The sequence below is a fragment of the Streptomyces sp. G45 genome, assembly GCF_049542095.1.
Lineage (GTDB): Bacteria > Actinomycetota > Actinomycetes > Streptomycetales > Streptomycetaceae > Streptomyces.
This window is the reverse complement of record NZ_JBMUZU010000001.1, coordinates 7,283,125-7,340,795: the sequence shown is the minus strand read 5'-3', so window position 1 is coordinate 7,340,795 and position 57,671 is coordinate 7,283,125. Positions and strand designations below refer to the sequence as shown.

Genomic DNA, 57,671 nt, shown 5'->3' with positions numbered 1-57,671 from the left:
GGTCCGGGTCCAGGTCGTTGACGGCGACGCGGGCCCCGGCCTCGGCGAAGCGGTGGGCCAGGGCGGCGCCGATGCCGCCGCCCGCGCCGGTGATGACGACGCGCTTGCCGTCCAGGTCCAGGTTTCCCGCCGGGTTGCCGTGAAGGCTGTCCACGGGCGCACTCCCTCGGTGTCGGTCACGCTCGGTCTCGATCACTCCCACCAGCAGACTAACCAGTCGGTATGTCACTGAGGAAGGGTTTCTTCCGCCGTCGTACGGGCGCCCGGAGCACGCAGGACGCCGGGGCCGAGCGCGCGCCGCGCGCCGCGTGGCCTACGACAAAACCGGTAGGCCCGGGGGCCAGCGCGCTCCACCCCCCGTCCGGGAGCCTGCCGGATGGTGGCGTCCGGGGGCCGCTCGGGATCGTGGTCGGCAGGCGCGCGGACCGGATCCGCGCGCGCCGCGACCACCTTCCCGAGGAGGACCACATGGCACGCACGGCATGGCGGCGGACGGCGCTGCTGCTCGTCACGGCGGCCGGGGCGGGGGCCCTCGTCGCCCCGCAGGCGGCCCAGGCCGCCCAGACCACGCAGTCCGCGCAGGCAGCCCAGGCGGCCCAGGCCGCGCCCCCGACGCGGGCGGCGCCGCGCGCGGGCGACCCGGTGCGGGCGATCGAGCGCTCGGCGCACCCGCTGCGCTCCACCGACCCGGGCGGCTCCACCGCCGATCTGCGGCCGCTCGGCCGCATGGTGGGCGGGGCCGAGGTGGTGGGCCTGGGCGAGGCCACCCACGGGTCGCACGAGTTCTTCACAATGAAGGACCGGGTATTCCGCTATCTCGTCGAGAAAAAGGGCTTCACCACCTTCGCGCAGGAAATCAGTTGGACCACCGGGCTTCGCTTCGACGCCTATGTGCGCGGCGGCAAGGGAGACGTACGGAAACTGGTCCACGACGAGCTGGCCGAGACGCCGTGGGACACCGACGAATACGTGCGGCTGCTCACCTGGATGCGGGCGTACAACCAGAAGCACCCGGACCGGCAGGTCCGGTTCATGGGCAATGACCTCAACTATCCGCACCAGGGAACCGAGGTGTTCGACGCGGTCCGCTCCTACGTCCGCGCGCACGAGCCGGACCTGGCCGAGCGCGTGGACGCGCTGTACGCGCCGCTGCGGCGCCTGACGGACAGCGACGTCTTCTGGAAGCTGCCGATGGCCGAGCGGAAGCGGCTGACCAAGCGGGCCGAGGAGGTCCACGGCCTGCTGGAGGGCCGCCGACCGGCGCACGGCGGGCGGGCGCACGCCTGGGCGCTGCGCAACGCCGAGTCGATCGCGGAGACCGCGCAGATCCTCACCTACGACGACACGGACCAGGGCGTCAAGGACGCCATGCTCCACCGCGACCGCCTGATGGCGCGCAACACCGCCTGGTGGCAGCGGTACACCGGCGGCAAGGTCCTGCTGTCGGCGCACAACGCCCACGTGGGGTACGAGAGCTACGACCAGCGCTATCCGAAGATGCAGGGCGCGTTCCTGCGGGACGCGCTCGGCAAGCGGTACCGGAGCATCGGGTTCACCTTCGACCGGGGCGCGTTCATGGCGCAGAGCGAGACCTCCACGGTGTGGCGGGAGCGCTCGGTGGGCGCGGCCACGCCCGGCATGAACGAGTACACGCTCGACAAGGTGCGCCATGACGACTACGTGGTCGACCTGCGGACCCTCCCGGCGACGGCGCGCACCTGGCTGGACAAGGCCCGCCCGACGCGGAGCATCGGCACGGCCTACCCGGACGGGCCGTGGCCGATCAGGCTCGGCGCGAGCCACGACATCCTGATCCACCTGCACCAGGTCACCGCGGCCCACCGCCAGTGACCCGCCCGCCGCCGGGCCGCCCGGGGCGTCAACGGCTGAGCCACCAGCGCTCGTTGTCCTTGGCGAGCGCGTCCCACAGCAGGTTCAGCGGGTGCTGGGCGTCGTACGAGGCCCGGTCGCCGCGCCGGGTGAAGACGCCGACCAGCACCTCGGTGCGCGGTCCGACGTCCCCCACGACGTCCAGCCTGCGCAGGCCCCCGGCCTCGGGCAGGCTGCCGGACTCGGCGGCCTCCGCGATGCCGCGCGTGACCAGCATCGCGCCGCTGACGACACCGGAGCGCAGCAGCTCGAAGCCGTAGTGGGCGGCCTCTATCTCGGCGGCGATGGTCAGCTCCTTGCGGAAGTCGGCGCCGTACCAGGCGGTGAGGAAGCGGGCGATGAGGCCGCCCGCGGAGACCACCAGGGGCAGGCCCGGCAGGTCGCTGGCGCGCACGCCGGGGCCGGGGAGCTTCCGCGGCGGCAGGTTCGTCAGGACGCAGACGCCACTGCGCCGCCACTCGATCATCTCGTACGGATCCAGCTCGTCCTCCTGGCCCTCGGTGACGACGACGCTGCCGCACACCAGGTCCAGCTCCTTGGACTGGAGGCGGGCGAACAGGTCGCCGGTGCGGACGTGGGTGACCTTCAGGTCGACGCCCCGGCGTTCGTAGGCGTCGCTGACGCGCTCCACGGCGTCGAGCAGGAAGCCGAGGGTGTAGCGCGTCGAGCCGACGGAGAGGGTGCGGCCGAGGCGGCGGCGGGCGTCGTGGATGCCGTCGGTCCACGCGCCCAGCGTGGTGCGGGCCAGCTCCACGAGCAGTTCGCCGGTGGCGGTGAACAGGACGTCCTTGCCGCGGCCCCGCTTGAGGACCAGGGCCTCGCCGCAGAGCGCGCCGAACGTGCGGTTCAACGTGTCCAGTTGCTTCTGCACGCTGGACTGCTCCCGGCCGAGGTGGCGTGCCGCCGCGAGCGCCGTGCCGTGTTCGTGCACGGCGAGCAGCGTCCGCAGTTGGTCCATGGTGGTGTCCAGGAGGGCGGCGGGGAACTGCGGGGGACCGTTTAAGGCCATTGCGGGCTTTCTCTCAGCTTCCTGCTCAGCTTCCTTCGCGATATGCCGCAATGCAGCATAGCCGCCGCGGAAACTGATCCCCGGATCACCTCAAATTATCTGGGGATTTCTTCCGGTAAAAGCTGGCTGGGTTCGCCGTACCCATGGAAAGGTCGAGGCAATCCCGATCGACCCGTCCACTCCGCGAGGAGAGTCGCACCCGTGAGTCACTACCAGGTCGCGCCCGCGCCACCCGGCCCCCGCCGCGCGGTCCGTGCCGCCCGCGCGCCCCGGCGCCCCGGCTCCCTCACCGCCCTGGTCTGGACCTCTGTCATCTCGGTGGTCTCCGCCGTGATCGGCGCGCTGTTCGTGTTCGTGGGCGGTGAGGACCTGGCCGACGACAACATCCGGGACGTCGTCGGCGACCATCCGGACGTCGTGGGCCTGCCGTCGCATACGTCGGCGGCCGACCTCAAGTCGCTGTCCGGGCCGCTCTGGGACGAACTCGTCAGCGACCGCGCAGGAACGCTCGCGGCCCGCGGCGGATTCGCGATTTTCACCGCGGTGGCGCTGCTTGCATTCACGCTCTGCGTGCACAGGAAAGCGGCGGTATGGGCACGCGTCTGCGTGACCATTTCGGGCTTCGTCGCCTTGTTCCCCCATATCCTTATCTTGGGTGACTACGAACCCGAGTCCGTCATGGCGCTCAGTCTGGTGGCGCTGCTCGGGGCGCTCGCGGCGATCGTGTGCTGCTGGCTGCCGGGCACCCGGCGCTACGCCCGCGACAGCCGGGCGAGCCGGGTGCCCGTGGCCGCGGCCCCGTCGCGGTACGCCCCGCCGACGGGGCCCTGTCCGCCGCTGTAGCCCGCGGCTCCACGACCGCGGTGGCCGGTGCGTCCGGGGACGGCACCGGCCACCGCTCCCGCGTTCACCGGTGCCGCGGGAACTCCACGACCTGCTGGTACGTGGGGCGGTTCTGCCACTGGACCGGGCCGTGCGTGATGCCGCCCAGCGGGCGGTGGACCACCGCGTCGGCGCACCACTGGTCGCCCGCCTCGCAGGTGCCGTCGCCGGGGTAGACCTCTGACGGCGCCTTGGCCACCGCCTGGCCGAGGGTGCGCAGCAGGGCGTCCCGGCAGGCGGCCGGGTCCCCGTCGCCGCAGTACGCCGAGCGGGCCCAGCCCTCGACCGGCCGCCCGAGCACGGTGCGCAGGTCCTTGTCGACGTACCCCCACCAGCCGTACTGGAAGGCCGATCCGGCGTGCGCCCCGGTCGGGCCGTGGCCCGCGGACGGCGCCTCGTCGACGCCCAGCTGTGCCGTCAGGGCGCCGTACAGGTCCGCGCCGAGGCCGGGCTTGAAGACGGCCTCGACGAGCAGCGGCCACCAGGCGTCCATGACGCGTACGGCGTCGGGGTGGGCGTAGGTGCGCGAGCCGGGCGCGGTCTGGTTGCGCTGGGCGCCCGCCTTGTGCCAGGCCTCCAGCTGCCGCGCGGCTTGGGCGAGCGCCGGGTCGTCGACGGGTTCGGCGCGCAGCACCGCGAGCAGTTCGGGCAGCACCTGTTCGCCGCGCAGGTCGGTGACGGCGGCCTCGGCCATGGCCCGGGTCAGCGCGGCGCGGGTGACGCCGCCCTTGGCGACGAGGGCCTTGACGCGGTCGTCGAGGAGGTCGCCGCGGTGCACGGCGCTCATGCCGAAGCCCGCCGCGCTGAAGTCCTCGGCCTGCTTGTTGTTCCAGGAGACGTAGTAGTCCTGGTTGACGGAGTGCGGGTGGGCGGCGGGCGGGGTGCGGGCCGATGTGTTGTCCTCCGGGTCGAAGTCCCGCCACTCGTACGCCGCTTCGGCGCGCACCGGGAAGGACGGGTCGACGTCCTTGGCCCGCTCGGGGTTGGCGCCGCTGTTGTAGTACGCGGTGTCGCGGGCGTCGGCGTAGAACCAGTTGAAGGCGTAGGAGATGTGCTCGGCCGCCCGCTGGAAGGAAGCGGCGTCCTTGACGTACGACGGGTCGTTCAGCATCTGGAAGCCGATGATGGAGTCGGCCTCGTGGCGGTAGGTGGAGCGCAGCGAGACGTAGGCGACGGGCGCGCCGTCGACGGTGGCGCGGTGCGTGACGATGCCGTAGTCGGTGCGGAACACCTGCATCCGGTAGGAGCCCGCGGCCGTGGAGTCGGCGAGGGTGGGCTTCCAGGCGTTCCTGCGCTCCAGCTTCTCCATGGGCACGCAGGCGCCGCGCCGGTCGCGGTAGTGCGTGGACCGCTTGGTGGGGGTGCCGCCGCCGGGTTCGCACAGGGCGACGGCGTAGGTGTCGGTGATGTCCTGGGACGCGGAGGTCGCCGACCAGGCGTAGTCCTGGCCGCGGCCGAGCTGGACGTACATGCCGACGCCCGCGAAGGACACGCCGCGGGCGCTGATGCCGGGGCCCTGGAGCTCCTGCTGCATGAGCAACTGGGGCGCGAAGTAGCCGGTCTGCGGGCCGAAGACGGCGACGGGGTGGCCGCTCGCGGTGTGCTTGCCGGAGACGAGCAGCGCGTTCGACATGCCCTTCCTGGGGTTCGCGAACAGGTCGGCGGGCAGCACGCCGTCGTCGTACATGCCCTGCAAGGGCTTCAGCTTCCCCGGCGCCTCCACCGGGTCCTTGGCCGCGGTCCTCGCCCCGCCCTCGCGGTCGTACACGAGCTGTTCGCGCTCCACCGAGCCGGGGTCGGGCAGGGCGGTGCCGCGCGGGTGGGCGGGCCTGCCCGCGTACGGGAAGCTCGTGCCGTCGTGGATGGTCTGGACGGTCTCCGGGTCGTTGCGGGCGCGGAAGGCCTCCCAGACCTCGGTGCCCTTCTCCACGCCGTACTTCTTCTGCGCGGCGAGCAGGGACAGGGCCGACTCGACCTCTCCCCGCCGCCGTTGCCGAACAGGCCGCCGACCACGGACGCCAGGGCGATCATGTCGGTGACCTTGAAGGGTTCGATCTCGCCGACGTTGGTGATCGCGTCGATCTTGCCGGTGAGGACGTACTCGCCGGGGAAGTAGCGGCCGTCCTTGGCCCGCTCGCGGTAGGCGTTGAGCCCGTCGACATAGGCCTGCGCGTCCGCCATGGCCCGCTCGCCGCGCTCGCCCTGGGTGGTCCTGATGTACGCGACCTGCCGCTCCAGGTCCGCTTCGGTGTACGGGGCCTGCGGCCAGAACTGCTGCTCCAGGCCCTGGTTGGCGGGGGCGCCGCCCGCGAACGGGGTGAGCTGGCCGCGGCCGATGTGCCGGAACAGGTCGATGAGCCACAGCCGGTCCTGCCCGGCCGCGTATCCGGCGCCGAACTCGGTGCCGTACCGGGTGGTGCCCTGGATGTGCGGGACGCCGTACTTCTTGTCGCGGGTGATCGTCACGTCGTCGCGGGGCCGGGTCACGGAGGCCACCTGGTCCGGGGCGACGCCGAAGGACGCGTCGTTGAAGAACGCGCCGAGCCTGTCGTCGGTGAGCGAGGAGTAGCCGGACGCCAGCGCGTCATAGCGGCCGAGCTGGTCGTCGGAGTGGGCGGGTTTGGTGCCGAACACGCGGTGGCCGAGGATCTCGGCGAGCGTGGCGTTGCCGTTGGTGCCGGGCGGCAGCACGTCCGCGCACATCGCACCGCAGTAGTCGGGGGCGGGCGCGGGCTCGGCCGCGGTGGCGGGCGGGCCGGGCGCGAGCAGCAGGGAGGCCCCGAGGGCCAGGGCCGCCGAGACGGTGAGCGTTCTGAGCCGGGCGCCGCGTGGTCGCGTGGATCGCGTGAGTCGCATGGGTGCTCCTCCGGGTGGCCGTCGCGCGGAGGTTACTGCCGGGTTGTCGAACCCGAAAGATGAACAACCGTCGCCTTTTCACAACCGCCACACACCACCCGCGCGCTGTGCTCGGGCCGCTGGCCGAAATCTCCCCCGCATCGACGTTGACCTGCGGGGAACGCGCTGGAGGAGAGCCGTCCGACATCGGATGGCACCAAATCGCGAGTCGATACGTCTACTCGATGTCCGCTGGGTCCACTGGCGACGTCCGAGAACGTGTGACGGAGGTGCAGGGCGATGGCCGGATTCCGGAGTCTCGCGAGACAGGTGCGCGACCCGCACAACGACTTGGCGCTGCGGCGGTACTCGCTGCGCAAGTGCCTGGAGAGATTCGCGCCGTACGGCCACCGGGCGACCTGGGACCACCTGTGCTCCCGGGCGGGCTTCGGCCCCGAGGACCGATCGCCCGACCCGGCGCGGCTGGTGGCCGCGCTCGACGAGTTGGAGGCGGCCCGCGACGTGTGGCTCGCCTACGAGGAGGGCTTCGCGCGCCGCCGCCGCAAGGAGAAGCACGACGGCCTGCGGCGGCCCGGCAGCGTCGACGACTGGCACCGCTGCACCTGGGGCGGGCACGGCATCGCCTGGTGCGACGACCCCGGACGGCATCCGTCCGCGCCGCTCGCCGAGGTGCTGCGCCGCCTCATCGCCGCCCTTGAGCGTGAACCGGGCGCCGCCTGCCCCGTGTGCGGCGACCCGGACCTGGAGTGGCGCTACGGCCTGGCGCACGAACCGTCGTCGGGCCCGGTCTGCACCAACTGCGGCATCGTGGTCCCCGCGCCCGTCCTCAGCCGCGAGGCGGTCCGGCGGGCGCGCGGCGCCCGGTCACGGTCCCTGGTGTCCGCCTGAGTCCCCTTCGGGCCTGATGACGTCCGTCTGGATGGCCAGCTTGAACTCGGCCAGCAGCAGCGGCGCGGCGAGCTTCGCGTCGCCCGGGCCGCGGGCGGATATCTTCAGGCCCACCGGCGTGCCGGGGTGCACGAACATCTGCCAGACGTAACTGCGGTACTGGCCGCCGCGGGTGGGTTCCGTGTCCGTGGTGGCCGTCGAGTCGTAGCCCGTCGACAGGCCCAGCGGGTCGCGCACGAAGCGGGCCCGGTACTCCGTCGGCCTGCCGTCGGGCTCCCAGAAGACCAGCGCGGACAGGGTGCCCCAGCCGTCGTGGCTGGGCCAGATCAGGCCCGACCTGGCGTCCGGGAACTTCGACGCCTTGGCACCGCCGTGCGCCGGGTCGTGCATCTTCCAGGGGTCGTACGCCTCCTCCTGCTCGGCGTAGGGGAAGCGCACCAGGTGGTAGCCGTCCCGGTCGTAGGCGATCCGCTGGGGTCCCGTCCGCGCGGACTCCCACTTCAGCGAACAGATGGCGACGCTCATCGGTGCTCCCCGTGTGTGTTGTCATGGGCTCATGCAGGTGTGTCTGAACGGTGCCCGCGGCGCGGGCGACGGCGCGGCCGTCCCTCTGTCACCGCGCGCGCTGGGCGAGTCGGCCGCGGAGGCGGTCGCCGCCGGAGCGCGTGACGTACATGTACACCCCAAATCCCCGTGCGGAAAGGACTCGTTGGCGCCGGGCGCGGTCGCGGCGACCCTTGCGGCGGTACGCTCCGCCGTCGCCGCCCTCTCCCTGCGGGAGGCCGTGCCGGTGGGGGTGACCACGGGTGCCTGGGCGGAGCCCGATCCGGCGGCGCGGGTCGCGCGGATCCGGGAGTGGACGGTGCTGCCCGACCACGCCTCGGTCAACTGGCACGAGCCGGGGGCCGAGGAGGTGGCGCGGGCACTGCTCGACCGCGGGGTCGGCGTGGAGGCGGGCATCTGGTCCGGCACGGACGGCGCCGCGCGGTTCGCGGCGTCGCCGCTGGGGCCGCGCGTGCTGCGGGTGCTCGCGGAGGTCACCGAGCACGACGCGGGCGCCGCGGAGGCGGCCGCCGTGGGGCTGCTCGCCGAGATCGGCGGTGCCTGGGGGCGGCCGGTGCTGCTCCACGGGGAGGAGGGGGGTGCCTGGCCGGTGCTCGCGCTGGCCGCGCGGCGGGGGCTGGCGTCTCGTGTGGGGCTCGAGGACACGTTGGTCCTGCCGGACGGGCGGCGGGCCCGGTCCAACGCCGAGTTGGTCTCGGCGGCCCTGGCCCTTCCGGCGGCGGGGCCCTGACCGCCGCGCGCCCTCAAACGCCGGGCGGGCTTGACCGGTGCGCTGCGGGCCCGTGGCCAGGTGCGGGGCGGGCTCGACCATCGCGCTGCCGCGCTCGCCCTCAAACGCCGGACGGGCTTGGCGGTTGCGCGGGCCTGGCCAGGGGGCTGGCGGGGGCGGAGTGGCTGAGGGGGACCCGCCCCGGTAGGGGCGGGTGGGTGGGGGCGTCCGGCGCGGTAGCGGCCGCGGCAGCCCGCTCGGCGCTTGAGGGCGAGGCGCGAAGCGCCGAGGAACCGCCACCCGTCCGGTCAGGACGAACCGCGGTGCTCCCCCATCAGCCGCGACCCCACGATCCGTTCCCCGAAGACGTCGTCGGGGTTGGACAGCACGCAGGTCTCCAGGGAGAGGCAGCCGCAGCCGATGCAGTCGGTGAGGTGGTCGCGGAGCCGTCCGAGCTGGGTGATCCGCTCGTCGAGTTCGGACCGCCAGGTCCGGGAGAGCCGCGCCCAGTCCTCCCGCGTGGGCGTCCGCCCCTCCGGCAGTTCCGCCAGCGCGTCGCGGATCGTGGCGAGCGGGATCCCCACGCGCTGGGCGGCGCGGATGAAGGCCACGCGCCGCAGCGTGTCGCGGTGGTAGCGACGCTGGTTGCCGGAGGTACGGCGGCTGCTGATGAGGCCCTTGCTCTCGTAGAAGTGCAGCGCGGACACGGCCGCGCCACTGCGCGCGGAGAGCTGGCCGACGGTGAGCTCGTGGATCTTCTCTGGGATCTGGGGCACCCCTCGAAGCCTACTGGCCGCCGCATTGACAGTGATCCCCGCACCCCGCATGCTGAGCAAGCGCTTAGTCCACTCTCCGTCCGGGAGGCCAGCACATGGCAGAGCCGAGGATCTTCACGTCCGCCGACGACCTGCGCGCGGCGGTCGGCGAGCCGCTCGGGCCCAGCGACTGGCTGACGGTCGATCAGAAGCGGATCGACCTGTTCGCCGAGGCCACGGGCGACCACCAGTGGATCCACGTGGACCCGGAGAAGGCGGCCGCGGGCCCCTTCGGTTCGACCATCGCGCACGGCTATCTGACCCTGTCGCTGCTGCCGGTCCTGGTGCCGGGGGTGATGCGCGTCGAGGGCCTGCGGATGGGCCTCAACTACGGGACGAACAAGGTCCGCTTCCCCTCCCCCGTGCCGGTGGGCTCGCGGGTGCGCGCGACGGCCGTACTGACCGGAGTCGAGGAGACGAAGGACGGCGGCGTGCAGGTGACGGCCGCGGTCACGGTGGAGCGCGAGGGCAGCGAGAAGCCCGCGTGCGTGGCGGAGTCGGTCTCCCGCTACTACTTCTGAACCGGCGCCCACGCGCACCGGCGCCCGCGCGTCAGCCCTGGGCCCGCGCCCCCACCATGCGCAGCACGAGGTCGGCGTAGAGCGCGCCGACCTCGTCGGGGGTCCGGCGCCCGGCGGCGTTGAACCAGCGGGCGACGTCGATGCAGAGCGACAGCACGGCGAGGGTGGTGCCGGGCACGTCGGGCACGTCGAACTCGCCCGCCCGTACGCCGTCGTTGATGATCTCCCGTACGGCCGCGTCGGTCCGGCGGCGCAGCGCCACGATCTCGGTGCGGTGCTCGGGGCCGAGCGCGTCCAGCTCGTACTGCACGACCCGCGCGGTCATATGGTGCCCGGCGTGCCAGCGCACGAAGGAGCGGACGGCGGCGGAGAGCCGCTCGGCGGCGCTGCCCTCGCCGTCGGCGGCGGAGCGCAGGATGGCGAGGGCCTTGTCGTGGCCGAGCCTGCTGATGCGGTGCAGCAGCTCTTCCTTGGTCTTGTAGTGGATGTAGAGCGCGGCGGGGCTCATTCCGGCGCGGCTGGCGATGTCACGGGTCGTGGTCGCGTGGTAGCCGCGCTCGGCGAAGGCCTCGACGGCGGCGACGAGGAGCCGCCTGGCCGCGTCGGGACTGACCTCGGCCCACGGCTGCTGTTCCTCGCCGAGGGTCTCCTTCGCCGCGCCCATGCGCACTCCTTCCGCCGTCCGGGACAGACACCCTACCCTGAGGGTGAGCAAGCGCTTAGGCAAGTGGGCGGAGGGCGTCCGAGCCGTCGGCCGGACCGCGGCTCAGAACGCTGCTCAGAACGTGACTCAGACCGCGGCTCAGACCGTGGCTCAGAACGCGGAGACGCCCGTCAGGGCCCTGCCGATGACCAGCTTCTGGATCTGGCTGGTGCCCTCGTACAGGGTCATCACGCGGGCGTCGCGCAGCAGTTTGCCCACCGGGTACTCGTCGATGTAGCCGTAGCCGCCGAAGACCTGGAGGGCGTTGTTCGCGGCGCGCACGGCGGCCTCCGAGGCGAACAGCTTGGCCTGGGAGGAGGCGGTGGCGAACGGCTGGCCCCGGTCGATCAGGTCGGCGACCCGCCAGGTGAGCAGCCGGGCGGCGTCGACGTCCACCGCGATGTCGCTGAGGAGTTCCTGCACGAGCTGGTGGTGGGCGATGCTCCTGCCGAACTGCTCGCGCTCGGTCGCGTACGCCACGGCCGCGTCCAGGGCGGCCCGGGCGATGCCGACGCACCCGGCGGCCACCGACATGCGCCCCTTGGCGAGGGCCGACATCGCCACGGAGAACCCCTTGCCCTCGGGCGCCAGCATGGCGCTCGCGGGCACGCGCACGTCCTCGAGGACGAGTTCGGCGGTGGCCTGGCCGCGCAGGCCGAGCTTGCCGTGCACGGGGCGCCGGGTCAGGCCGGGGGTGTCGGCGGGCACCAGGAAGGCGGAGACGCCCTTGTGGCCGGGGGCGTCGCTGGTGCGGGCGAAGAGCAGCACCACGTCGGCCCAGGTGCCGTTGGTGATGAACATCTTGGCGCCGTTGACGACGTACGCGTCGCCGTCGCGGACGGCCCTGGTGGTGAGGTTGCCCGCGTCGGAGCCGGTGCCCGGTTCGGTGAGCCCGAAGCAGCCGACGTACGCGCCGGAGGTGAGCCCCGGCAGCCAGCGCCGCTTCTGCTCCTCGCTGCCCCACGCGGCGATCGTCTTGGCGACCAGGCCGAGCGAGACGGAGACGATGCCGCGCACGGAGGAGTCGCCGCGGCCCAGCTCCTCGGTCACCAGGCAGTACGCGAGGTGGTCGCCGCCCGAGCCGCCGTACTCCTCGTCGATGGTGAGCCCGAGGAAGCCGATCTCGCCGAGCTTGCGCACGATCGACCGGTCGACGCTCTCGGCGCGGTCCCAGGCCGCCGCGTGCGGGGTGACCTCGCGCGCCACGAAGTCCTCGGCAAGCCGCCGCACGGCGGTCTGCTCCTCGCTGAGCTCCAGGTCCATCGTGGACTCCCCACGCTCCGTACTCATAAATTAGCACTGCTAGTTTCTGTTGGCAGCCCTACTATGTGCCGCATGGCCCGACCGCGCAAGCCCCTCCTCAGCACCGACCGCATCGTCGAGGCGGCCCGCGCGCTCGTCGACGCGGAGGGCCTCGCGGCCGTCTCCACCCGCCGCCTCGCCGCCGAGCTGGGCGTCAGCGGGCCGTCCCTGTACAACCACTTCCGCACCAAGGACCAGATCCTGGAGGCGGTCGCGGACTCGGTGAGCGCCCAGGTCGACCTGTCGATGTTCGCCCCGGGCGACGGCCGGGACTGGCGCACCGCGCTGCACGACTGGGCCGTCTCCTACCGCGCGGCCCTGACCCGGCACCCGAACATCGTCCCGGTGCTGGCCCGCGGCCCCGGCCGCCGCCCGGCGGGACTGCGGCTCGCGGACGCGATGTTCGGCGCGATGGTGGCGGCGGGCTGGCCGCCCGCGCAGGCCACGTCCATCGGCGCGCTGATGCGGTACTTCATCATGGGCTCGGCGCTGGGCTCGTTCGCCGGGGGCTTCGTGGACGACGAGACGGCGTACGACCCGGCGGACTACCCGCACCTGGGGCAGGCGCACCTGCTCGCCGAGCGGCAGGAGCTGATCGACGCGCGGGCCTTCGAGACGGGCCTGACGGCGCTGCTCGACGGCCTGGCGCTTCAGTACGAGAGCGTGGTCGCCGCCAACGAGCCCGCCTGAGGCGGCGGTTGTGCCCGGCTCCGCCCCGGGGGCGCGGGGCCGGGCACTACGGTGAGGGGATGCAGATCGCCTTCGACGCCTTGGCCATGGCCGCGCTCGGCGGGGCGGGCGGGCAGCTCGGGCAGAGCGCCACCGCCGCCCTGTGGGAGCGGCTGCGGGGCGGCTCGCGCCCGACGCGGCCGCGGTCACCGAACCGGACGCCCCAGACGCCCCAGACCCCGCATCCGTCGACCGGCTCGCGGCCACGCTGCGGCACCTCGCCGCGACGGACCCCGAGTTTCGCCGCGAACTGGAGGAGCTGACCCGGCAGTTGGGCCCGGCCCTCCCCAGATCAACCAGGTGCGCGACTCCCGGGGCCTGAACGCCCCCGGGGCCACCTTCACCGGCCCCGTCACGATGACCTTCGGCGGCGAGGAGGCTTCGGAGGCCGACGGGCGGTGAGCAACTTCGTCGGCGGTTCCACGGGGCTCAACGCGCCGGGGGCGGTGTTCCACGGCCCGGTGACCGTGGGCAGGGGCGACGGGCGCGCGGGCGAGCGGACCGAAGGCCTGGTCCTGCGGGTGCTGCAACGGGAGTTCGGCGGGGCGGCTCCGGTCCGGCTCCTCGATCCGTCCCTCGGCGCCGAGCCGCGGAGCGTCGCCGACGTGTTCGTGGACCTGTCCGCCCAGCGCTCGGAGGGCCCCGGCAGGCCCGGGGGCGCCTCCCGGCCGTTCCTGCGGGACTACTTGGCGGCGGAGGGCGGCCCGGCGCCGCGCACGGTCCTGACCGGCGGCCCCGGCCAGGGCAAGACGACGGCTGCGCGCATGCTGGCGCAGGCGCACCGCGCCGCGCTGCTGCGCGCCTTCGAGCCCGAACGGCTGTCGCCGCGCACGACGGAGGAGATCGCCCGCGTCGCACGGGGGCTGGCCCGCCTCGGCATCGAACCGCCCGCTGTCGCGCGCTTCCCCTTCTGGCTCGACGCCGACGCGTTCGCCGCGTACGTGAGCGGCGCGCCGGAGGCCCGGCGCTCGGTGTGGCACTTCCTCGCCCAGCGCTACGAACGGCTCCTGAAGGCGGAGGTGTCCCCGGCCGAGGTCCGTGCCGTGGCCGGGCACCTGCGCACGGTGCTGCTCCTCGACGGCTACGACGAGGTCTCCCCGCGCCACCGCGACGCGGTCCTCGGCCAGGTCGTGGACTTCGCCGAGGAGACCCAGATGGACCGGGCCGACGCCGCGATCGTCGTCACCTCGCGGCCCCAGGCGTACGGGGACGAGCTGCTGCCCCACAAGTTCACCGCCTGGTCCCTTACCGACCTCGGCCCGCGGGAGGCCGACGCCCACGCGGCCGCCCTCGTCCCCGACGGCCCCGAGGGCGCGCGCCTCCTCGACCTGTTCCGGCGCGCCCGTGACCGCGCCGACCTGCCGGACATCCTCAACACTCCGCTGCACGTGGCCCTGGTGGTGTCGATCCTCGCCGACTCGGGCGAACTCCCGGCGGGTCGGCACCGGTTGTTCGTCCGCTACTACGACCACGTGTACGCCCGCGAGGAGGGGCGCGGCGGCGAACTCGGCACGTTCCTCGAACGGTACCGGGACCTGGTCGACGAGCTGCACCGCCGGGCCGCCTTCCGCATCGTCCTCACCGCCGAGACCCGCCGCGAGGCCCGGGGCATCGGCGGGGACGAGTTCGCCGCGCTCGCCGGGGACGTGGTGCGCGACGTGGGGGTGCGGGACGGTGACCGGTCCGACGAGGTCGTCGAACAGCTCATCCGGTTCGCCAAGGAGCGGCTGGTGCTGCTCGTCGGCATCGACTCCGACGTGGTCGGCTTCCAGATCAAGTCGCTCGCCGAGTTCCTGGCCGCCGCGTATCTCTCCGCCACCAAGGACGAGGCGCTGGTGCGGGAGCGGTTCCGGGCGGTGGTGGGGGCGGAGCCCTGGCGGGACGTGGCGCGGTTCATGGCCGCCGCGGCGTTCGAGGCGGAGGACCTGGGCGGCAGGGACCTGCGGGACTCGATCGTCGTGGCGCTGCGCGAGCTGGACGACGTGGACCTGGCGGGGGCGGCTGCGATGGAGCGGCGAGGGGCGCACTTCGCCGTGCACCTGCTGGCGGATCTGCCGGAGTTGGAGGAGCGGTATCGGCGGCTGCTGCTGCCGAGCGTGGAGGCCATCCGGGATCTCCGGCACGGGCCGGATCGGCTGGCCGCGGCGGCTTGGGAGCTGTTTGACGAGCGGCGGGTTGAAGAGGTGGTGCGGCTGATGCGGCCGGAGGGCGACGGGGGGCGCGCCAACGCGCAGCTGTGGCGGTTGCTCAACCAGTTGGCGGAGGCGGGGAACGAGGCGGCCGGGGAGGCGGCGCGCCGCTTTCTTGAGGAGGCGTCGGCCGCTCAGCTTCCCTCGCTGCTGGTGGACGCGGCGATGCCCGCAGTCATGGAACCGGGGCAGCTCGGCCGGTATCTGCGGCGGGCCGACCCGTACCACCTGTACATCCAGTCCGGCGTGCGGCAGGTGGACGGACTCGATCCCTGGACCGAGGCGGCTCGGCGGCTCGTGCACCTGGGGCCGACCCAGCGCGGCCTGGACGGCCTCTCCCTCGGGGGTTGTTGGCCGCTGAACGGTCCCGTGGCCCTGCGCCCATCTGCCTGGCTGCGCCCCCTCGCCACTCCCCCCGTCGGCGCCCACGCCCATTGGGACACCTGGCGCCTGGTGGCTGAAACGCTGGACAGCCCCAGCCGGTCGGTCCTCACCGCGCTCGCCCGGGCGTTCGGCGCGCTCGACTACGACTTCGCGTGGCGCGTCCTGCCGTGGCCCGTACTGGAGCGGGTGCAGGGCGGGCCCCCCTCGGGCCCCCTCGACCTCAGGGCATGGCGAGCCGCTGAGGAGCGCTGGCTGACGGAGGGGGTGGCCTGCCATGACGTCGATGCCTATCTGCGGCGCGGCAGCCTGGGGTCGGGTGTGGCCACCAGTGGGTTTCCGTTCGCCACCACGCACTGGGTCCTTCCCGGCGGGCCCCAGCCGGAGATCGCGGCACTCGCCGAAGAGGTCTGGAGCATCTGGAGGGCCCACCACGACCGCCCCGACGGCCGCCCGGCCGTCATCGCCGAACGCCTGCTGCTGCCGCTGTCCGACTACGGCCTGATGGAGGGCGTCCACACGCTGAGTGCGGAGCGGGTGCGCGCGGCGCTCCGGGCGATCCCGACCGGCCGCGAGCTGTTCCTCACCTTCGAGACCGCCGCGCTCGCGCTCTCCGACTGCCCCGACGACGAGCAGTTCACGGCGTTCGCGGAGCGGCTCGCCCCGGCCATCTGGACCACCGACGACAACGAGCCCAGCCAGACGCCGGTGGACGGCGTCCTCCGGCGGGCCCACCGCCTGCTGCCTCCCGCCACGTTTCGGACGCTGTGCCGGACGGTCGCCGAGCGCACCGACCGCCCCGACACCTGGGAGGCGCTGAAGCAGTGCTGGATCGCGCCCTCGACGCCCGAGCAGGACGACTGGCCTCTCACGGGGCTGCTCCGCGGCGACGGCACACCACCCTCGTACCGCGACATCGCCCTGGCCCTCACGCACGTGGACGCCTGGGACCTCGTCCACATCGTCAACGACGTCCCTTACTGGGACGAGGAGTTCCGCGCGGGGCTGGTGGAACGCGTGATCATCCAGTCCGGGGAGGGGTGGCTGGCCGCCAGCCACCCCACCAGGTCCCCCCTCCCCCTGGACCGCCTCCGCCTCCCCGCCTAGAACACCACCAGCGCCCGCCCGCCCTTGCCCGCGACCATGTTGGCGAACGCCTCCGGGATGTCCGCGAGGCCGATCCGGTCCGTCACCATCAGGCCCAGGTCGAGGCGGCCCGCCCGTACGTGGTCCGCGATGACCGGCAGGTCGCGGGCCGGGTCCGTGTCGCCGTACACGCAGCCGGAGAGGGTGCGGCCCCAGTGGAAGAGTTCCAGGGCGTGGAAGGTGACCTGCTGGTCCTTGCCGCCGATGCCGACGACCGTGGTGCGGCCGCCGCGGCGGGTGGACTCCCAGGCCGTGCGGATGGTGACGGCGCGGCCGACGCACTCGACGGCCACGTCGGCGCCCTCGCCGCCGGTGAGGGCGCGGACGTCGCGGGCGGTGGTGTCGGAGGCGAGGACGAAGTCGGTGGCGCCCGCCGCGCGGGCCAGGGACTCCTTGGCCGGGGACACGTCGACGGCGATGACCTGGGCCGCACCGGCGATCCGCGCGGCCTGGAGCGTGGCGAGCCCGACGCCCCCGGCGCCGTACACGGCGACCCGCTCGCCCTCGCGTACCCGCGCGGAGTGGTGCACGGCGCCGTACCCGGTGAGGACGGCGCAGCCGAGGAGGGCGGCGTCGGTGAGCGGGATCCCGTCGGGGGCCGGCAGTACGCAGGCGGACGGCACGACGGTCTCCTCGGCGAACGCGGCGACGTTCAGGCCGGGGTACAGGTCGCCGCCGTCGGCGCGCCGGGCGTGGACGGTGCCCGCGCCGGTGAGGGCGTCGCCGCACAGCCACACCTCGCCGCGCGCGCAGGCGGGGCAACGGCCGCAGGACGGCGCCCAGTTCAGGACGGCGCCGTCGCCGGGCGCCACGTGGGTGACGTCGGCGCCGACGGACACCACCGTGCCCGCGCCCTCGTGGCCGAGCACGGCCGGTACGGGCACCCGCATGGTGCCGTTCGTGAGGGACAGGTCGGAGTGGCAGACCCCGGCGGCGGCCAGCTTCACCCGCACCTGCCCGGGGCCGGGTTCGGGCAGGTCGATCTCGGTGACTTCCAGGGGCGAGCCGACGGCGGGCAGGACGGCGGCGCGGACGCGTGCCACGGTGGCGTACTCCTCAGGGGATCGAGGGACAGGGCCGAACGGGATCAGAACTGGAGGGACTTGGTCTGGAGGTACTCCGTGAGGCCGTGGGTGCCCAGTTCCCGGCCCACGCCGGAGCGCTTGTAGCCGCCGAACGGGGCGAGCGGGTTGAAGGCGCCGCCGTTGATGTCGACCTGGCCGGTGTGCAGGCGGCGGGCGAAGGCGGCGGCCTCCTCGTCGCTCCCGGCCCACACGGCGCCCGCGAGGCCGTACTCCGTGCCGTTGGCGATGGCCTCGGCGTCGGACTCGTCCTCGTACCGCAGGATCGAGAGGACCGGGCCGAAGATCTCCTCCTGGGCGATCGTCATGTCGGGGGTGACGTCGGCGAAGACGGTGGGGCGGACGTAGTAGCCGCGCTCGCGCGGCGCGTCGGGGCCGCCCGCGACCAGGCGGGCGCCCTCGGCGACGCCCCGCTCGATGTAGCCGCGCACGCGGTCGCGCTGGGCGGCGCTGACGACGGGGCCGATGCGCTCGCCGTACTTGGCGGCGGCGGTCGCGGCGAGGGCCACCGCCTCGTCGTACTGGTCGGTGTGGACGAGCATGCGGGTCCAGGCGCTGCACGTCTGGCCGGAGTTGGACATCACGTTGGCGACGCCGACGTTGACGGCCCTCGCGAGGTCGGCGCCGGGCAGGATGACGCTGGCGGACTTGCCGCCGAGTTCCAGCGCGACGCGCTTGACGGCGGCGCCCGCCACCGCGCCGATCCGTCGGCCCACGGCGGTGGAGCCGGTGAAGGAGACGAGGTCCACGCCGTCGTGCTCGGCGAGCGCCTGCCCGGCGACCGGGCCGAGCCCGGTGACGAGGTTGAACACCCCGGGCGGCAGACCCGCATCGTGGACGACCTCGGCGAAGAGCTGGGCCGTCAGGGGCGTGTCCTCGGCCGGTTTGAGGACGATGGCGCAGCCCGCGGCGAGGGCGGGGGCGGCCTTCGCGACGATCTGGTGCAGCGGGTAGTTCCAGGGCGTGATCGCGCCGACGACGCCGACGGGTTCGGCGTACACGGTGGAGTTGCCGACCTTCTCCACGAACGGGTACGTCGCCGCGAGGTCCGCGTAGGAGGCGGCGACCCGGGCGGGCAGGGCCGCGTGGACGGCGGCGGCGATCTTCGGCGGGGCGCCGAGTTCCGCGGTGACGGTCGCGGCGATCTCGTCCGCGCGGGCGGTGAGGCCGTCGCGTATCGCGGCGATGCGGGCCGCGCGGTCCTCGGGCGGGGTCGCGGCCCAGCCGGGGAGCGCGGCGCGGGCGGCGCGCACGGCGGCGTCCACGTCGGCGGCGGTGCCCGCGGGGACGTGGGCGATGACCTCCTCGGTGGCCGGGTCGACGACGGGGATGGTGTCGCCGGTGGCGGCGGGGCGCCACTCGCCCGCGATGTACAGGGCGTCGTGGGGCGCCGCGACGAGGGCGTCGGGGGGCGTCGTCATGCGGGGCCTCCTGGGGTGGTGCGGGGTGTGCGGCGGGCGCGGGGCGGGCGGGTAGCCGCGGCGGCCCCGGGGCCCTCGGCGGGCCCCGGGCGGCCGTCGCGCGGGCGGATGACCACCCAAACTAGCGCCGTTAGTTTTCCGGCGCCAGAGGCACCCGCACGCCCGTGGTCGCGGCCGGAGCCGGGCCCTCCGGCAGCCCCGCCAGGCCCCCGGTCACCTGCTTCAGGAGGGCCGCCAGGTCAACGCCCGTGGTGGAGCCGAGGAGTTCGACGCCCTGGGCGACGTTGTCGGTGACGGTACGGGTCAGCTTGCTCGCGCCGTCCGTGGAGATCACCGTCATCTTGTCGACCGCGCCGAGCGGCTCGGCGGCCTTGGCGACGACCTGGGGCAGCACCTCGACCAGCATCTGGAGCATGGCCGCGTCCCCGTACTGGGCGAAGGCGTCGGCCTTCTTGCGCATGGCCTCGGCCTCGGCGGAGCCCTTCGCGGCGGTCGCGGCGGCCTCGGCCTCACCCTCCAGTCGGACCGCGTCGGCGAGCGCGGCGCGCTGCGCCTTCTCGCCCTCACCGGTCAGCCGGGCCCGCTCGGCGTCCGCCTCGGCCTCCTTGACGAGGGCGATGCGCCGGGCCTCGGCCTCCTGCTCGGCCCGGTAGCGGGCGGCGTCGGCGGGCTTGCGGACCTGCGTGTCCAGTTCGCGGTCGGTCAGGGCGGCCTGGCGCTGCGCCACCTTCTCCTGCTCGGACAGGACCTCCTGCTGCCGGGCCGCCTCGGTGAGGGGGCCCGCCGCACCGGCGCGCGCCGCGGCCTCGTCCGTCTCGGCCTTGATCTCGGCCTGCTTCAGCGCGAACGTCCGCTGGGCGACCGCGATCTCCTCCTCGGCCTTCAGGCGCGCCTGCTCGGCGGCGCGGCGCGCCACGGCCTCGGCGATGTCGGCCTCCTGCTTGGCGCGGGCGGCCTCGGGGCGGCCCAGGTCCTCCAGGTAGGAGCCCTCGGTGGTGATGTCCTGGATCTGGAAGGCGTCCAGGACCAGGCCCTGCCCGGACAGGCTGGCCTCGGCCTCCTCGGCGACCTGCCCGGCGAACGCGGCCCGGTCGCGGATGATGTCCTCCACCGACATCCGGCCGACGATGGAGCGCAGCGCGCCGGAGAGCACCTCCTGCGTGAAGCCGACGATGCCGTCCTGCTGGACCAGGAAGCGCTGGGCGGCGGCGCGGATGGAGTCCTCGGTGCCGCCGACCTTCACGATGGCGACGCCTTCGAGGTGCGCCTTGACGCCGCGCAGGGTGACCGCGCCGCGCACCGCGACCGGGATGTGCCGCGACGACAGGTCGAGCGTGAACTTCTGCTGCACGAACGGCACCACGAACACGCCGCCGCCGACGACGACCTTCTGCCCGCTGTTGTCGGTGACGACGCGGCCGGTGGCCGGATCGGTGGACTTCTTGCCGCGCCGCCCGGTGACGATGAAGGCCTCGCTGGGCCCGGCGACCTTGTAGCGCGTGACGACGACGAGGGCGAGCAGCACGACGAGGACGACGCCGCCGATGACGGAGAGGAGAACGGCACTCATAGGACTTCTTTCCGCCGCCACGAGGACGGCACAGGAGGAACAGAACGCGGGGGCACGGGCAGCGCCCCGAAGGGGCGCGGGGCTGTGTCGATATGCGGCTCCGCCGCGTGGGCGCGCCCCGAAGGGGCGCGGGGAACTGCGCGCCCAGCCACGACGCCGCCGCAGCCAAAAGGACACCCCACCCCGGCACACACCCACACCCACACCCGCCCCCAAGGAGGCACCTGCCGGGACACCTACCGATCGACAGGCCGCACCACAACCGCCGTGGCCGACAAGGTCCCGGCGACCCACACCTCGGTGCCGCGCGCCAGCGCGACCCCACTGCGGGCCGCGTACTTCACCGGTTGCCCCCCGAGCCGCAGCAGCACCTCGCCGTACCCGTCGGCGGGAATCGCGGTGACCACGGACCCGGCGGAGCCGAGCAGGTCGTCGCCGCGCGGCGTGCGCGCGGTCTGGTCGCGCATCAGGGCGCGGGTGAACCGCCAGGTGAGCCAGGCGGCTCCGGTGCCCAGGACGGCACCCAGGGCGGTCGCGGGCCCGACGCCGAGCCCGGTGGCGCCGAGGACGAGCGCGCCCCCGAAGCCCAGCGCGGACAGGAAGCCCGCGATGACCGGCAGCGACAGGAGCCCGTCGAGGAAGCCGCCGAGGGCTCCGTCGAAGAGCCCTTCGAGGACGCCGTCGAGGAGCAGCGCCAGGACCAGCAGGACGAGGCCCGCGATGCCGAGTCCCAGAAACCACCCCATCGCGCGCACCCCTCCCTGTCCCTGCCGGGAACCCCGTGACCTTGTCCGATGTCCACCCTGACATGACAAGGCGGTCCGAGTCATTGCCGGATTCCGGCAGTCCTTAACGCTTCCTTAATGCCGACAATGCCGACTCGCGACTCCTTGATGCCGACAATGCCGACTCGCGGCGCCCGCCGCCGACGGGGCGGCACCCCCGCCGCCGACCGGACGGCCCGCTCAGTTCCGGCTCGGCACCGGCCCCGGCGCGCAGTCCTCGGTGGCGCTGAGCTGGATGAGGTCGGCGACCGTGGGGGCCGTGCGCTTGTCGCGGATGCGACGCAGATACGTACCGACGGTGTGCACGCTGATGCCGAGGCGCCGGGCGATCTGCTTGTGGGAGAGCCCGGCCGCGATATGGGCGAGGACCTGCCGCTCCCTCGGCGACAGGGCCGGGCGTTCGTCCTGAGGGTCCGCTCGGGACTGTCTGGTGGTGTCTGTTCTCCGCACAGGACCCTCAACTCCACGGCTGCCGCGACCGACCTTTGGATCTAACCACGGTCAGAGCGAGAGACAAGGTGGCAGTTCGGGCCCGCGCGAAGTCGGCTATGCCATTCGCCGGGACATGTCAAGTCACCAATTTCAGTGACTGTAGGTCGCCTTGGAAGCACGTGAGGGTGAACACGTCCTCCTCCGGACCACCCGATCGGTGTGCTTTCCGGGGAAGAGTGCGGGATCCGTGGACTCATCCGTGGACACAGGGGGAGCCCTTGCGGCACTTTCGACTGCTGGTCGTGGGCAACGGCGTCTCGGCGTACGGCAGTTACCTGAACATGGTGGCGCTGAACGTCTTCATCTACCAGGAGACCGACAGCGCGCTCGCCGCCGGGCTCTTCATGGCCGTACGACTGCTCGTCAGCGTCGTCTCCGGGGTGGTCAGCGGGCGCCTGGTGACGGCCTACGACCGCAAGAGGCTGATGGTCGGCGCCGACCTCACCCAGTGCCTGGCCCTGGTGGCGCTCCTGGTCGCGCCCGACGGCGCGCGCGTGGGCCTGCTGTACGCCCTGGCGGTGGTGACCGGCTCCTGCTCGACGCTCTCCAGCGTGGCCCTGCGCAGCAGCGTCCCCGAGATCGTCGGCCCCGATCTGCGGACGCGGGCCAACGCGCTGCTCGCGACCGGGCGTTCACTCGCGATGATCACCGGTTTCGCCTCGGCGGGCGTGGTCGTCGCGCAGCTCGGCTACACCGCCGCGCTCGCCCTGGACGCCGCGACGTTCGTGGTCTCCGCGAGCGTGCTGTTCTCGCTGCCGATCCGTACGCGGGCCGAGACGGAACCCCCGGCGCAGGAGACGGCGGAGGCCGGTGCCACGGGGCCGTCCAAGGCCGCCGCGCGCGCCCGCGCCGCCTCCCTGGTGCTGCTGCGCGCCACGCCCGTGCTCGCCGTGATGATCCTGGTCCGGGCCGTCGACGGCCTCGGCTCCTCGTCGCACAACGTCGCCCTGCCGGTGTACTCGCACGACCTCGACCCGGACCATCCGGCGACGTTCGTCAGCCAGTTCTGGGCGACCTGGGCGATCGGCAACATCCTGGCGCAGCAGGCGTGCTCCCGGTGGAGCGGGCGCAAGGGGCGGCACGGGCCCGGCGAGCGGGCGTTCGCGATCGGGTCGATGGTGATGTCGGCCGCGTTCATCGTGGTGTTCACGGGCCTGCCGACGCCGCTGGCCGTCGTGGCCGCGCTGGTGGCGGGCATGGCGGACGGGCTCACCGAGATCGCGTACGTCTCCCGCCTCCAGGCGGCGCCCGACGAGCAGCGCGGCCGTCTCTTCGGGCTCTCCGCGTCGGCCGAGAACACCGGGTTCGGCCTTGGGATGCTGGTGAGCGGCGCGCTTCTGGACGTGTTCAGTCCGCTCCAGGTCACGGGGATGCTGCACGGCCTCGCCATCGCGCTGTGCGCGGCACTGCTCGTGGTGATGGTGCGGCAGGCCCGGGGCGCTCCGGGCGCCGGGCCGCCCGCGCCCGCCGAGACGCCCGCCGCCGCGCCGGACGCGGACCCGGCTTCCGTATCCGGTTCCGCCTCCGCCTCCGGTTCCGCCTCCGCTCCGGCTGACGAGCCGCCGCCCCCGTCCGCCTCCCCCACCGCCCAGGAGAGCCGATGACCGCCGTCCCCAGCGCCGCCGTCGCCGTCGTCGGCCTGTCCTTCCGGCTGCCCGGCGCGGACACCCCGGAGGAGTTCTGGGACACCATCCGCACCGGAGCCTGCCGCATCCGCCGCTTCACCGACGCCGAACTGGCCGCCGCGGGCTACCCCGAGGAGCGGCGCCGGGCGCCCGGTTTCCTCGGGGCGAGCGGCGTGCTCGACGGCATCACGGGCTTCGACGCGGCCTTCTTCGGGATGAGCGCCCGCGAGGCCCAGCTCACCGACCCGCAGCAGCGGCTGTTCCTGGAGTGCGTCTACCACGCCCTGGAGGACGCCGGGTACGCGAGCCGCGCGGACTCCCCGGGCGGCGGGCAGGACGTCGGCGTCTACGCCAGCACCGGCTACCACCTGTACTGCCTCCAGACGTACCTCCAGAACAACGTCCTGCACACCGACTTCGCCACGGACTGGGCCAGCGCCCTCCAGGTGTCCATCGGCGGCTTCACCGACTTCTCGGCGACCCGCGTCGCCTACCGCCTGGGCCTGACCGGGCCCGCGCTCAACGTGCAGACCGCCTGCTCCAGCTCCCTGACGGCCGTGCAGCTCGCCGCACAGGCCGTCGCGCACGGCGAGTGCTCCCTCGCCGTCGCCGGGGCCACCGCCGTGCACGTGCCGCAGGTGGTCGGCTACGACTACGTGAAGGGCTCCATCCTCTCCAAGTCCGGGCGCATCCGGCCCTTCGACGCCGCCGCCGACGGCACGGTCGGCGGCACCGGCGTCGCGGCCGTCGTACTCAAGCGCCTCGACCGGGCCCTCGCGGACGGCGACCACATCCACGGCGTGCTGCGCGGCTGGGGCGTCAACAACGACGGCGCGGGCAAGCGCACCTACACCGCGCCCAGCGCCGACGGCCAGCGCCAGGCCATCCGGCGCGCCCTGGACCGCGCGGGCGTCTCCGCGGACACCGTCGGCTACCTGGAGGCGCACGGCACCGGCACCTTCAAGGGCGACCCCATCGAGCTGGCCGGGGCCACCGCCGCGTTCCGCGCGGACAGCGAGCGGCGCGGCTACTGCGCCCTCGGCTCGGTGAAGGCCAACATCGGCCACCTCGACGTGTGTTCGGGCCTGGCGAGCCTGATCAAGGCGCTGCTCGTGCTGCGGCACGGCGTCATCCCGCCCATGGCGGGCTTCGAACGGCCCAACCCGGCGCTCGACCTGGCGTCCGGCCCGTTCTACGTGCCCGACTCGGCGCGCCCCTGGCCCGAGGGGGACACCCCGCGCCGGGCCGGGGTCAGCTCGTTCGGCGTCGGCGGCACCAACGTGCACGTCGTCCTGGAGCAGGCGCCCGAGCCCACGCCCCGGCCCGCCGACGCCCCGCCGCCCCCGGACGTCCTGCTGGTGTCCGGGCACACCGGGGCGGCGCTCGCCGCCAACGCCCGCGCCCTGCGCGACCACCTGCGCGAGCGCCCCGGCACCCACCTGGGCGACCTGGTCACCACGGCGGCCGTCGGGCGCGCGCACGGCCGCCACCGGATCGCGCTGCGCGGCGCCAGCGTGGCGGCGCTCACGGACGCCCTGGACACCTGGCTGGCCGACGGGGAGCCGACCGAGGAGACGGGCCCCCCGGGCGCCGCCTTCCTCTTCACCGGGCAGGGCAGCGCGTTCCGGGGCATGGCGCGGCCCCTGTACGACCGCTTCCCCGTCGTACGCGACGTCGTGGACGCCTGCGCCCGCCAGCACCGCGCCCTCACCGGCGATGACCGGCTGCTGCCGTGGCTGCTGGAGGCGGGGGCCGCCGACGCGGACGAGGTGTGGCCCACCGCGCTGGCGCAGCCGGGGCTGTTCGCCGTGCAGTGCGCGCTGGTGGAGCTGTGGCGCGAGGCGGGCGTCACGCCGGGCGCGGTGGCCGGGCACAGCGTCGGCGAGTACGCCGCCCTGTACGCGGCCGGGGCGCTGTCCCTGGAGGACGGGCTGGCCCTGACCGCCGAGCGCGGCCGCCTGATGGACCGGCACTGCGCCCCGGGCGCGATGGCCGCCGTGCGGGCGACGCAGGAGCAGGCGCGGGAGCTGGACGCCGAGGTGCCGGGCGTGGAGCTGGCCGCGTCCAACGCGGCCGACCAGCAGGTCCTGGCGGGCCCCGCGGACGCCGTGGCGAAGCTGACGGAGCTGCTCGCGGGACGCGGCCTGAAGGTGCGGGCGCTGCCGGTGCGGCACGCGTTCCACACGGCGCTGATGGAGCCGGTGCTCGACGCGCTGCGCGAGCACGCCGGACGGCTGCCGTCGACGGCGACCGGCGTGCCGTTCGTGAGCGGCCTGGACGGGGCGACCCGGGCTCCCGGCTGGCGGCTCGACGCCGACTACGTCGCCCGGCAGGCGCGCGAGCCGGTGCGCTTCACCGGCGTACTCGACGAACTCGGCGCCAGGGCAGGCGAGTTCGGCGTCGGCTCCCTGGTGGAGATCGGCCCGCAGGCGACGCTCAGCGGGCTCGCCCGGCGCCGCCTGCCCGCGCTCCCGGCGCACCCGACGCTGCGGCGCGGCGCGGGCCTGGCTCCGCTGTGGGGCGCGGCGGCGGGCCTGCACCGGGCGGGGGCGCCCGTCGACTGGCGGACCTTCATGGGCCGGGCGGGGCGGAGGATCCCGCTGCCCGGCTATCGATTCCAGCACAGGCACTACTGGACAGGTCCGGAGAACCACCTTCTCCGGACGGCGGAACCGGCAAGGGATGGGACGGACGTGGCACAGGACGAGGCAGCGGCGGTCGACCGGGTTCTCCGGCACGTCATCAAGGTGATCGCGGAACACCTCAGCTACGACACGAGCGAGATAGCCCCCGACGCTTCCTTCTTCGACCTCGGCGCGGACTCGCTCCAGATGATCGGCGCGCTGCGCGAGCTGGAGGACGAGCACCGCGTGAAGGTGTCGATGCGGGAGCTGTTCGAGGAGGCGGGCACGGCGCGGGAGCTGGCGCGGACCATCGTCCGCAAGGCGGCCGCCGCCGAGCGTCCGGGCACCGAGTCCGCACCGGCCCCGGCGGAGCCCGCGTACGAAGCCCCGGCGCCGGTCGCGTACGAAGCCCCGCCCGCGCCCGAGCCGGTCGCGCCGGTCGCCCCCGTGGTGCCCGAGCCCCGGCCCGCCGCGGCTCCGGTGGAGCCCTCCGCGTACGCCACGCGCGAGGAGGTCGCCGAACTGGCCCGGCAGATCCGGGAGCTGTCGCGGATGCAGCTCCAGCTCATGGGGCAGCTGTCCGAACTGCTCGCCACGCGGGCGCCCGCCGTCAACGGGACGGTGGCCCCATGACCGGACTCGGCGAGGTCACCGCGGGCATAGACGAGGACCTGGCCGCGATGGCGGCCCTCTCGCGCCGCATAGCCGACCAGTTGGACGCGCCCCAAAGGGGCGCGGGAACGGCGCGACCAGCCCCAACGAACCCGCAGACGGCGCACCACCCACCCAGGCAGACGCGACCCGAAGGGGCGCGGGGAACGGCGCGCCCAGCCCCCACGCACCCGCGGACGGCGAACAGCCCGCCGGGGCAGACGCTCCCCCGGCCAAGGTCACCCAGCACGGTCCCCGCATGACCGTGCCCCGCACCTCCGGCATGGTCCGCGGCGGCGCCCCCGCCTCCCAGCGGGCCCACCTGGACGACCTGGTGGCCCGCTACACCGCGAAGACGCCGACGTCCAAGGAGATCGCCCAGCGCTACCGGCGGGTCCTCGCCGACAGCCGGGCCGCGGTCGGCTTCCGCAGCGGCACCAAGGAGATGCTGTACCCGATCGCGGGGCGGCGGGCGCGGGGCTCCTGGCTCGAGGACGTCGACGGCAACCGCTATGTCGACATCACCATGGGCTTCGGGGTGCTGCTCTTCGGGCACGAGCCGGACTTCGTCACCCAGGCGGTGCGCGAGCACCTGTCGCGCGGCATCCAGCTCGGCCCGCGCACCGTGGAGACCGGCGAGGCCGCCGAGCTGCTCGCGGAGCTGACCGGCATGGAGCGGGTCGCCTTCGCGAACTCCGGCACCGAGGCGAACTCCGCCGCGATCCGCCTCGCCCGCGCCGCCACCGGCCGCCGCCGCATCGTCACCTTCGAGGGCGCCTACCACGGCCACGCCGACAACGTCCTCGGCCGCTCCCCCGGCCGCGACGGCTCCGCCACGGTGCCGATGTCCGCGGGCATCCCGGCGGGCGCCGTCGCCGACCTCCTGGTGCTGCCCTACGGCAGCGAGGAGAGCCTCGCGGTCATCGAGCGGCAGGCCGCCGACATCGCGGCGGTCGTGGTGGAGCCGGTGCAGAGCCGCCATCCGTCGCTGCGCCCCGCCGCGTTCGTGCGCAGGCTGCGCGAGCTGACGCGGCGCCACGGCATCGTCCTGTTCTTCGACGAGATGCTCACCGGCTTCCGCCCCGCGCCGCGCGGCGCGCAGGAGCTGTACGGCGTCACCCCCGACCTCGCCACCTACGGCAAGCTCCTCGGCGGCGGCTTCCCCATCGGCGCCATCGCGGGCCGCGCCGACATCCTCGACGGCGTCGACGGCGGCTTCTGGCGGTACGGGGACGACAGCTACCCGCGGGCCGACACCACCTTTTTCGGCGGTACGTACATCCAGCACCCGGTGTCGATGGTCGCGGCCCGCGCCGTGCTGACCCATCTGAAGGAGCACAGCCCCCGCCTCCAGGAGCGGCTGAACGCGCGCACCGACGCGCTCGCCGCCGACCTCAACGCGTTCTTCGAGGACGAGGGGTTCGCCCTGCGGATGAGCCACTTCGGTTCCATGTTCCGCTTCGACCACCGCGCGGACATGGAGCTGCTCTACCACCACCTGATGCTGCGCGGCGTGCTCGTGTGGGAGTGGCGCAACTTCTTCCTGTCGACCGCGCACTCCGACGACGACTGCGCGTTCGTCGCGGACGCCGTGCGCGGATCGCTGCGGGAGCTGCGGGACGCCGGGTTCTTCCGGGACCCGGCGCGGCCCGCGAAGGCGGCGCGGCCCGCCGCCGCGCGCACCGAAGCCAAGACCGAAGCCGCGGCCAGGGCCGAGCCCGCGCTGCCGCAACCCATCCCCTTGAACGGCGCCGCCGTCTCCCCCGCCCGCCCGGCGGCGGTCGCCACGCCCCGCGCGGAGGCCGCCGAGACCCCGCGCCCGGTCCGCGCCCCGGACTTCGGCGTGTACTTCTTCGGCGACTACCCGCAGGACGACGACGCGGCCGGGGACCCGGGCAAGTACGACCTGCTCCTGGAGACCGCCCGGTTCGCCGACCGCCACGGCTTCTCCTCGCTGTGGGTGCCCGAGCGGCACTTCCACTCCTTCGGCGGCCTCTTCCCCAACCCGGCCGTGCTGACGGCGGCGCTGGCGCGCGAGACGGAGCGCATCCGGCTCAACGCGGGCTCCGTGGTGCTGCCGCTGCACGACCCGATCCGGGTCGCCGAGGAGTGGTCGATGGTCGACAACCTCTCCGGCGGCCGCGTCGGCATCGGCTGCGCCAGCGGCTGGAACGCCAACGACTTCGTCTTCTTCCCCGAGCGGTTCGGCCCCCACAAGGAGGCCATGTACGAGCAGTTGGCGCAGGTACGGGCGCTGTGGCGCGGCGAGGCGGTGCGGCGCAGGACCGGTGAGGGCACCGAGCGCGACATCCGGCTCTTCCCCGGCCCGTGCAGGCCGCGCCGCCGATGTACACGGCCGTCGTCGGCAACCCCGCGTCGTACGAGCTGGCCGCCCGGCACGACCTGGGCATCGTCACCAACCTGATGGCGCAGACCGTCGAGCAGCTGGCGGAGAACGTCGACCGCTACCGCCGCGAGCGCGCCCGGCACGGCCTGGACCCGGACGCGGGCCGCGTGGCGGTGCTGCTGCACACGTACCTCGCCGACGACCACGACGCGGCGCGCGCCGAGGCCCGCGACCCGCTGGCGCGGTACATGCGGGCCTCGCTGTCCCTGTTCGAGACCGTCGCCAACAGCCTGGGCCACAAGGTCGACATGGCGTCGCTGAGCGAGGACGACCTGGACGTGGTGTTCCGGCGCGCCTACGACCGCTACTGCGACCAGCGGGCGCTGATCGGCAGCCCCGAGTCCGTGGCGCCGGTGGTGGACGCGGTGGGCGCCGCCGGGGCCGACGAGGTCCTGGCGCTCGTCGACTTCGGGGTGCCGCCGGACGCGCTGCGGGCGGGCCTGACGCACCTGGAGGCGCTGCGGCGCGACTACCGGCCGGGCCGCGCCGGGTCCGCGCGGACGCCGCTGGCGGACACGACGCCGGTCAGCGAGCCCGCGCCCGCCCGGGAGCCCGCGCCCTTCCGGGAGCCCGCACCCGTCCACGAGCCCACGCCCGCCCGGGAGCCCGCGCCCGTCGCCGAGGCCGACCGCGGCGCGCCCCTGTCCCCCGGCCAGGAGCGCATCTGGTTCCTGGAGCGGATGCTGCCCGGCCGCACCGCCTACAACGAGACGAAGGCCGTCGCGCTCGACGGGCCCCTCGACGTGGCGGCCCTGCGCGGCGCCCTGGACGACCTCGTCGCACGGCATCCGATGCTGCGCACCGTCTTCCGCGAAGTGGGCGGCGGGCCCCGGCAGTTCACGCTGGCGCCGGGCGCCGCGGACTTCGCCGTCGTCGACGCGGCCCCGGGCGGCGGCGATCCGGTGGCCGCCGCCCTGAAGGAGGGCAGCGAGCGCCGCTTCGACCTCGCGCGGGGGCCGCTGTTCGTGGCGCGCCTGGTGCGGCTCGGGGCCGAGCGGCACGTGCTCGTGCTGTCCCTGCACCACATCGTGATGGACGCGGCGTCGGCCGCCGTGCTCGCCCGCGACGTGTCCGCGTGCTACCGCGCCCGCACCACCGGCACCCGCGCCGAGCTGCCGCCGCTGCCCCGCTCCTACGCCGACCACGCCCGCGCCCAGCTCGCCGCCCTCGACGGCGACAAGGCGGCGGCCGACCTGGCGTACTGGACGAAGGCCCTCGACGGCGAGCTGCCCGTCCTCGCGCTGCCCACCGACCGGCCCAGGCCCGCCGTGATGACCTCGAACGGGCGCGCCCTGTTCCGCACCCTGGGGCGCGAACTCTCCGAGCGGCTGCGGGCGTTCAGCCGGGAGCGGCGCGGCACCCTGTTCATGACCCTGCTCGCCGGGTACGCGACCGCCCTGCACCGGGTCACCGGGCAGGACGACCTGGTCATCGGCACCCCGATGTCCGACCGGCCGCGCGGCTACGAGGACGTGATCGGCCTGTTCGTGAACACCCTCGCGCTGCGCCTGGACCTGTCGGGGCCGTCCGGGCCCCCGGACTTCGCGGCGCTGCTGGACCAGGTGCGCGAGGTGGCCCTGGACGCCTACGACCACGCCGACGTGCCGTTCGAGGCGGTGGTGCGGGAGCTGGCGCCGCCGCGCTCCCTGGACCGCACGCCGGTCTTCCAGACGCTCGCCGAGTTCGAGACCGGCGACCCGTTCCGCTTCGACCTGCCGGGGGTGCGCGCGACACCGCTCGACTCGGGGCCCGACAAGGCCCTGACGGACCTCTGCGTGTACTTCACCGACCAGCCGGACGGTGTCCGCTGCCATCTGGAGTACAACACCGACCTGTTCGACGAGGCGACGGTGGACGCGCTCTTCGGGACGCTGCGGGACGTGCTCGCCGAGGCCGTGGGGCACCCGGCCGCCGACGCGTCCGCACCGGAGGGCTGGCGGCGCGGCCCGGTGAAGGAGCGCTCGCGCAGCACCGTCGACGCGCTGGTCTCGCGGTGGGCGGTCAGCGCCCCGGACCGGACCGCCGTGGAGTGCGGTGCTACGACCCTGTCCTACCGGGAGCTGGACGAGCGGGCCGAACGCCTCTCCCGCGCCCTGCGCGCCCACGGAAGCGCCCACGACGGCACCCACGACGGCACGCGTGACGGCGGCGCCGACGACGCGCCCGTGGCCCTCTGGCTGCCCCGCGGCACCGACCTGATCGTGGCCATGCTCGCGGCCCTCAAGGCGGGCCTCGGCTATGTGCCGTTGGACCCCGGCCTCGGCCGGGCCCGGGGCGAGGCGGTGCTCGGGCAGTGCGGGGCGCGCGTCCTGGTGACCGGTGCGGCCGGGGGCGCCCTGGCGGTGCCGGACGGCGTGACCGTCCTCGGCGTCGACGCCGAGGTCCCGGACCGGCCGGGTACGGCGCCGCGCCCGAACTCCCCGTCGTCGCTGTGCGCCGTGATCTACACCTCCGGCAGCACCGGCACCCCGAAGGGCGTGGCGATCGCGCACCGGTCGGTCGTGGACCTGTGCCAGTGGCACCACGAGCGCTTCGGCTTCTCGGCAGACGACCGCGCCGCCGCCGTGTGCAGCCAGGGCTTCGACGCGGCGCTCCTGGAGGTCTGGCCCGCCCTAGCGGCGGGCGCCACGGTCGTCGTGGCCGACGAGGCCCGCGACGGCCGCGACGCTGACGTGCGCCGCGACCCGGCGGCGCTGGCCCGCTGGTACCGCGAGCACCGGATCACCTTCTCGATCCTGCCGACGGCCCTGGGCGAGGCGGTCCTCGCGCTGCCCGGCGAGCAGCAGCCGCCGCTGCGGCACCTGCTGCTCGGCGGCGACGTGCTGCGCACCCGGCCGCGCCCCGGCGTGCCCTACGAGACGGTGAACGTGTACGGGCCCACGGAGACGACGGTCCTGTGCACGGCCGCGACCGTGGCGCCGGAGCGCGACGGCGAGGCGGCCCCGATCCCGATCGGGCGCCCCGTGGACAACGTCGCGCTGCGCGTCCTGACGGCCGCGGGCGCCGAGGCCGGGGTCGGCGAGGTGGGCGAGCTGTATGTGGCGGGGCCCGGTGTGGCCCTCGGCTACCTGGGGCGCCCCGACCTGACGGCGGAGCGGTTCGTCGCCGGACCCGAGGGCGACGGCACCCGCTGGTACCGCACCGGCGACCGGGTGTCCCGGACGGCGGACGGGGCCCTGGAGTTCCACGGCCGGGCCGACGACCAGGTGAAGATACGGGGCTTCAGGGTCGAGCCCGAGGAGGTCACGCGCGCCCTCACCGCGCTGCCGGAGGTCCGCGCGGCCGTGGCCCTCGGCCGCCGGGACCGCCGCGGCGACGCCTACCTCGCCGCGTACGTCGTCCCCGCCCAGGCCCCGTCGGACGAGCGGGAGTTCGCGCGGGCGCTGACCCGGGCCCTGGCCGCGCGGCTGCCGGACCACCTGGTGCCGCACGCCTGGGCGGTGCTGCCCCGGCTGCCGCTGTCCACCAACGGCAAGGTGGACCGCTCGGCGCTGCCGGACGCGTCCCTGGTGACGGCGACGGCCGCGCCGACGGGGCACCCGCGTCCGCCCCTGCCAAGGCGGCCCCGGTCGACGTCGAGGAGCGGCTGCGGCGGCTGTGGGCCGAGGAGTTCGACACCGCCGCGGACGCGCTCGGCGCCGACGTGTCGTTCTACGACCTCGGCGGCCACTCGATCACGGCCATCCGGCTCGCCAACGCCGTACGCGAGGAGTTCGGCGTCGACTACCCCGTCGCCCACCTCTACCAGGAGCCGACGCTGCGCGCGATGGCGGCCTTTCTGGAGGCCCACCAGGGGACGGGGCGGCGCCCGGAGGCGGTGGCGACGGCGGCGGGCCGGGCGCCCGCGACGAAGCAGCAGTCCATGTTCCTCACCCGGCACGGCACCCACCCCCGGCCGGAGATCTTCAACGTGGCGATGCGCCTGACCCTCACCGGCGACCTGGACGTGCCCGCGCTGCGCACGGCCGTGTCCGGCCTGGTCGCCCGGCACGAGGCGCTGCGCACCCGCTTCACGCACGAGGACGACGCGTGGTGGCAGGAGCCGCTGGACCCGCGCCCGGTGGACCTGCCGGTGGAGGACCTGCGGGAGCGGTGCGGCTCGCCCGAGCGGGCCGCGGCTAAGGCGGCGCGCATCACGGCCGGGGACGCGAGCACCCCCTTCCGCCTGGATGGTGAACTCGCCCCGTGCTGGCGCCTGTTGCGCACCGCCGACGACCGCTGGGTGCTGATGCTCGTGCTGCACCACGCGGTGTGCGACGGCTGGTCGGTGAGCCTGCTGCTGCGCGAGCTGGCCGCCCTGTACCGGGCCGCGGCCACCGGGGAGCCGCACGGCCTGTCCGAGGACGTGCCGCAGCCCCGCGCGTACGCCCACTGGCAGCGCGAGCACGCCAAGCCGCGGGGGCCGCTGCTCGACTACTGGGCGCGCGAGCTGGACGGCGCCTTCTTCGGGCCGGTGCTGCCGGTGGACCGGCCGCGCCCGCAGGACCTGAGCGGCGAGGGCGACGTGGTGGTGTTCACGATTCCGGCGGCCGTGCGGGCGGACGTGGAGGCGCTGGCCCGGCTGCGCCGCACCACGCCGTACGCGGTGACCGCCGCCGCCCTCGGGAAGCTGGTCGGCGACCTGTCGGGCGAGCGGGACGTCCTGCTCGCCGTCGCGTACGCCAACCGGGAGCTGCGCGCCTTCGAGTCGCTGGTCGCCGCCACCGTCTCCAACTTCACGCTGCGGGTGCGCGGCGACCGCGCCGAGTCGTTCACCGCGCTCGTGGACCAGGTGGCCCGCTCCTCCGCGTCGGCCATCGAGCACGTGTCCCCGCTGCGCGACCTCGTGCCGGAACTCGCCGAGCGGGTGGGCGCGGAGATCCCCGACCGGGTGCCGCTGGCGTTCCAGTACCAGAACTCCCTGGACACGGAGATCACCCTGCCCGGCCTCACCACCGCCGTGGAGGACATCCCCATCCCCGCCGCCCGCGTCGAGTTCAGCCTGGGCCTGATCCCCAGCGGCGACCTGCTGGCGGGCTATGTGGAGTTCTCCGGCGACGTGTGGGACCGCGAGACGATCGAGTCGTGGACGAGGAGGTACGTGGACCTGTTGGCACGGGAAACACGCGACAGCCTGGCGCCATCAAGCCCGTCCGGCGTTTGAGGACGAGCGCGCAGCGCGACGATTCAGCCCGTCCGGCGTTTGAGGACGAGCCGCGCAGCGGCAATGCAGGGCGGGGGTGCCAGGGGGCGCAGCCCCCTGGTTCCGGGAAAGGGGCGGGCCTGGGGCGCACCCGCGAGGGTCACCCCACCCGCACCCCCAGCCCCGCCGCCACCCCCAGCAGCACCCCCAGCGTCAGGAACGGCGCCCCCACCCCCGCGGCCCCGGCGACGAGCCCGGCCGCGGCGGGGGCGGCCACCTGCCCCAGCCGGTTGCCGGTGAGCCGCAGCGCGAGAGCCGTGGAGCGGGCAGCGGCGGGGGCCGCCTGGACGACGGTCGTCATGGACAGGGGCTGGCCGACGCCGAGGCAGAACCCGAGCAGGACGAGCGTGCAGGCCAGCGCCCACACGGGCAGCGGCAGCGCGACGGCGGCGCACAGCAGCCCGCCGAGCAGACAGGTCCCGACGATGAGCGCCCGGCGGCCGACGAGCCGGATCAGCGGTGTCATCACCAGGCGGCAGGCGATGGTGGCGCCCGCCCGCAGGCTGAGCAGCACGCCGATGACGGCGGGCGGGATGCCCCGGTGCTCGCCGACGACCGGCAGGTACGCGGTGAGGACGTCCGTGGCGGAGAGCACGGCGAGGCTGATGAGGATCCCGGCGGGGACGCCCCGGGTGCGCAGGATGCCGAGGACGGGAACCTTGTCCCCGGCTGCCGGGGGGTGCCCTCGCGCCTCGGCCCCGACCGCCGGGTGGGCCGGTGGCCGGTGCTCGACGCGCCACAGGGATGTGCACGCCGTCGCCGCCACGGCGGCCGAGACGACCAGGGCGAGCGCGCTGGTGCGGCCGGTGTCGCCGCCGATGACCGCCCCGGCGGCGAGCGGCCCCACGAGCTGGCCCAGGGACGCGCCGATGGTGAAGTGCCCGAAGTCGCGGTCCTGTTCGTCCGGAGCGGACTGGCGGGCGACGATCGACTGGGCGCCGATGACGAAGCACAGGTGCCCGAGGCCCATCACGCCGCTCCACGCGGCGAGCGCGCCGAGCGACCCGGCGGTGCCGCTGAGCGCGCAGCCGCCCGCGATGAGCGCGACGCCGACGGGCAGCAGGGGCGCGCACCGGCCGTGGTCGGTGCGGCGGCCGAGGGGCACGGCGGCGAACAGCGGAAGCAGCGCGTACACCCCGGCTATGACGCCGACGGCCCGTTCGTCGGCGCCGAGCGCGAGGGCCCGGTAGGAGACGGCGGGCCGCGCCATCGACACCGCCCCTTGCGCGAAGCCGAAGGCGATGACGAGGCGCAGCAGCCAGCCCCTGCCGGGCGGGGTGCTCTCCCGTGGGCCCCGGGGCGCCCCGTGGCGCGCCCGGGGGCCGTCGCAGCGGGCGGACATCCGGGGTCAGATGATCCCGAAGGCGATGCCGGACCCGAGGACCACGAGGGAGGTGAGCACCGCCCACTTTACGGTGAACCGGGTGTGGTCGCCGAACTCGACCTTGGCCATGCCGACGAGGACGTACACGGCGGGCACGAGCGGGCTGGACATGTGCAGGGCCTGTCCGGCGATGGAGGCGCGGGCGATCTCGATGGTGGACACGCCGTGGGCGTTGCCCGCTTCGGCGAGGACGGGCAGGACGCCGAAGTAGAAGCCGTCGTTGGACATGAAGTAGGTGAGCGGGATGGAGAGCAGGCCGGTGACCAGGCCCATCTGGCCGCCCATGCCGTCGGGGATGGCGTTCACGAGCCAGTCGGCCATGTGGTCGACCATGCCGGTGCCGGTGAGGACGCCGGTGAAGACGGCGGCGGCGAAGACCATGCCGGTGACGTTGAGGACGTTCTCGGCGTGGGCGGCGATGCGGGCCTTCTGGTCGGGCATGTGCGGGAAGTTGACGGTGAGGGCGAGGGCCGCGCCGAGCAGGAACAGGACCGGGATCGGCAGCCACTCCATGATCATGGCGGTGAGGAGGAGGACCGTCAGCGCCGCGTTGAACCAGTAGAGCCTGGGGCGCAGGGTGGGCCGGTCGGGGTCGAGGCCCTGGAAGCCGTCGTCGGGCTCCCCGGCCCCCTGGGATGCCCCGGCGGGTTCGGCGTCGGTGTCGGAGCCCGCTCCCCCGCGGTCTTCTTGGTCAGGGACGTACGTCCCTCAGCACCGTCACCGGCGCCCACGAGAACGGTCTCCTGCTCCCGCTCAAGTGCCTCGTCGAGGGAGAGCACCCCGAGCCGCCTGCGCTCGCGCAGGCCGAGCGCGTAGGCGAGGACGAAGACGGCGACCAGGCCCATGGCGAGGGCGGGGATCATCGGGACGAAGATGTCGGCGGCGTCGACCTTGAGCGCGGTGGCGGCGCGGGCCGTCGGGCCGCCCCACGGCAGGGTGTTCATCACGCCGTTGGCGGTGGCGGCGACGCCGGTCATCACGACGAGGCTCATCTTCAGGCGCTTGTACAGCGGGTACATCGCCGACACCGTGATCATGAAGGTGGTGGAGCCGTCGCCGTCGAGCGAGACGATCGCGGCGAGCACGGCGGTGCCGACGACGATCCGCATCGGGTCGGCCTTGCAGAACCGCAGGATGCCCCGCACGATCGGGTCGAAGAGGCCGACGTCGATCATCACGCCGAAGTACACGATGGCGAACATGAGCATCGCGGCCGTGGGCGCGAGGTTGCCGACGCCTTCGAGGACGTAGTCCCCGAAGTAGGCGGCCTTTCCGACGAAGACGCAGAACAACGCGGGGATGAGCACCAGCGCCGCGATCGGCGACATCTTCTTCATCATGATCAGCACCAGGAAGGTGGCGATCATGACGAATCCGAGGATGGTCAGCATGGGGGCTACCTAACGTTCACCATCGAACTCCACCAGGTCTGGCGGTGCGGATGACGGTAGGACCCGCCCGGAAGCGTTAACAAGGTGTTGACGTGCGAGCAATAAGCGCAAAACTCCAGGTCAAGAAGGTTCTGGTAGCGGGGTCACGGTCACGGGGAAGCCGTTGAGCACCGCCGTGCCGGACAGCGGGTCGAGGAGCGTGCCGTCCAGGAGCTGGTTGACGTTGGCGCCGGGGTCGGCGGCGGCGACGGTCAGGCGGGTGCCGGGCCGGTCGTGGCCCCAGCCGTGCGGCAGGCTGACCACGCCGGGGCGCACGGTGTCGGTGACCTCCACGGGCGCGGTGAGTTCGCCGCCGTCGGCGCCGACGCGGGCGGGGCGGCCGTCGCGCAGGCCGAGGCGGGCGGCGTCCTCGGGGTGGACCTGGAGGGTGCAGCGGTTGGAGCCGCCCACGAGGGCGGGGACGTTGTGCATCCAGCTGTTGTTGGAGCGCAGGTGGCGGCGGCCGACCAGGACCAGGGCGGCGGGGTCGGCGGACAGGGCGCGGGCCAGGCGCGGCAGGTCGTCGGCGATCGGGCGGGGCAGGAGTTCGATGCGGCCGCTGCGGGTCTTCAGGATGGCGGGGACGCGGGGGCGCAGCGGGCCGAGGTCGATGCCGTGGGGGTGGGCGAGCAGGCGGTCGAGGGTGAGTCCGTCGGGGTCGGCGCCGAAGCCGTCGCCGTAGGGGCCGAGGCGCAGCATCAGGTCGAGGCGCCGCTCGGGTCCGCTGTCGCCGGTGAGCCGGGCGGCCAGGTCCTTCGGGTCGCGGCCGTGCATGGGTGCGTGCGGGTCGGTGACGGCCTTGCGGAGGGTGTCGTCGATGACCAGGGCGTCGACGGCGGCCGGGTCGGTGGCGTCCGTGCCGCTGACGGCGAGGCCGATCCGGGCGAGGATCTCCGTCTCCGGCACCCGGCCCGGCTCCAGGGGCACGGCGGCGCGGGTGTAGCGGACCTGGTTGCGTACGGCCAGGGCGTTGAAGGCGAAGTCGAAGTGCGGGGTCTGGGCGGGCGGGGGCGGCGGCAGGATCACCTGGGCGTGGCGTGAGGTCTCGTTCAGGTACGGGTCGACGCTGACCATGAAGTCGAGGCCCGCGAGCGCCTTGTCGAGCCGGTCGCCGTCGGGCGCGGACAGGACGGGGTTGGCGGCGACGGCGATCAGGGCGCGGACGGGGCTGGCGCCGAGGCCGCCGTCGGCCGTGCGCGGCGGGGTGTCGATCTCCTCGGCGAGCGCGGCGAGCGGCAGTTCGCCCTTGGCCTCGGGGTGGCCGCTGACGCGGCTGTGCCAGCGGCCGAGCGCGAAGCCCCTGCCGGGGGCGGCGGGGCGCGGGGCGCGCCCGGTGGCGGAGAGCGGGAACAGGGCGCCGCCGGGCCGGTCGAGGTTGCCGGTGAGGACGTTGAGGACGTCGACGAGCCAGCAGGCGAGGGTGCCGAAGGCGACGGTGCTGGCGCCGACGCGTCCGTACACGGCGGCGGTGGGCGCGGCGGCGAGCTGGCGGGCGAGGTCGCGGATCGTGGCGGCGGGCACGTCGCAGGCGGGCGCGGCGGCTTCGGGCGTGAACGGGCGCAGCGCGTCGCCCAGTTCGGCGACGCCGTCGACGTGGCCGGTGAGCGCGCCGGGGTCGGTGAGGCCTTCCGCGAGCAGGACGTGGGCAAGGGCGGCGAGCAGCAGCGCGTCGGTGCCGGGCCGGATCGCCAGGTGCCGGTCGGCGAGACGGGCGGTGCGGGTGCGGCGGGGGTCGACGACGGTGAGCGTCCCGCCCCGGGCCCGCAGCGCCTTGAGCCTGCCGGGGAAGTCGGGGGCGGTGCACAGGCTGCCGTTGGAGTCCAGCGGGTTGGCGCCGAGCATCAGCAGGAAGTCGGTGCGGTCCAGGTCGGGTACGGGGATGGCGAGCGGGTCGCCGAACATCAGACCGCAGGAGACGTGCTTGGGCATCTGGTCGACGGTGCTCGCGGTGAACAGGCTGCGGGTGCCGAGCGCGCCGAGCAGCACCGGGATGTACAGGGAGCCCGCCATGGTGTGCACGTTGGGGTTGCCGAGGACGACGCCGACGGCGTGCGGCCCATGCGCTTCGGCGACGGGCCTGATCCCGGCGGCGACGGCGTCGAACGCCTCGTCCCAGGTCGCCTCGGTCAGGCGCCCGCCCCGGCGGACGAGCGGCGCGGTGAGCCGGTCGGGGTCGGCGTCGGCGTCGCCGAAGGCGGCGCCCTTGGGGCAGATGAAGCCCCGGCTGAACACATCGTCGCGGTCGCCGCGCGCGCCGGTGACGCGGGTGCCGTCGACGGTGAGGGTCAGTCCGCAGGTGGCTTCGCAGAGCGGGCAGATGCGCGGGGCGGTGCGGGGCATGAGCCCTCCCGGGGCGACGGCACGGCGGTGCGGTACGCCCTCAGCATACCGACCGGTATGGACTGTGCCAGGGGGTCGCGCGCCGGGGTCAGTCGAGGGTGCGCTCCAGGTAGGCGTGGAGCAGCACGCGGGTCTCGGCGATCAGCTCGGGGCTGCCCAACGGGTCGTCGCGGAAGGCGAGTTGGAGCAGCGCGTCGACGGCCTCGACGCTGACGAGCACGGCGCGGCGCAGGCGGGCGTCCGCCGGGCGGCCGAGGTGGCCGGCGAGCAGCCGGGCCACGCGGTCGGCGACCGTCGCGTTGGCGTCGGGCAGCACGCCGGGCGCCGCCGGGACGCCGAAGTCGACGCGGCCGAAGCCCGGCACGGTGCGCTTCATCAGCAGGTACTCGTCGAAGGCGGCGTCGGCCGCGCCCCGCAGGTCGCCGCGCGGGGTGTCGGCGAGGCGCGCGGCGACGCGGTGGGCGTACGCGTCGAGGTTGCGGTGGGCGAGCGCGTCGACCAGGGCGCGCTTGTTGCCGAAGAAGCGGTAGACGGAGCCGATGGGGACGCCCGCGCGGGCGGCGACGCCCCGGGTGGTCAGGCCGTCGTAGCCGACCTCGTCGAGCAGGGCGGCGCAGGCGTCGAGGATGCGGGACAGGCGCTCGGCGCTGCGGCGCTGGACGGGGGCGCGGCGCAGGGCGGCGCCGTCGGGCCCGGCGGGGCGGCCCGGGCCGTGGCCGCCGGGGTCGCGCGTGCGTGGTGCGTCCCGCATCCCGGGAGACTAGAGCACGGTTCGCATGTCATGGATCCCCCTTGCGCGAGGAAAGAGCGAATCCTACGGTGTTCCATAGGAATCAGGTGCCAGGGATCGCTGGCCCGGGAGTCGAGGGAGCTGTCATGAGCGGGGACCACCCCAGGGACGACGCGCGCAAGACCGCCGAGGGACTGAGCTACCTGTCCGGCTTCGGCAACGAGCACAGCTCGGAGGCGGTCCCCGGCGCCCTGCCGCAGGGCCGCAACTCGCCCCAGCGCGCCCCCCTCGGCCTGTACGCGGAGCAGCTGAGCGGCACGGCCTTCACGGAGCCGCGCGCCCACAACCGCCGCTCGTGGCTGTACCGGATCCGCCCGTCGGCCGCGCACCCGGCGTTCACCCGCATCGACAACGGCGCGATCCGCACGGCGCCCTTCACGGAGTCCGTCCCCGACCCCAACCGCCTGCGCTGGAACCCGCTGCCGGAGCCCGCCGAGGGCACCGACTGGCTGGCGGGCCTGTGGACCCTCGGCGGCAACGGCGACGCGACGCAGCGCACGGGCATGGCGGTGCACCTGTACCACGCCAACGCCTCCATGGACCGGGTGTTCTCCGACGCCGACGGCGAGCTGCTGATCGTCCCCGAGCGCGGCGGCCTGCTGCTGCGCACCGAGCTGGGCCTGCTGCACGCCGAGCCCGGCCACGTCGCGCTGATCCCGCGCGGCGTCCGCTTCCGCGTGGAGCTGCTCGACGAGACGGCCCGCGGGTACGTCTGCGAGAACTACGGCGCGGTCTTCCAGCTCCCCGACCTCGGCCCCATCGGCGCCAACGGCCTGGCGAACGCCCGGGACTTCCACGCCCCCGTGGCCGCGTACGAGGACGTCGAGGGCCCCGTAGAGGTGGTCAACAAGTTCTGCGGCAACCTGTGGTCGGCGACCTACGACCACTCGCCGCTGGACGTCGTCGCCTGGCACGGCAACCACGTCCCGTACGTGTACGACCTGCGCCGCTTCAACGTCATCGGCACGATCTCGTACGACCACCCGGACCCGTCCATCTTCACGGTGCTCACCTCGCCGTCGGACACCCCGGGCCTCGCGGGCGTCGACTTCGTGGTGTTCGCGCCGCGCTGGCTGGTCGGCGAGGACACGTTCCGGCCGCCGTACTTCCACCGGAACGTGATGAGCGAGTACATGGGCCTGATCGAGGGCGCCTACGACGCCAAGGCGGAGGGCTTCGTACCGGGCGGCGGCTCGCTGCACAACATGATGTCCGCGCACGGCCCCGACCGGGAGACCTTCGAGCGGGCCAGCGCCGCCGAGCTGCGGCCGCAGAAGATCGACGACGGCCTGGCGTTCATGTTCGAGACCCGCTGGCCGGTCACCGCCACGGAGCGGGCGGCGTCGGCGGACCACCTCCAGCGCGCCTACGACGACGTGTGGCAGGGTCTGGAGCGTCATTTCCGGCCGTAGTACCACCACTTCCGGCCGCTGTCCGCGTCGTGACGGAAGTACGGAGTTCCACGTGACCGCGTTCGCCCCGGACTCGATCGTTCTGAACCGCAAACTGCCGCTGTGGTACCAGGTGTCGCAGTCGCTGCGCGCCTCGATACTCGGCCGGGCGCCGGACGCCCCGCTGCGCCTGCCCACCGAGGAGCAGTTGGCGGGGCACTACGGGGTGAGCGTGCTCACCATGCGCCAGGCCCTGAAGGAGTTGGAGGCCGAGGGCCTGATCAGCCGCCACCGGCGGCGCGGCACGTTCATCGAGCCGACCGCGCAGCGCGGCTCGCCGGTGCGCCTGCTCGGCTCGGTCGACGCGATCGTGGCGCAGCAGTCCGGCATGGACACCAAGCTCCTCACCCACGGCCGGGAGCCGGTGCCCGCCGACCTCGCCGAGCACTTCCCCGACCTGACCGAGGTGGCCACCTACCACCGGCTGCGCAGCGACGCCACGACCGGCGAGCCCACCAACCACGCCCGCAACCACGTCCGGCCCGACCTCGCCGAGCGCGTCGACCCCGCCGACCTGGAGCGGTGGCCGATGACGAAGGTGCTGCGGGACGTGGTGGGCGTGGCCATCGCCCGCATCACCGACACGGTGGAGGCCCGGCTCGCCGACCCCGAGACCGCCCGCCTCCTCCAGGTCCCGCTGCTCAGCCCGATCCTGCACTACACGGGCATCACGTACGGCGCGGACGGCCGCGTCCTGGACGTGGCGCGGATCGAGTACCGGGGCGACCGGTTCTCGTTCACGGTCACGCTCGACGCCACGTGACGCCCCACCGGGCCGGGCGCCCGGGGCCTTCGCGCCTTGCTGACCGCCGCGCCCGGCGTCGTACGATGCCGGGCGTGACGCACGACCAAGCGCCGCCGCTCGCCGATCTGATGCCGTGGTCCGTCGCCCCGCTGCGCCCCGGGCGCACCTGGCCGATGGCCCCCGACGCGGCGTCCCTGAAGGCCCGTTGGGACGCCTTCGTCCGGGCCGACGCCGACGGCCGCGCGGCGCTCTTCGGGCCCACCCGGGCGCGCACCCTGCACACCGCGGTGGCCCAGCTGCCCGGCTTCGGCGGCGGCACGGTCCGCCTGGCCCGGGAGTCCGGGCCCTGCCCCGAGCCGGTGCGCGTGCTGCACGGCCCCTTCGACGAGCAGTGGCTGATACCGGACCACCGCCTCGTCGACCAGGCCCGCCCCGAGCTGTGGCGGGTCCTCGGCGAGGGCCAGCTCTTCCTCACCGAACAGGGCCACGTGCCCGACCCCGACGCCGGTCCCCCGGTCCTGGCGTCCGCGCTGCTGCCCGACGGCCGCTCCCCCGCCGGGCGCCCCGGCCGCGTCCGCCCCCTCTACCGCCGCCCCGGCCGCGCGGAGCCCAATCTGGCGCCGGGCCTGCTCGCGCACCTCACGCGGCGGTACGGGGCCGAGGTCACCCCCGAGGACTTCCTCGCCTGGACCCTGGTGGCCGCGCGGTCCGCCGCCACGGGGTGCGTGGTGCCGCTCACCTCGGACGCCGGGGTGTGGGAGCGGGGCGTGGAGCTGGGGCGGCGGGCGCTGCGGCTCCAGGCGCGGGTGGGCGGGGAGCGGCCGAAGCTGCCCGGCGGGCGGCGCCCCTATGTGCGCGCGCCGCTGCCCGCGCGGCCGTCCTCCCTCGCGTACGACGCCGAGGACGAGATGCTGCGGGTCGGCGAGGGCGGGGTGATCTCCCCGGTGCCGGTGGGGGCGTGGGACTTCCGGGTCAGCGGAGTGCGGGTCCTTCAGCTGTGGTTCGACCGCCGCGTGGCGCCCGCCGAGCCCGGCACCCTGGACGCGATCCGTCCCGCCGCCTGGCCCCAGCCCTGGACGTCCCAGCTCCTGGAGCTGATCACGGTCCTGGCCCTCCTGGCCGAACTCCCCCACTCCCCCTGGACACGGCCCCGCCCCTGACCGCCGCGGACCTCCACCGGGCGGGAGTCCTCCCCGTCCCCGCCACCACACGGCGACCCGCCTCGGTCCTCGACCACCACGAGGAGGGCCCGGAGGGCCAGTTCGCCCTCCTGTGAAACAGGACAGCACGCGAGAACCAGCCCGTCCGGCGAAGGACGAGCGCGCAGCGCGATAAGGCCACCCGCACGCAGAAAACGCACGCACGGACAGTCACGAAAGCCCGTCCGGCGATTGAGGACGAGCGCGCAGCGCGATGAAGCGACCCGTACGAAGAAGACGCACGCGCGGGCAGACACAAAGAGCCCGTCCGGCGATTGAGGACGAGCGCGCAGCGCGACACACGGCCACCCACCCAGCACGGGCCAGGGCAGGGGCGCACCGCAACACACCGTACGGAACGAGGGAGTTACCGCCACCCAGAGCCGGGAGGGGACGGCGGGGAAGCCCGGGGACACCCCGGGCCTCAGCCCAAGGCGCCCCCGCCAGAGATCAGTGGTTGCCGAACAGCGAGCGCCGCAGCCGACGCAGCGGCGCGAACAACGACACGCGGCCGACCCGCGCCCGCCTGCCGCCCCGCTCGTGCGCGGCGTCACGCGAGGTGAGCTCCCGCATCAGCAGCGTCGCCTCGGCCGACTCGCGCTGCGGGACGGCGGGGCCGCCCAGCACCGAGAGATGACGGTCGAGGCGAGAGCTGCTCGCGCCGCTCCCACAGGTGATCGCAGGGACCCGAGCCCTGCTGCGCACTGTTATCTGTTCCATGTCACTCCCCACCCGTACGAGGGCACCCGGCCCAGGGCAGGTTAACCCTATCGCCCCACCGTCACACCCGGGTATCCCGGTCCTGGGATTCACCTGTGACGCAAGGGGGTTGACGGTTACTCTCCGAATCCAAGTGATTCCAGGGCGAGTTGGACGACCGGCTTCGTAGTGGGCCGGACGGAGCCGCCGCCGGGTTCGACGGTGACAGCGAGTGACGTCGCGCGGGCGGTGAGGTCGGCGGCGAGCACCGGCGATTCGCCGTCGAGCAGCCCGAGGGAGCGGGGCGCGGCGCCCGCGCGCATCACCCACAGTTGATGGACGCGCCCCTGCGGCGGGCGGCCGAGGCCCGTGGCGCTCACCACGGCCCGCCGCTCGGCGCGCGAGGCGACGACGGTCAGGCCGCGCCCGCGCGCGTCCCGCTGAGTGCTCGCGCGGGCGTCCGGCGCCGCCAGGACGTGGGCGATCTCACGTGCGGCGGCCCGCTCGTCGTCGAGCCGGTCGTCGGCGCGGACCAGGGCGAAGGCCAGCAGGCCCGCGGCGAGGAGGGCGAGCACGGCCGCCGACGCGGCGAGCGCCACGAGCACCGGCGCCCGGGCGGCGGGCCGCGCCCGGACCGGGTCGGGCGGCGGCCCTTCCGGCGGCGGCTCCTGTGCCGTCGTGCGCACCGCGGTGAGGATCCGCTCGCGCAGGTCGGGGGGCGCCGGTACGGACGCCGCCCGCGCCAGGCGCACGGTGTCCGCGGCGAGCGCCCGCACCTCGTCGGCGCACCGGGCGCAGCGCGCGAGGTGCCGTTCGTAGCGGCGCATCTCGTCCGGGTCGAGGGCGTCCAGGGCGTAGGGCACGGCCAGGGAGTGCAGGGAGTGGCCGAGGCCCAGGCGGACGAGGCGGGCACGGAGCGCGTGCAGCGGGCGGTCCGTCATGCGGCGGCGCCCAGGCAGTCGCGCAGCCGCAGCAGACCATCCCGCATCCGGGTCTTGACGGTGCCGAGCGGCACCGAGAGGCGGCGGGCGACCTCGCGGTAGGTGTAGCCCTCGTAGTAGGCGAGGGTGACGGCCTGGTGCTGGAGGTCGGTGAGCCGCTCCAGGCAGCGGCGCACCCACTCGCGCTCCAGGCTGCCCTCCACCTCCTCCGCTACCTGGTCGAAGGCGGGGCCCTCGCCGCGGTGCGCGACGCGCCGCTCGCGCTCCCCGGCCGCGCGGGCGCTGCGCACCCGGTCGACGGCCCGGCGGTGGGCGAGGGTGAGGATCCACGCCAGGGCCGTGCCGCGCCCCGGGTCGAAGCGGGCGGCGGTGCGCCACAGTTCGAGCAGCACCTCCTGGGCCACCTCCTCGGACTGCGCGGGATCGCGCAGCACTCTGCGTACGAGGCCGTAGACCGGCCCGGACACCAGTCCGTACAGGTCCTCGAAGGCCTGGTGGTCACCGCGGGCCACGCGCGGCAGCAGGTCGTCCGCCTCCACCCCGTTCCCCTCCCCCGTCCGGCCCCGTCTGGGGCGCTCAATTCTGGACTCGGCGGGGATTCGGGGCGAGCCCCCCGTCGGGATTGCCCGGACCGAGCCGCTCCGCGGGGGATTCTCACGCCGGGCCAATCCGCCCGGCGGGCGGCGCCGAATGGCATGCGTCAGACGGACCGGGCGCGGCCCCGCGCGTGGTCCGTACAGCGAAGTGATGAAGGACGGACGCGATGACCGCACTCGTCAGGAGCCGCGCGACGCTACGGAGGACCCGTGGCGTCGCCGTGCTCGTCTGCGGGGCGCTGGCCGCCGGGGGGCTCGCCGCCGCCGGTTTCACCGCCCTCGAACCCGAGGCCGCGCGGGCCTCAAGCCACCGGGAGGCCCCGCTGATCTCGGGGCAGCCCCAGTACGACACCACGGACGTGTACGCGTTCGTCAGCCCCGACCGGCCGGACACGACGACCATCGTCGCGAACTGGCTGCCGTTCGAGGAGCCCGCGGGCGGGCCGAACTTCTACCCGTTCGCCGAGGACGCCCAGTACGACGTGCACATCGACAGCGACGGCGACGCGCAGGGCGACCTGCTGTACCGCTGGACGTTCGACACGCGCACGAAGAACGGCGACACGTTCCTCTACAACACCGACCGGGTCACCAGCCTGGACGACCCCGACCTCAACGTGACGCAGACCTACGACATCGACCTGCTGCGCCTGAAGGACCAGAAGGTCGTCTCCACGACGAAGGTCGCCGACGACCTGCCGGTCGCGCCGTCCCACGTCGGCAAGGCGTCCATGCCGAACTACGGCAAGCTCCGCGACCAGGCCGTGCGGAAGCTCCCGGGCGGGACCACCGCGTTCGCCGGGCAGGCCGACGACCCGTTCTTCCTCGACCTGAGGGTCTTCGACCTGCTGTACGGGGGTGACCTGTCGGAGGTCGGCCGGGACACGCTCGCCGGGTACAACGTGAACACCGTGGCGCTCCAGGTGCCGAGCGCGGCCATCCGGCAGTCGGCCGACCAGCCCACCGTCGGCGTGTGGTCGACGACCCAGCGCAGGAACGCGGCGGGCAAGTGGACGCAGGTGTCCCGGCTCGCCTCGCCGCTGGTGAACGAGCTGGTCGTGCCGCTGAAGGACAAGGACAAGTTCAACGCGTCGCAGCCGTGGAACGACGCGGACTTCCTGCCGTACGTCCAGCGGCCGGAGCTGCCGGGCCTGATCGAGCGGTTCTACAAGATCAAGGCGCCGCAGGAGCCCCGCAAGGACCTGGTGTCGGTGTTCCTGACCGGCGTCAAGGGCCTCAACCAGCCGCCGAACGTGCGGCCCGCCGAGGCGCTGCGCCTCAACACGTCCGTCAAGCCCACCGCCGACCCGAAGCGGCTCGGCGTCCTCGACGGCGACACCGCGGGCTACCCCAACGGCCGACGCCTGTCCGACGACGTCGTCGACATCTCCCTCCAGGTGGTGCAGGGCGAACTCGCGGGCCAGAAGAACGACCTGGGCGACGCGGTGAACGCCAACGACCGCGCGTTCGGCTCGTCCTTCCCGTACGTGGCGCTGCCCACGCCGGGCTCGCGCGGACCGCTCGCGGACAAGAAGGCCAGCAGCGCGCGCGACGCCCTCGTGGGCGGCGCGGCCCCCGCCGCCCCGTCGGGCTCGTCGGGCTCGTCGGACACCGTCCTGGTCGCGTCCGCCGCGTCCGGTGGCGCCGGGGTGCTGCTGGTGGCGCTCGGCCTGGTGTGGTGGCGCACCCGCGGCACGCGGGGGCGTGGCGCCGGGGTCGTGGGGAGCTGACGTGAACCGACGGGACTGGGCCCGGAGCGGGCCGGGGCGCACGGTGCTGCCCGTGTCCGTACGGGGGCTCGCGGGGGCGCTTGCCCTCGCGGTCGCGCTCACCGTGGGCGCGGTCGTCGTCGGCGGCACGTCGGACCAGGGGCGGCCGTCGACGGCGGCCGCCCCGCCCGCGGTGCCGTGGCAGGGGGCGCTGGCGGGCGACCTGGACCGCGGGGTCACCGCGCTGCGGGAGCGGGTGCGCGACCAGCCGAGGGACACCGGGTCCTGGGCGGCGCTCGGCACCGCGTACGTCGAACAGGCCCGCACCAAGGGCGACCCCACCCGGTACGCCGAGGCCGAGCGGGCCCTGGACCGGGCGCTCGCGCTGCGGCCGGGGCACGACGGGGCCCTCGCCGGGCGGGCCGCGCTCGCCGCGGCCCGGCACGACTTCGCCGCCGCCCTGCGGTACGCGGACCGGGCGCTCGCCGTGAACCCGTACCACGAGCGCGCCCTCGCCTCCCGCGTCGACGCGCTCGTCGAACTCGGCGACTACGACCGGGCGTTGACGGCCGCCCGCACCGCCGACGCCCGCCGCCCCGGCATCCCCGCGTTCACGCGCTACGCCTACGTACGGGAGCTGCGGGGCGACGTGGCCGGGGCGCGGCGGGCGCTGCTGCTCGCCCTGCGGGACGCGCGGGCGCCCGGCGAGCGGGCGTACGTCGCCACGGCGCTCGCCCAACTCGCCTGGCGGCAGGGGCGGTACGGGGAGGCGCTGCGCCGGTGCGCGGAGGCCCTGCGCGCCGACCCCTCCCACCTGGCGGCGCGGGAGACCCGGGCGCGGGCCCGGGCCGCGCGCGGCGACACCGCCGCCGCCGTCGCCGAGCTGCGCGCGGTCGTCGCCCGGCAGCCGCTGCCGGGTCCGCTGGTGGCGCTCGGCGAGCTGTACGAGGCGCGGGGGCAGCGGGCGCGGGCCCGCGAGCAGTACGCCCTCGTCGGCGCCTGGGCGAAGCTCGCCCGCGCCAACGGGGTCAACCCCGACCTGGACACCGCGCTCGCCGCCGCCGACCACGGCGACCCCGCCGAGGCGCTGCGCGCCGCCCGGGCCGAGTGGCAGCGGCGGCGGACCGTGCACACCGCCGACGCGCTCGCCTGGGCGCTGCACGCGCGGGGGCGCGACCGGGAGGCGCTGGCCTACGCCCGGCGGGCCACGGCCACCGGGTTCCGAGAGGCGTCCTTCTTCTACCACCGGGGCGTGATCGAGCGGGGCGCTCGCTCGCCGGGGGCGGGGCGGACATGGCTGCGGAGGGCGCTGGCGCTCAATCCGGGGTTCTCGCCCACCGCGGCGCGGGGCGCTGCGCGGCTCTTGGGGGGTCGGTGATGCGTTGTCCTTCGTTTTCCGGCGCGGGCCAGTGGGTGGTTGCTCTGGGCCGCCGCTTCGCGGCGGATCACTCCCACCCGCCCACCGGTGGCTCCGCATCGAGCGGCGGGCCAACGGCGGGGCGCCTGACGGCAGTTCCAGCGGGGCCCCGGCGGCTGTGGGTGCGGCGGGTGCTCGTGCTGCTCGGTGTCGTCCTCGCGGTTGCCGCCCTCGCCGGGCCCGCCCGCGCCCACCCCCTCGGCAACTTCACCGTCAACCAGCACGACGCCCTGCGGCTCGCCCCCGGGCAGCTGCGCGTCGAGCACGTCGAGGACCTCGCCGAGATCCCCGCCACCCAGGCCAAGCCCGCCATCGACCGGCAGGGCAAGGAGAGGTGGGCGCGCGAACGGTGCGCGCGGGCCGCGTCCGGCACCCGCGTGCGCGTCGGCGGGCGCCCCGCTCCCATCACCGTGGCCGGGCCCGCGCACGCCACCGTACGCACCGGTCAGGCGGGCCTGCCCACCGTCCGCGTCACCTGCCGGTTCGCGGCACGGCTCCCGCGCGGCCCCGTCGCACTGACGTTCCGCGCGCCGCCGCAGGCCGCGCCCGGCTGGCGCGAGGTCACCGCACGGGGCGACCGCATGACCCTGACCGGCACGGACGTGCCCGCGTCCTCGCCGTCCCGGCACCTGACCCGCTACCCCGCCGAGCTGCGCGCGTCCCCGCCCGACACCACCACGGCCACGCTGCGGGCCCGGCCCGGCGGTCCCGCCGCCGCCGACGAGGCGACGCCGCCGGGCTCCCCGCTGCCGCGCGCCGCGACCGACGCCCTGACCGGCCTGGTGGCCCGGCACGAGCTGACCCTGCCGTTCGCGGCGCTGGCCCTCGCGACCGCGCTCGCCCTCGGCGCCCTGCACGCCCTCGCTCCCGGGCACGGCAAGACGCTGATGGCGGCCACCGCCGCCGCCCGGGGCCGCGCGACGGTGCGCGACGTGCTGCCGCTCGCCGCGTCCGTGACGGTCACCCACACGCTGGGCGTGGTGGCGCTCGGGCTGCTCGTGGCGGGCGGGTCGGCGGCGGCGCCCTCGGTCGTCGCCTGGCTCGGGGTGGCCAGTGGCGCCCTCGTGACCGGCGCGGGCGCCCTCCTCCTGCGCCGCGCCTGGCGCCACCGCGCCCACGCCCACCCCCACACCCACGACCACCCCCACGATCACACCCACGCGCACCCGCACGCTCATGCGCACACCGCCGCGCCCCCTCACGCCCCACCGCACGACCACGCGCATCCGCACCACGCCCCGCACACCCACACCCCACACGACCACGCGCATCCGCACCCCACCCCGCTCACCCACGCCCCACCCGGCCCGGGTCCCGCCCGGCCCTCCCTCCGGGGCACCCTCTTCCTCGGCTTCGCGGGAGGGCTCGTGCCCAGTCCGTCCGCCGTCGTCGTGCTCGTCGGGGCCGCCGCGCTCGGCGAGGCCTGGTTCGGGCTGCTGCTCGTCCTGGCGTACGGGGCGGGGCTCGCCGTCACCCTGACGGCGGCCGGTTTCCTCGTCGTGCGCGTCGGCGCGCGGCTGTCCGCCGAGGCCGGACGGCGCCTCACCTGGCGCCGGAACCCGGCCCGGCTCGCCCGTCGCCTCGCCCCCCTGGGCTCCGCCTGCCTCGTACTCGCCCTTGGGTGTGGATTGGTGTTCAAGGGGGCGGCAACAGCGCTTGGTTGAGCTACTTTTGGGACAGTCGCACGGCTGCGAATGGGGGGCACGTGACCGACGGAGCACGCGTGATCGCCGGGCGGTACCGCCTCCTCGCCCCGCTCGGCGAGGGCGGCATGGGCACCGTGTGGCGGGCCCGGGACGACGTACTCGGCCGTGAGGTCGCCGTCAAGGAGGTGCGCGCGCCCGCCGGGCTCCCGGCCGGTGAGGTGGAGCGGCTGTACGCCCGCCTGGAGCGCGAGGCCTGGGCGGCCGCCCGCATCCCGCACCGCAACGTGGTGACGGTGTACGACGTGGCGACCGAGGAGGGCCGCCCCTGGATCGTCATGGAGCTGGTGCGCGGCCTGTCCCTGTCGGACACCCTGGACGGAGAGGGCCCGATGCCGCCCCAGCGGGCGGCCCGCGTCGGCCTTGAGGTGCTCGGCGCGCTGCGGGCGGCCCACGGGGCGGGGGTGCTGCACCGCGACGTGAAGCCGGGGAACGTGCTGCTCGCCAACGACGGCCGGGTCGTCCTGACCGACTTCGGCATCGCGATGGTCGAGGGCAGCTCGGCCCTCACGATGACGGGCGAGGTGGTCGGCTCACCGGAGTTCCTGGCGCCGGAGCGCGCGCTGGGGCAGCGCCCCGGGCCCGAGTCCGACCTGTGGTCCCTCGGCGTCCTGCTGTACGCGGCGGTGGAAGGCGTGTCGCCGTTCCGCCAGGACACGCCGCTGAGCACGCTGCGCGCGGTCGTCGACGAGGAACTGCCGCCCCCGCGCAACGCGGGGCCGCTGGCGCCGGTCATCGAGGGCCTGCTGCGCAAGGACCCCGCCGAGCGCGCGTCCGCCGCGGACACCGAGCGGGACCTGCGGCTCGTCGCCGAGGGCCACACCCCGCGCCCGGGTCCGTCCGCCGCGTACGCGCCCACGGTCACCGCCCACCGCCAGCCCGACGCCACTCCTCCCCGGCCCCGCCGCCGTACCCGATGGGCTCCGCCGCGGCCAGCACCACCACGACCACCGCCACGACCACCGCCGCGGCCAGCTCCCGCCGCGCGTCCGCGGCCGTGGTCGCGGGCCTCGCCGCCCTGCTGCTGGCCCTCGGCGGCATCACGTACGCCCTGGTCAACGACGACGGGGACGGCGGAGGCGGAGGCACCAACGAGGGCCGCGACACCGGCGGTTCGGGCGGCGGGAACAGCGGGGACAGCGGCGGCAGCGCGGGCGACGACGGCGGCGGCAACGGCGGCACAGGGGGCACGGGCGGCGACGGCGGCACTGAGGGCAAGGACAGCGGAGGCAGCGGCGGGGGCGGCGACGGCGGCTCGACGGGCGGCGGCACGAAGGGCGGCGGCGGCAACGGCGGCACCGACCCCCAGCCGCCGCAGTCCGTGCACGTCTCCCTGACCGGCGACCGCACCTCGTACAGCGGCCCCTGCCCGCCCGCCGCGGGCGCGTCGCCGTCGTTCACGGCGGTGTTCACCGTGGGGCGGCTCCCCACACAGGTCGAGTACCGGTGGGTCACCGCGGAGGGCCAGTCGAGCGACCCCGGCTGGAAGACGCTCGCCTTCCCGAAGGCGGGCGGCACCAAGAAGTACGCCCAGCACGTCGAGAGCCCGGGCCACACGGACCCGGGCACCTACCACAACAAGATCACGGTCGAGGTCCGCGCCCCGCTGTCGGCGCGGTCCGGCTCCGTGGCGTACTCGGTGACGTGCGCGGCGGAACCCCCGACGACCGGGGGCTCCACCTCGCCCGGCGAGTCCACGTACGGCACGTACCGCACGTACCGCACGTACCGGCCCTGACGGGTGCGACGGACGGGACCTGACGGCCGTGTGCGGCCCGGCGGCCCGTCATCCGCGTGCTCGCGTCAGGACGCGGCCCGGGTGAGCACCGGCAGGTAGCCGCCGGACTGGCCCGCGGCGGTCGGGTGGTACGACTCGCTGATGTTGCCCCAGTTCACGCTGTGCAGCCAGGAGTCACCGGAGCAGATCTCGTGCCCGGTGAAGGTGGTGGTGACGTCGCCGAAGGTGAAGCCGTGGTCGGCGGCGCGCTTGGCGGTCGCCGTGTTGAGGTGGTCGGCGGCGCCGTTGATGGCCTTGCGCTCGTTCTCGCTGAGCCCGGCGAGGCAGCTTCCGTTCAGCTTGTAGAAGCGCGGGTAGCCGAGGACGACCACACGGGCCGACGGCGCCTTGTCGCGGATCGCGGAGTAGACGCGGTCCAGCTTGCCGCCCAGCGTCGAGTCGACGTACGCCTTGGCCTGGTTGACGCGCGCGATGCAGCTCGACTCGGACTGGAGCACGCACGTCGTCATCACGTCGGAGAACCCGGCGTCGTTGCCGCCGACGGACAGGGACACCAGGCCGGTGCCGGAGTTCAGCGGGCCCAGCTGCTTCGCCAGGACGTCGTCCGTGCGGGCACCGGAACAGGCGGTGAAACTGAAGCTCGACGGGGAGTGCGCGGCGGCCCAGAGCGCCGGGTAGGCGCGCGACGTGCGCTTGCAGTCGCCGCTGCCGCTGTCGTAGTTGCCGGACCCGAGGCCCGACGAGTAGGAGTCGCCGAGGGCCACGTAGGCGGGCGCGGCGGCCCGCTGGCCCGCCTCGTCGGCGTGGGCCGCGGTGACCCCGGTGAGGGCGAGGGCGGCGCCGAGGAGGAGCGAGGACGCATAGGTGGTGAACCGGGACAATCTCATGGAACCTCCCTTAGCAGGATTTCTGCCTCGACAGTGGTAGCACGCACCACCCGCCACGGATAGTGTCCATGACAATCAGTTCTTCGGTAATTTCCTTGCCCGCCAGGAGAGTTCACCGATCGTCCGCCCGCCCGACAGGGAGGAATCTCCACACTCCCCCTCATCCGGTGGCGCTCCGGAGCCGCGCTCCGTCCCCAACCACCCACGCCCGTAGGCGTCTTGACGGAGCGCCACCCGCTGCGCCACATTGAAGCCCGGCATCCGGCGCTTCGGGGGCAAAGTCGCCCATGCAGACCATCGGCACCAAGACGCCGTCAGCAGGCTCGGGACAGGGCGAGCGGGACCCCGGCAGCGGTCCCCGCGCCCCGTATCCGGATCTGGTCCCCCTGCTCGCGGGCGCCGCCGTCGCGGCGGGCGCCGCGGGGGCCGTGCTGGCGCTGCTCGACCTCTCCACTCCCGCGCGCGCCCCGCTCACCCTCTTCTTCCTGCTCGCGGCCCCGGGCTTCGCCATCGCCCACTGGCTGCGCGGCCTTGAGGCCCGGGGCCGCGCCGTGGCCGCGGCGGCCGGGGCGATCGCGGTCAACCTCCTGGTCGCCCCGGCCCTGCTGGCCCTGCACGTGTGGTCGGTCCGCGGCGGCGTCGCCGCGGTCGCCGGGCTCAGCGCGGCCATCTTCCTGTCGGACCTGGCGCGGCGGCGGCGCCACCGCGCCCCGAGGAGACGGACATGATCACGTGGAGATCACCGTGCACCGCCCCGGCGAGCTCACCGCGGCCGACCGGGGGGCATGGACCGCGCTGCAGGCCAAGGCGCACCTGAACGGCTCACCCCACCTGGCGAACCCGTTCCTGGCCCCGGAGTTCACACTCGCCGTGGCCCGGGTCAGGGGCAACGTCCGCGTCGCGGTCGTCCGCGAGGACGGCGACCCGGCCGCGTACTTCCCCTACCAGCGCTCCCGCGCCGGCGTCGGGAAGGCCGTGGGCCTCGGCGTCTCCGACAGCCAGGGCATCGTGCACCGCCCCGGCTTCACCTGGGAGGCGCGCGCCCTGCTGCGCGCCTGCGGCCTGGTGATGTACGAGTACGACCACCTCGCCGAGGGGCAGGGCCCGTTCGAGACCGGGACCACCGGCAGGTTCGCCTCCCCGGTCATGGACCTCGACCAGGGCTACGACGCCTACCTCGCCCATCTGCGCCAGCAGTCGCCGAAGTTCCTGCGCAGCACGCTCGCCAAGGGCCGCAAGCTCGCCCGCGACCTGGGCGAGGTGCGGTACGTGCACGACGAGCGCGACCCCGGCGCGCTGCGCACGCTGATCGCCTGGAAGTCCGCGCAGTACCGCAGGACCGGCCGCAGCGACCGGTTCGCGCACACCTGGATCACCGGCCTGGTGCACCAGCTCTTCCACACCCGCGGCCCGTCGTTCGCCGGACAGCTCTCCGTGCTGTACGCGGGCGGCAGACCGGTCGCCGCGCACTTCGGGCCGCGCGGCGAACGCGTCCTCGCCTGCTGGTTCCCCGCGTACGACCCGGACTTCGCGAAGTACTCGCCCGGCCTGCTGCTGCACCTGCGCATGGCCGAGGCGGCCGCCGCCGACGGCATCGCCCACCTGGACCTCGGGCGCGGCCAGAAGGCGTACAAGGACTCCCTGAAGACACGGGACATCACCGTGTCCGAAGGGTGGGTCGCGCTACCCCACCCGGTGGCTCTCGGCCATCGTGCGCACCGGGCCCCGGTCCGGGCGCTGCGCAACACCGTGCTCGCCCGACCGGAATTGTTCACCCCCGCGGACCGGCTGCTCAAACGCCTGGGAAAGATCCGCTCCCGGTACCGGAAAGAGTAGGAAGCACACAGAAAACACCAAGGATCGTCACACAGGACCAGAGATCGAGCGCGAACGGGTCACCCGCAGAGTGTCCGAAGAGATTCGCCGGGCATCGAAAAGATCCAAAGAGACGAGTCAATTTGGTGAAAACGTGAGACCCCGATCCGGGTCTTGCCATACGGTCGCAGTCATCAATACCGTCATACAACCACCCGCAAAGGTCCCGTCGGCACTCGGTCTGGGGGAGGGCTCAAGACCGCGACGGCTCCGGAGCGGGGCGCGGTAGGGGGGTGCCCGTGCCCGGTGATCGAGTTCCTGCCGGGTCACGTGCCGCGTTGACATGCCAGCTCACTCGGCCTGCACGGAGGACAAATCCGGCATGGCCGCATGTGGGAACCCCCCCTTTCGAACCGGACCCACAACCGGACCGCCCGGGGGCGGGCGGTCCACCGGACGAGAGGGACACGACTCATGAGTTCTTCCGCTGTGCGCCCGTTCAATTCGGGCCAAGATCCGCTCATCGAGGCATCCGGGAACGAGCTGCCCGGCATTCCCGCACAGCAGCAATACCGGCCGGTGTCGTCGCACCTCGCCATTGCGCCGCCGGTGAGTGTGGTGATTCCCGCGATGAACGAGGCGGAGAATCTCCCCTATGTGTTCAAGACCCTGCCGGAGTGGATTCACGAAGTCGTCCTGGTGGATGGTAATTCCACCGATGACACGGTGGCCGTGGCGCGCGAACTGTGGCCGGACGTGAAGGTGGTCCGGCAACTCGGCAAGGGCAAGGGCGACGCGCTCATCACCGGCTTCGAGGCGTGCACCGGCGACATCATCGTGATGGTCGACGCGGACGGCTCGGCGGACGGGCACGAGATCGTCTCCTATGTCTCCGCCCTGGTCTCCGGCGCCGACTTCGCCAAGGGCTCCCGGTTCGCCAACGGCGGCGGCACCGACGACATGACCCTCATCCGCAAACTCGGCAACTTCGCGCTGTGCGCGGTGGTGAACGCCAAGTTCGGCGCCAGGTACACCGACCTGTGCTACGGCTACAACGCCTTCTGGCGGCACTGCCTCGACAAGATCGAGCTGGACTGCACCGGCTTCGAGGTCGAGACGCTGATGAACATCCGCGTCGTCAAGGCGGGCCTGAAGGTCCAGGAGATCCCGAGCCACGAGTACCTGCGCATCCACGGCGTGAGCAACCTCAGCGCGGTGCGCGACGGCCTGCGCGTGCTCAAGGTGATCCTCACCGAGCGCTCCAACAGGCGGACCCAGCGGCGCGGCACCCGCCCCGCCGCCGCCCGGCCCCGGCGCCAGGGAGAGGTTTCTTGATCACTATCTCAGTGGTGATCTGCGTGTACACCGAGGACCGCTGGGAGGACATCCTCGCGGCGGTCTCCTCGGTGCGCGCGCAGTCCCTCGCGGCGCACGAGACGCTCCTCGTGGTGGACCACAACCCCACCCTCAAGGAGCGCCTCGCCAAGGAGTACAAGGAAGCGGCGGACGTGCGGGTGCTCGCCAACGCGGGCCCCCGCGGCCTGTCCGCGGGCCGCAACACCGGCATCGCCGCCTCCAGCGGCGAGATCGTCGCCTTCCTCGACGACGACGCCGTGGCCGAGCGCGACTGGCTGCGGCACTTCGCCGCCGCGTACGACGACCCGAAGGTGTTCGCCGTCGGCGGCCGCACCGTGCCCGCCTGGGCCACGCGCCGCCCCGACTGGTTCCCCGAGGAGTTCGACTGGGTCGTCGGCTGCCTCTACCGGGGGCACCCCACCGGCCGCTCCCGGGTGCGCAACGTGCTCGGCGGCAACGCCTCGTTCCGGCGCACCGCCTTCGCCGTCGCGGGCGGCTTCGCCTCCGGCATCGGGCGCGACGGCGACAAGCTGCCGCTCGGCTGCGAGGAGACGGAGCTGTGCATCCGGCTCACCCGCGCCCGGCCCGACGCGGTGCTGCTCATCGACGACCGCGCGGTCATCCACCACCGGGTGCCCGCCGCCCGCGAGACCTTCCGCTACTTCCGCTCCCGCGCCTACGCCGAGGGCCTGTCCAAGGCCCTGGTCGCCAAGAGCGTCGGCGCGGGCAAGGGCCTGGAGTCCGAGCGGCGGTACACCACCCGGGTGCTGCCCGCCGGAGTCGGGCGCGGCCTGCGGGACGCGCTGCTCGGGCGGCCCGGCGGCGCCGGGCGCGCGGGCGCCATCGTCGCGGGCGTGGCCGCGGCGGCCGGTGGGTACCTCATCGGGAGCGTCCGGGCGCGCCGGGGCGGCGCGACGTTCTCCGTCGTGGACGTGACGGAGCCCAGACCCGGCGGTGAGGGGGCGCGGAGATGACCTGCGGGATACCGATACTGATGTACCACGCGGTCTCGCCCCTGCCGAACGAGGCCACCCACGACCTGTCCGTG

General features: G+C 74.4%; 38 protein-coding genes and 5 pseudogenes (2 of these 43 only partly in view). 23 read left to right on the top strand and 20 right to left on the bottom strand.

Features of this window, described 5'->3' with window-relative positions:
- Nucleotides 1-115, bottom strand: the start of a protein-coding gene (locus tag ACOBQU_RS31115; RefSeq protein WP_423634817.1) for an SDR family oxidoreductase. 638 nt of this gene lie to the left of the window's left edge; only the first 115 of its 753 coding nucleotides appear in the window; it begins with the start codon at nucleotides 113-115; its stop codon lies off the left edge, out of view.
- Between the two features lie 353 nt (nucleotides 116-468).
- On the opposite strand from ACOBQU_RS31115, the gene ACOBQU_RS31110 reads away from it, so the two are divergent.
- Nucleotides 469-1,851: an erythromycin esterase family protein gene (locus ACOBQU_RS31110; RefSeq protein WP_423631667.1), complete on the top strand. Its 1,383-nt coding sequence runs from the start codon at nucleotides 469-471 to the stop codon at nucleotides 1,849-1,851.
- A gap of 28 nt (nucleotides 1,852-1,879) precedes the next feature.
- On the opposite strand, the gene ACOBQU_RS31105 is transcribed toward ACOBQU_RS31110, so the two are convergent.
- Nucleotides 1,880-2,899: a LysR family transcriptional regulator gene (locus tag ACOBQU_RS31105; RefSeq protein ID WP_423631665.1), complete on the bottom strand. Its 1,020-nt coding sequence runs from the start codon at nucleotides 2,897-2,899 to the stop codon at nucleotides 1,880-1,882.
- 201 nt (nucleotides 2,900-3,100) lie between these two features.
- Here ACOBQU_RS31105 and ACOBQU_RS31100 point away from each other — a divergent pair, with 201 nt between their 5' ends.
- Nucleotides 3,101-3,742, top strand: a complete 642-nt coding sequence (locus ACOBQU_RS31100; protein ID WP_423631663.1) for a hypothetical protein — start codon at nucleotides 3,101-3,103, stop codon at nucleotides 3,740-3,742.
- 64 nt (nucleotides 3,743-3,806) lie between these two features.
- Here the strand turns inward: ACOBQU_RS31100 and ACOBQU_RS31095 are convergent.
- A pseudogene (locus ACOBQU_RS31095) lies at nucleotides 3,807-6,637 on the bottom strand (penicillin acylase family protein).
- Between the two features lie 279 nt (nucleotides 6,638-6,916).
- Between ACOBQU_RS31095 and ACOBQU_RS31090 the strand changes: the two are divergent.
- Entirely contained in the window at nucleotides 6,917-7,525 is a 609-nt protein-coding gene (locus ACOBQU_RS31090) for a hypothetical protein (protein ID WP_423631662.1), read from the top strand.
- Here ACOBQU_RS31090 and ACOBQU_RS31085 read toward each other — a convergent pair.
- Nucleotides 7,502-8,050 (bottom strand): hypothetical protein, encoded by a 549-nt coding sequence (locus ACOBQU_RS31085; protein ID WP_423631660.1) that lies wholly within the window; start codon nucleotides 8,048-8,050, stop codon nucleotides 7,502-7,504. The two genes, ACOBQU_RS31090 and ACOBQU_RS31085, sit on opposite strands and share 24 nt — an antisense overlap.
- A gap of 31 nt (nucleotides 8,051-8,081) precedes the next feature.
- Between ACOBQU_RS31085 and ACOBQU_RS31080 the strand changes: the two genes are divergently transcribed.
- Entirely contained in the window at nucleotides 8,082-8,819 is a 738-nt protein-coding gene (locus ACOBQU_RS31080) for a 3-keto-5-aminohexanoate cleavage protein (protein ID WP_423631658.1), read from the top strand.
- 287 nt (nucleotides 8,820-9,106) lie between these two features.
- Here ACOBQU_RS31080 and soxR read toward each other — a convergent pair whose 3' ends face one another.
- A complete protein-coding gene (gene soxR, locus ACOBQU_RS31075) occupies nucleotides 9,107-9,574 on the bottom strand; it encodes a redox-sensitive transcriptional activator SoxR (protein WP_423631656.1) in 468 nt (155 codons plus the stop codon).
- Between the two features lie 95 nt (nucleotides 9,575-9,669).
- Between soxR and ACOBQU_RS31070 the strand changes: the two genes are divergently transcribed.
- Complete coding sequence (locus ACOBQU_RS31070; RefSeq protein WP_423631654.1) at nucleotides 9,670-10,134, top strand: MaoC family dehydratase; 465 nt, start codon at nucleotides 9,670-9,672, stop codon at nucleotides 10,132-10,134.
- 31 nt (nucleotides 10,135-10,165) lie between these two features.
- On the opposite strand, the gene ACOBQU_RS31065 is transcribed toward ACOBQU_RS31070, so the two are convergent.
- Both ACOBQU_RS31065 and ACOBQU_RS31060 read right to left on the bottom strand, forming a co-directional pair.
- Nucleotides 10,166-10,798: a TetR/AcrR family transcriptional regulator gene (locus tag ACOBQU_RS31065; protein ID WP_423631652.1), complete on the bottom strand. Its 633-nt coding sequence runs from the start codon at nucleotides 10,796-10,798 to the stop codon at nucleotides 10,166-10,168.
- A 150-nt stretch (nucleotides 10,799-10,948) separates the two neighbouring features.
- Entirely contained in the window at nucleotides 10,949-12,100 is a 1,152-nt protein-coding gene (locus ACOBQU_RS31060; RefSeq protein ID WP_423631650.1) for an acyl-CoA dehydrogenase family protein, read from the bottom strand.
- Nucleotides 12,101-12,172: 72 nt separating this feature from the next.
- On the opposite strand from ACOBQU_RS31060, the gene ACOBQU_RS31055 reads away from it, so the two are divergent.
- The 3 genes from ACOBQU_RS31055 (at nucleotide 12,173) to ACOBQU_RS31045 (ending at nucleotide 16,545) form a co-directional block, all read left to right on the top strand.
- A complete protein-coding gene (locus ACOBQU_RS31055) occupies nucleotides 12,173-12,829 on the top strand; it encodes a TetR/AcrR family transcriptional regulator (protein ID WP_423631648.1) in 657 nt (218 codons plus the stop codon).
- Between the two features lie 59 nt (nucleotides 12,830-12,888).
- On the top strand, nucleotides 12,889-13,131 hold the full coding sequence (locus ACOBQU_RS31050; RefSeq protein WP_423631647.1) for a hypothetical protein: 243 nt from the start codon (nucleotides 12,889-12,891) through the stop codon (nucleotides 13,129-13,131).
- Nucleotides 13,132-13,266: 135 nt separating this feature from the next.
- Complete coding sequence (locus tag ACOBQU_RS31045; RefSeq protein ID WP_423631645.1) at nucleotides 13,267-16,545, top strand: NACHT domain-containing protein; 3,279 nt, start codon at nucleotides 13,267-13,269, stop codon at nucleotides 16,543-16,545.
- Here ACOBQU_RS31045 and ACOBQU_RS31040 read toward each other — a convergent pair.
- The 5 genes from ACOBQU_RS31040 to ACOBQU_RS31020 all read right to left on the bottom strand — a co-directional run bounded on the left by ACOBQU_RS31040 (nucleotide 16,542) and on the right by ACOBQU_RS31020 (nucleotide 21,892).
- Entirely contained in the window at nucleotides 16,542-17,627 is a 1,086-nt protein-coding gene (locus tag ACOBQU_RS31040) for a Zn-dependent alcohol dehydrogenase (protein ID WP_423631643.1), read from the bottom strand. The two genes, ACOBQU_RS31045 and ACOBQU_RS31040, sit on opposite strands and share 4 nt — an antisense overlap.
- Nucleotides 17,628-17,671: 44 nt before the next feature.
- Nucleotides 17,672-19,087 carry an aldehyde dehydrogenase family protein gene (locus tag ACOBQU_RS31035; RefSeq protein WP_423631642.1) on the bottom strand — a complete coding sequence of 472 codons (1,416 nt, stop codon included), beginning with the start codon at nucleotides 19,085-19,087 and terminating at the stop codon, nucleotides 17,672-17,674.
- A gap of 130 nt (nucleotides 19,088-19,217) precedes the next feature.
- Nucleotides 19,218-20,657: a flotillin family protein gene (locus tag ACOBQU_RS31030; RefSeq protein ID WP_423631640.1), complete on the bottom strand. Its 1,440-nt coding sequence runs from the start codon at nucleotides 20,655-20,657 to the stop codon at nucleotides 19,218-19,220.
- Between the two features lie 236 nt (nucleotides 20,658-20,893).
- The gene (locus ACOBQU_RS31025) at nucleotides 20,894-21,403 is read right to left on the bottom strand and encodes an NfeD family protein (RefSeq protein ID WP_423631638.1); all 510 of its coding nucleotides are present in this window, start codon (nucleotides 21,401-21,403) and stop codon (nucleotides 20,894-20,896) included.
- A 219-nt stretch (nucleotides 21,404-21,622) separates the two neighbouring features.
- Nucleotides 21,623-21,892, bottom strand: a complete 270-nt coding sequence (locus ACOBQU_RS31020; RefSeq protein ID WP_423631636.1) for a response regulator transcription factor — start codon at nucleotides 21,890-21,892, stop codon at nucleotides 21,623-21,625.
- Nucleotides 21,893-22,152: 260 nt separating this feature from the next.
- Here ACOBQU_RS31020 and ACOBQU_RS31015 point away from each other — a divergent pair, with 260 nt between their 5' ends.
- From ACOBQU_RS31015 to ACOBQU_RS31005, 3 genes and pseudogenes are all read left to right on the top strand, one after another.
- Nucleotides 22,153-23,538 (top strand): MFS transporter, encoded by a 1,386-nt coding sequence (locus ACOBQU_RS31015; RefSeq protein WP_423631634.1) that lies wholly within the window; start codon nucleotides 22,153-22,155, stop codon nucleotides 23,536-23,538.
- Nucleotides 23,535-26,816 carry a type I polyketide synthase gene (locus ACOBQU_RS31010; protein WP_423631632.1) on the top strand — a complete coding sequence of 1,094 codons (3,282 nt, stop codon included), beginning with the start codon at nucleotides 23,535-23,537 and terminating at the stop codon, nucleotides 26,814-26,816. The genes ACOBQU_RS31015 and ACOBQU_RS31010 overlap by 4 nt, the downstream gene beginning before the upstream one ends.
- A pseudogene (locus ACOBQU_RS31005) lies at nucleotides 26,813-34,384 on the top strand (MupA/Atu3671 family FMN-dependent luciferase-like monooxygenase). The gene ACOBQU_RS31010 and the pseudogene ACOBQU_RS31005 overlap by 4 nt, the downstream one beginning before the upstream one ends.
- 139 nt (nucleotides 34,385-34,523) lie before the next feature.
- Here the strand turns inward: ACOBQU_RS31005 and ACOBQU_RS31000 are convergent.
- From ACOBQU_RS31000 to ACOBQU_RS30985, 4 genes and pseudogenes are all read right to left on the bottom strand, one after another.
- Nucleotides 34,524-35,765, bottom strand: coding sequence for an MFS transporter (locus ACOBQU_RS31000; protein ID WP_423631630.1), 1,242 nt, complete (start codon nucleotides 35,763-35,765; stop codon nucleotides 34,524-34,526).
- A 6-nt stretch (nucleotides 35,766-35,771) separates the two neighbouring features.
- Nucleotides 35,772-37,198: pseudogene (locus tag ACOBQU_RS30995) on the bottom strand (CitMHS family transporter).
- A 120-nt stretch (nucleotides 37,199-37,318) separates the two neighbouring features.
- Nucleotides 37,319-39,577, bottom strand: coding sequence for a molybdopterin oxidoreductase family protein (locus ACOBQU_RS30990; RefSeq protein ID WP_423631628.1), 2,259 nt, complete (start codon nucleotides 39,575-39,577; stop codon nucleotides 37,319-37,321).
- Nucleotides 39,578-39,665: 88 nt separating this feature from the next.
- Nucleotides 39,666-40,328: a TetR/AcrR family transcriptional regulator gene (locus tag ACOBQU_RS30985; protein WP_423631626.1), complete on the bottom strand. Its 663-nt coding sequence runs from the start codon at nucleotides 40,326-40,328 to the stop codon at nucleotides 39,666-39,668.
- Nucleotides 40,329-40,453: 125 nt separating this feature from the next.
- Between ACOBQU_RS30985 and hmgA the strand changes: the two genes are divergently transcribed.
- The 3 genes and pseudogenes from hmgA (at nucleotide 40,454) to ACOBQU_RS30970 (ending at nucleotide 43,839) form a co-directional block, all read left to right on the top strand.
- Nucleotides 40,454-41,779 carry a homogentisate 1,2-dioxygenase gene (hmgA, locus tag ACOBQU_RS30980; RefSeq protein WP_423631624.1) on the top strand — a complete coding sequence of 442 codons (1,326 nt, stop codon included), beginning with the start codon at nucleotides 40,454-40,456 and terminating at the stop codon, nucleotides 41,777-41,779.
- A gap of 52 nt (nucleotides 41,780-41,831) precedes the next feature.
- Nucleotides 41,832-42,581 carry a GntR family transcriptional regulator gene (locus tag ACOBQU_RS30975; protein WP_423631622.1) on the top strand — a complete coding sequence of 250 codons (750 nt, stop codon included), beginning with the start codon at nucleotides 41,832-41,834 and terminating at the stop codon, nucleotides 42,579-42,581.
- A gap of 65 nt (nucleotides 42,582-42,646) precedes the next feature.
- Nucleotides 42,647-43,839 (top strand): annotated as a pseudogene (locus ACOBQU_RS30970) (type ISP restriction/modification enzyme).
- A 373-nt stretch (nucleotides 43,840-44,212) separates the two neighbouring features.
- On the opposite strand, the gene ACOBQU_RS30965 reads toward ACOBQU_RS30970, so the two are convergent.
- The 3 genes from ACOBQU_RS30965 to ACOBQU_RS30955 all read right to left on the bottom strand — a co-directional run bounded on the left by ACOBQU_RS30965 (nucleotide 44,213) and on the right by ACOBQU_RS30955 (nucleotide 45,941).
- Entirely contained in the window at nucleotides 44,213-44,482 is a 270-nt protein-coding gene (locus ACOBQU_RS30965) for a hypothetical protein (RefSeq protein ID WP_423631620.1), read from the bottom strand.
- Between the two features lie 116 nt (nucleotides 44,483-44,598).
- Nucleotides 44,599-45,402, bottom strand: a complete 804-nt coding sequence (locus tag ACOBQU_RS30960) for an anti-sigma factor (RefSeq protein ID WP_423631618.1) — start codon at nucleotides 45,400-45,402, stop codon at nucleotides 44,599-44,601.
- Complete coding sequence (locus tag ACOBQU_RS30955) at nucleotides 45,399-45,941, bottom strand: sigma-70 family RNA polymerase sigma factor (RefSeq protein ID WP_423631616.1); 543 nt, start codon at nucleotides 45,939-45,941, stop codon at nucleotides 45,399-45,401. The genes ACOBQU_RS30960 and ACOBQU_RS30955 overlap by 4 nt, the downstream gene beginning before the upstream one ends.
- A 224-nt stretch (nucleotides 45,942-46,165) precedes the next feature.
- Between ACOBQU_RS30955 and ACOBQU_RS30950 the strand changes: the two genes are divergently transcribed.
- The 4 genes and pseudogenes from ACOBQU_RS30950 (at nucleotide 46,166) to ACOBQU_RS30935 (ending at nucleotide 52,565) form a co-directional block, all read left to right on the top strand.
- Entirely contained in the window at nucleotides 46,166-47,728 is a 1,563-nt protein-coding gene (locus ACOBQU_RS30950; protein ID WP_423631615.1) for a DUF4331 domain-containing protein, read from the top strand.
- Between the two features lies 1 nt (nucleotide 47,729).
- Nucleotides 47,730-49,085, top strand: a complete 1,356-nt coding sequence (locus tag ACOBQU_RS30945; RefSeq protein WP_423631613.1) for a tetratricopeptide repeat protein — start codon at nucleotides 47,730-47,732, stop codon at nucleotides 49,083-49,085.
- Between the two features lie 170 nt (nucleotides 49,086-49,255).
- A complete protein-coding gene (locus tag ACOBQU_RS30940; RefSeq protein ID WP_423631611.1) occupies nucleotides 49,256-50,788 on the top strand; it encodes a nickel transporter in 1,533 nt (510 codons plus the stop codon).
- 107 nt (nucleotides 50,789-50,895) lie between these two features.
- Nucleotides 50,896-52,565: pseudogene (locus ACOBQU_RS30935) on the top strand (serine/threonine-protein kinase).
- 65 nt (nucleotides 52,566-52,630) lie between these two features.
- On the opposite strand, the gene ACOBQU_RS30930 reads toward ACOBQU_RS30935, so the two are convergent.
- Entirely contained in the window at nucleotides 52,631-53,452 is an 822-nt protein-coding gene (locus ACOBQU_RS30930; protein ID WP_423631609.1) for an SGNH/GDSL hydrolase family protein, read from the bottom strand.
- Between the two features lie 287 nt (nucleotides 53,453-53,739).
- On the opposite strand from ACOBQU_RS30930, the gene ACOBQU_RS30925 reads away from it, so the two are divergent.
- The 5 genes from ACOBQU_RS30925 to ACOBQU_RS30905 form a co-directional block, all read left to right on the top strand.
- A complete protein-coding gene (locus ACOBQU_RS30925; RefSeq protein ID WP_423631607.1) occupies nucleotides 53,740-54,180 on the top strand; it encodes a hypothetical protein in 441 nt (146 codons plus the stop codon).
- A 4-nt stretch (nucleotides 54,181-54,184) separates the two neighbouring features.
- Nucleotides 54,185-55,288, top strand: a complete 1,104-nt coding sequence (locus ACOBQU_RS30920) for a GNAT family N-acetyltransferase (RefSeq protein WP_423631605.1) — start codon at nucleotides 54,185-54,187, stop codon at nucleotides 55,286-55,288.
- A gap of 453 nt (nucleotides 55,289-55,741) precedes the next feature.
- Nucleotides 55,742-56,602: a glycosyltransferase family 2 protein gene (locus ACOBQU_RS30915; RefSeq protein ID WP_423631603.1), complete on the top strand. Its 861-nt coding sequence runs from the start codon at nucleotides 55,742-55,744 to the stop codon at nucleotides 56,600-56,602.
- On the top strand, nucleotides 56,599-57,597 hold the full coding sequence (locus ACOBQU_RS30910; protein ID WP_423631601.1) for a glycosyltransferase family 2 protein: 999 nt from the start codon (nucleotides 56,599-56,601) through the stop codon (nucleotides 57,595-57,597). The genes ACOBQU_RS30915 and ACOBQU_RS30910 overlap by 4 nt, the downstream gene beginning before the upstream one ends.
- A protein-coding gene (locus tag ACOBQU_RS30905; RefSeq protein WP_423631599.1) for a polysaccharide deacetylase family protein crosses the window boundary here: on the top strand, nucleotides 57,594-57,671 show its 5' portion. It continues 723 nt past the right edge of the window; only the first 78 of its 801 coding nucleotides appear in the window; it begins with the start codon at nucleotides 57,594-57,596; the stop codon falls past the right edge of the window. The genes ACOBQU_RS30910 and ACOBQU_RS30905 overlap by 4 nt, the downstream gene beginning before the upstream one ends.

Bases quoted from the DNA above. Each gene is read 5' to 3' on its own strand.
- ACOBQU_RS31010 (WP_423631632.1), top strand. From the start codon at position 23,535: ATGACCGCCGTCCCCAGCGCCGCCGTCGCCGTCGTCGGCCTGTCCTTC.
- ACOBQU_RS30925 (WP_423631607.1), top strand. From the start codon at position 53,740: ATGCAGACCATCGGCACCAAGACGCCGTCAGCAGGCTCGGGACAGGGC.
- ACOBQU_RS30915 (WP_423631603.1), top strand. From the start codon at position 55,742: ATGAGTTCTTCCGCTGTGCGCCCGTTCAATTCGGGCCAAGATCCGCTC.
- ACOBQU_RS30985 (WP_423631626.1), bottom strand. From the start codon at position 40,328: ATGCGGGACGCACCACGCACGCGCGACCCCGGCGGCCACGGCCCGGGC.
- ACOBQU_RS30930 (WP_423631609.1), bottom strand. From the start codon at position 53,452: ATGAGATTGTCCCGGTTCACCACCTATGCGTCCTCGCTCCTCCTCGGC.
- ACOBQU_RS31070 (WP_423631654.1), top strand. From the start codon at position 9,670: ATGGCAGAGCCGAGGATCTTCACGTCCGCCGACGACCTGCGCGCGGCG.
- ACOBQU_RS31050 (WP_423631647.1), top strand. From the start codon at position 12,889: ATGCAGATCGCCTTCGACGCCTTGGCCATGGCCGCGCTCGGCGGGGCG.
- ACOBQU_RS30960 (WP_423631618.1), bottom strand. From the start codon at position 45,402: ATGACGGACCGCCCGCTGCACGCGCTCCGTGCCCGCCTCGTCCGCCTG.
- ACOBQU_RS30950 (WP_423631615.1), top strand. From the start codon at position 46,166: ATGACCGCACTCGTCAGGAGCCGCGCGACGCTACGGAGGACCCGTGGC.
- ACOBQU_RS31105 (WP_423631665.1), bottom strand. From the start codon at position 2,899: ATGGCCTTAAACGGTCCCCCGCAGTTCCCCGCCGCCCTCCTGGACACC.
- ACOBQU_RS31030 (WP_423631640.1), bottom strand. From the start codon at position 20,657: ATGAGTGCCGTTCTCCTCTCCGTCATCGGCGGCGTCGTCCTCGTCGTG.
- ACOBQU_RS31000 (WP_423631630.1), bottom strand. From the start codon at position 35,765: ATGTCCGCCCGCTGCGACGGCCCCCGGGCGCGCCACGGGGCGCCCCGG.
- ACOBQU_RS31025 (WP_423631638.1), bottom strand. From the start codon at position 21,403: ATGGGGTGGTTTCTGGGACTCGGCATCGCGGGCCTCGTCCTGCTGGTC.
- ACOBQU_RS31065 (WP_423631652.1), bottom strand. From the start codon at position 10,798: ATGGGCGCGGCGAAGGAGACCCTCGGCGAGGAACAGCAGCCGTGGGCC.
- ACOBQU_RS31055 (WP_423631648.1), top strand. From the start codon at position 12,173: ATGGCCCGACCGCGCAAGCCCCTCCTCAGCACCGACCGCATCGTCGAG.
- ACOBQU_RS31060 (WP_423631650.1), bottom strand. From the start codon at position 12,100: ATGGACCTGGAGCTCAGCGAGGAGCAGACCGCCGTGCGGCGGCTTGCC.
- ACOBQU_RS31080 (WP_423631658.1), top strand. From the start codon at position 8,082: ATGCAGGTGTGTCTGAACGGTGCCCGCGGCGCGGGCGACGGCGCGGCC.
- ACOBQU_RS31110 (WP_423631667.1), top strand. From the start codon at position 469: ATGGCACGCACGGCATGGCGGCGGACGGCGCTGCTGCTCGTCACGGCG.
- ACOBQU_RS30990 (WP_423631628.1), bottom strand. From the start codon at position 39,577: ATGCCCCGCACCGCCCCGCGCATCTGCCCGCTCTGCGAAGCCACCTGC.
- ACOBQU_RS31035 (WP_423631642.1), bottom strand. From the start codon at position 19,087: ATGACGACGCCCCCCGACGCCCTCGTCGCGGCGCCCCACGACGCCCTG.
- ACOBQU_RS31085 (WP_423631660.1), bottom strand. From the start codon at position 8,050: ATGAGCGTCGCCATCTGTTCGCTGAAGTGGGAGTCCGCGCGGACGGGA.
- hmgA (WP_423631624.1), top strand. From the start codon at position 40,454: ATGAGCGGGGACCACCCCAGGGACGACGCGCGCAAGACCGCCGAGGGA.
- ACOBQU_RS30965 (WP_423631620.1), bottom strand. From the start codon at position 44,482: ATGGAACAGATAACAGTGCGCAGCAGGGCTCGGGTCCCTGCGATCACC.
- ACOBQU_RS31090 (WP_423631662.1), top strand. From the start codon at position 6,917: ATGGCCGGATTCCGGAGTCTCGCGAGACAGGTGCGCGACCCGCACAAC.